This is a genomic window from Microbacterium sp. NPDC076895 (assembly GCF_040687115.1).
Lineage (GTDB): Bacteria > Actinomycetota > Actinomycetes > Actinomycetales > Microbacteriaceae > Microbacterium.
On the sequence record NZ_JBFBMQ010000011.1, the window covers coordinates 1 to 55,752 of the forward strand.

A 55,752-nucleotide genomic window follows, 5' to 3' on the forward strand; every position below is an offset into this window, starting at 1 on the left:
AGTGCCGACAACTCACTCGCGGAGAGCTTCAACGCGACGCTCAAGCGCGAGCTCCTCGCCGGCCGGTCAGCGTTCCCGGACCAGGCCACCGCCTATCGGGCCGTGTTCCGCTGGGCGAGCCGCTACAACACCCGCCGACGCCACTCCGCGATCGGCAACATCACCCCGAACACCTACGAGAACGTCTACGAAGCCGCGAGATCAGCTACCCTCGCGGAAGCGGCATAACCCACCCGACACCGTGTCCACGATCAAGGGTCAAGGCCCCAAAGACGTTTCTGCCGCCGTTGTCTTGAATCGTGCCGTACCCGCTTGCGCTGAAGGTGTTGTCGTTTCCGTTGACCGTGATGTCGCCGATGGCACCGTCAGCGTCGATGCGCATGCGGTCACCAGCGATCTGCATAGATCCGATCCCGCCACTGACGAAGCTGTTGTCGTTTCCCTCGATACGCACATCACCCATGTCGCCGATCGCGACATCATTATTGCTCCCCTGGAGCAACACGGTGTCCGCTGATCCGTCCATCTGCACGACGATCCGGTTGCCGGCGATCGTCACGTCGGCGCAGTCGCCCGTCAGCGAGAACACGACATCGTTGCCTGCCAGGACGGCTTTCCCGTTCACGCAGAGCGCATCTGGTGCGGATGTCGGAGAGACCGTGGTTGTAGGTGCCGGAGTCGGTGCCTGCGTTTCCCAGGAGGGCGAGGGAACCGGAGTCACGGCTCCCCGTGTCGGAACGACGGTGACACGAGGTCCCGGGAGCGCGATGCATCCGGCGAGCGCGAAAGCCGAGGCGACGGCCAGGGCGACACCGAGCGTGCGGCGCGGAGCATGCATGCGATTACCCTACGCGGGAAGCGCAGATCGTCAGAGACGCAGGGGTGGTGCCGCGTCCGTCTACGCCCGCGGGTGCGCGAGACGGTAGCTCGCCGTCAGCCGCTCGCTGGAGACATGAGTGTAAATCTGCGTCGTACCCAGGCTCGCGTGGCCGAGCATCTCCTGCACCGACCGCAGGTCGGCACCACCATCGAGGAGGTGGGTGGCGCCGGAGTGTCGCAGAGCGTGCGGGCCCACACTCCCCCCGGTGAGCGCGCCGACGCGTCGAGCGACGACGTCGTAGACGGTACGCGAGCCGATGCGCGCGCCACGAACGCCGAGAAAGAGTGCACTGCGGGCGGTATCGGTCACGGCAAGCGCCGGCCGACCTCGCACAAGGTAGGCATCCAGTGCGCGCGCAGCGGCACCCCCGTAGGGCACGACCCGCTCTTTCGCCCCCTTGCCCCAGACGCGCGCGGTCCGGCGCCCGTTGTCGAGATCTGTCAGGTCTAGGGCACACAGCTCCGAGACGCGCAGCGCTGCCCCGTAGAGCAGCTCGAGCATGGCGTGATCACGCAGATCAACCGCGTCGCCCCCCGTTCCTGCTAACTGCCCGAGCTCATCGAGCAACTGGGCAAGGCCGTCGGCAGAGGCAACCTTCGGCAGCGTTCGCCCGCGCTTGGGCGCGACGAGGCGCACCGCAGGGTCCGTGTCGATGAGGTTCGCATCCAGTGCCCACGCAAAGAAGGTGCGCACCGCAGCAGCACGCCGCGCGAGGGTGGACCGAGCGTCGCCGCGCTCGCTCGCGCGCCACATCCAGTTCCGCAGCATCTCGAGATCGACATCCTGTACCCGGGTGGGACCCACAGCATCGGCCAGGTCGGTCAGATCCGACCGGTACGCGCGCACCGTTGCAGGAGACAGCCGGCGCACATCGGCGACGTAGCGCAGGTAGCGCTCTGCCGCCTCGGAGATGTCCATGCAGACAGGATGCCTCAGCCGACCAAGCGGCGACGGCGCCCAACCCGGTGTGGCGCGAGGTGCCGCAGTCTCCAGCTCACGAAGGCGGGGTATCCGCGGCCTCGCCCCGGAGCGTGTACGCAGCCCCATCCCGGCTCCTGTCAACAAGGCCTGAATCAACGAGGTAGCGCCGTAAGAGTGCGGTGTCATCGACGAGCACGCGCAACCGGCCGGTGAGAACAGGTTCCGAGACCGTCTCACCGTGCTCGAGAACGCGCCCGACAACCCATCGCAACAGATCATCACGCTCGCGTAGCGACGCCGGGTAGTGCGTGATGCGCCCGTCGACGAGGAACCTTCCGATATCCGTTGCCTTTCGGGGCGACGCCTCGGCAAGGATGTCGCCGAACACCGTCGGTTCAAGCTCCAGCCCGCCCTCTTCCACGCGAACTGCGCCCGACGCGGTCAGCACCCGGACGATGTGCTCGCGCCGCGACGGTGACTTCGCATCAAGATAGCCAGCAGCGTCTCCGCCCATGAGCAACAAGCCGAAGGCGACGCGAACGTCGGGGTTCGCTAGCGCGGCGATCACCGGACGCCACCGGTTGCCTGTCTGCTGTGTCATCGCTGCCTGACCTCCTCACCCCGAGCCTCTCACGCCAGCCGCCAGCCGCCCGCGTCTGCCGTCACCACTCCGTCCAGATGCAGGATTCCGAGGTGGGATTGAACCTCTCCAGTGCTGAGGCCGCTGCGCCGCGCGATCTCCTGCGTGGTGCGCGCCACTCGTGTGCTGAGGGCGTCACGGACACGGGTGGCGTCGGTGGTGCGAGGTTCGGCGTCACGACCGCTCAGGCCCATGAGTTCCCCCCAGCCGATCAACTCGCGAACGTCGGCAGCGGTGGTGACGCAGGTCGCTTCGAGTTCGCGCAGGAGCCGGTGGCAACCCGCCGACGCTGCGCTGGTAACCGGCCCCGGCACTGCTCCGATCGCGCGGCCCAGGGCGCTCGCGTGATGCGCGGTGTTAAGCGATCCGCTGCGCCACCCGGCTTCGACCACGACTGTCGCCGCCGACAGGGCTGCTATGAGCCGGTTCCTCTGCAGGAATCTCCACTTCGTGGGAGCGAAGCCCGGCGCGACCTCGCTCACGACCGCACCTGTCGCGGCGATGCGCTCGACAAGCTCGGTGTGGGCCTGCGGATACGCCCTTTCCAGCCCGCCCGCCATGAGCGCGATCGTGCAGCCGCCACCGGCGAGGGTCGCCCGGTGAGCGGCGGCGTCGATACCGAAGGCCGCACCCGACACGATGGGGATTCCGGAAGCGGTAAGTTCAGCGGCGAACTCCCCCGCGACATGTTCCCCGTACGATGTGGCCGCACGCGCTCCGACGATGGCCACCCCCGTGCGGGCCGCGGAGATCGACCGCGGGTCGCCGCGCACCCATAGTGCCAGGGGTGCGTGCGCTCCCAGGTCGTCGACAGCATCGGGCCACTCCTCGTCGGCAGGGGTCACGAGCCGCAGTCGAGCGGCACGGGCAGTACGCAGGAGGCCAGCCACCGTACCCGGCCGCATCCTCGGTTCCCACCGCTGCAGTGCCGCACGGGCCTCGCTCTGGTCCAGGATGCTGTCGCCGATGTCCCCGCGCCGCACCCGTGCGAGCGCCTCGAAAGCCCCGAGCGATTCCGTCAGGATCCCCGCTGCCGCGTCACCCGGCTCGGTCAGGCTGTTCCAGACCACGCGGGCATACCGATCGAGAATGCCGTCGTCGGAGAGTGGGCCCGTCACGAGAGGGCCGAGCTCGTCTCGAGCGCGCTGCGGATCAATCACGAGACTGTTCCTCGCTTCAGGAACAGTGCGCGCCCGATGTGGTCGGGGGTCGGCATCCGTTCCCCCTCGAGATCGGCGAGCGTCCACGCCACCCGCAGAACCCTGTCATAGCCGCGCAGCGTCAGAGTGCCCCGCGCCAGGGCGCCATCGAGCGGGGCACGAACCGCGGGCGGGAGCGCCCCAGCGCCGGAGCGTAGCCACGTGCCCGGTACATCGGCGTTTCGCCGCCACGGGGTATTCGACAGGCGTCGCGCGGCCCGATCACGGGCTTCGACCACGAGCGCCCGGGCATGGGCAGAGTCCAGGGCTCCCCGCGCCTCGGGAACACGGCCCACCCGCAGCAGGGTCAGCTCGATGTCGACGCGATCGAGAAGCGGGCCCGACAGGCGGTTCTGGTAGCGCCTGATCGCCTGCGACGGGCATTCACAGACAGCATCCCGAAGCCCCCGGTTTCCGCACGGACACGGGTTGGTCGCCAGGACAAGCTGAAACCGCGCGGGGAAGGATGCCGTGTATCCGGCTCGATGGACGGTGATGTGCCCGGACTCGAGGGGTTGACGCAGCGCATCGAGCACCGTCGTGGCGAATTCTGCAGCCTCGTCCAGGAACAACACGCCCTCGCTTGCACGCGCGATTGCGCCGGGGCGAGGCGCACGAGATCCACCGCCGACGAGAGCTGCAGCACTCGCGCTGTGATGCGGCGCCTCAAACGGTGGGACGCGCGAAAGATGCGTGACAGCGCTCCCCGAGAGCGAACGGATGGATGCCGCAGCCAACGCGGCCTCGTCATCCAACGGCGGCAGAATCCCGGGGAGTCGCCGCGCGAGCATCGTCTTTCCGGCGCCCGGCGGACCGGTCATGAGCAGATGGTGGCCACCGGCGGCCGCGACAAGGAGGGCGGCGACAGCGTCATCCTGTCCAACCACGTCAGCGAGGTCCAGCGTCTCCTCCGTCACACCGAGGTCACTGGGAAGATCGACCGGATCGGCCTCGGGTAGCCGCGCCTCGATCCCATGTCGGGAGAGAACGTCGCTGAGGCTCGTCGCACCGACCACGGTGATTCCGGGTACGAGCGCTGCTTCGTCCTCGCTGGCTCGTGGCACGACGACGGTCTCGAGTCCCGCCCGAGCTGCGGCCAGCACGGCGGGAAGGATGCCGGGCACGGGGCGCAATCTGCCGTCGAGGCCGAGTTCACCGATATGCGCAGTACGCATGAGGGCATCAGCAGACAGCGGCAGTTGTGTAGCCAGGGCAGCGACGGCGATCGCGAGATCGAACCCGGAGCCGTGTTTCGGCAGGTTCGCTGGCGAGAGATTGACGGTCAAGCGACGACTCGGAAGCGGAACGCCGCTATTGGCGCAGGCGTTGCGTACGCGTTGAGAGGACTCCCCGAGCGCACGGTCGGCAAGTCCGATGATGCGAAAGTCGGGAAGCTGATCGGAGAGATCGGCTTCGACTTCGACGGCGACGCCCTCGATTCCCACCAGCGAGATCGCCCAGGTGCGGGCGAGGCTCATGCGAGGTCTCGCAAGTGCTCGATCTGCAGCGGCGCCGCGGGATCTCCGCTGATCGCGATCCCGTCCACGCGCACGGGGCGGCTGCCGGCTAGATCACGGTGGGCGGTGCGCCACTCTCGCGCCAGCTGGTGCAGGCGGTGGAGCTTTCGTGCGTCGATCGCCTCGAACGGATGCCCGAAGGCGGCGGATCGTCGCGTCTTGACCTCGACGATCGCGACAGTGTCGGCATCGGCGACCACCAGGTCGATCTCACCGGTGCGGCAACGCCAGTTGCGATCGAGGATCTCGAAGCCCCGTGCCCGAAAGTAGGCCTCGGCGGCGTCTTCACCCGCCCTGCCGAGTTCGTCTTTGCGTGCCATTCCCCCAGCGTCGCTGCGCACCCATCGGCGACCGCCAGGATCGGGGCAAGAAACGAAGAAGCTCGGGGATTATGCGCCTGGGGAGGAAGGACGCTCAGCTGTCGAGCGTGAGCTCGTCGGGCAACTGGAAGTCGCCGCGCTGGAGTTCCTCGACGTTGACGTCCTTGAAGGTCAGCACGCGCACGGACTTCACGAAGCGGTCCGCGCGATAGATGTCCCACACCCACACGTCGTTCATCGTGATCTCGAAGTAGAAGTCGTGCTCCGTGTCCCGGCGAACGACGTTGACGTCATTGGCGAGGTAGAAGCGTCGCTCCGTCTCGATCACGTACTGGAACTGGTGTACGACATCCCGGTACTCGCGATACAGCGCCAGTTCCAGTTCGCGGTCGTAGTCCTCGAAGACCTCGTCATCCATGGTGCTTTCATCCTAGTTCCCGGGATGCGGCAAGCGACCACGGTCGAGCTCCCACGGGCGTCTCAGAAGAGCGTCGGAGCTCCGGCGAAGGCCCACGATACCCGATGGTGGTCACTCACCCCGTGCTCGAGAATCGCGGCGCGGTGCTCGGGACTCGCATACCCCTTGTTGCGGACCCACTGATAGGCGGGCAGGTCGTCGTGGAGACCCACCATGAGATCGTCTCGCGCAACCTTGGCGATGACGGATGCCGCGGCCGCGCCGGCACAGTCGCGGTCGGCCTTGATCACGGGGCGGACCGTCAGCCGAGGGCCCGCAGCCCGCGAGATGTAGTCGTGGTTCCCGTCGAGGACGACGATCGCGCGCGACATGTCCACACCGTGGGTCGTGAGCTCCGCCAGCGCACGCCTGGCAGCGAGCCCGAGGGCGGGCAGGATGCCGACCTCGTCGATCTCGGCTGAGCTTGCCCACCCGACAGAACTGTCGACGACCCAGCCCGCAGCGCGTCGAGCCAGCTCCGCGCGGCGCGGTTCGGGAATCAGCTTTGAGTCGCGCAGGCCCTCGGGAACCCGGCGGCGCGAGAGCGCGGCATCCGTCACGGTGGCCCCCACGGCGACCGGGCCGGCGAGGGCACCGCGACCGACCTCATCGCACGAGATGACGAGGTCGTACTCGCGCAACAGCTGCCGCTCCAGAGTCAGGCGCGGGACCGCTCGCGACGCCCCGGTCACTGCGCGCCGGTTCCTTCGCCTGCGGGAACGCCAGCGAATACCTCACTGTGCGGATCAAGAATTCTCCACCGCGAGATCGGCCACGTGGTCACGAATGCGCGACCGACGACGTTCTCCATCGGCACGAACCCGGCGCCAGGTTGGTCCTGGTTGAAGCGCGAGTCCTTGGAGTGGTCTCGGTTGTCACCGAGAACCCAGAGGCTCCCGTCGGGAACCACGACATCGAACGGCACGGGGTTCGGCGCGGTCTGACCCGGGTCGAGCTTGACGTACGCCGACTCGTCGATCGGAATACCGTTGATCGTGATCTGTCCGAGAGCGTTGCAGCACACGACATGGTCGCCCGGAACCCCGATGACCCGCTTGATGAGGTGGTCCTCGGAATCCGAGACCGAGAGACCGACGAGAGTGAGGAGCCAGTCGATGCCCTCGACGAACGGAGACTGGGCCGGGCGCACACTCGGAGGAAGCCACCCACCCGGATCCTGGAACACGACGATGTCACCGCGCTGGTACCCGTTCCAGCGCGGTGTGAGCTCGTCGACAAGGATGCGGTCGTCGATCTGAAGCGTGTCCTCCATGGACCCAGACGGGATGTAGAACGAGCGGACCAGGAACGTCTTCACCAGCGCCGAAACGACGACGGCGATCAGGATGATGACCAGTACGTCCCGCAGGAAAAGCCAACCGCCGCGTCTGCCACTCTGTCGACGCCGCTGTGCCCGTGTTACGGGTTCAGCGGGCGCGTCAGCGTCGGAAGTCATGCAGCGATCCAATCCGTCCGAGGTGATACCGGACGCTCAGATAAGGGTGTCACACGATGGGTCTTCCGGGGGTCGTGCAACGCCCGGACAGACACGTGTGCCCCGGCACCAAAGCGCCGGGGCACACGTGGAGAGGCGCAGACTCAGTTGTCGCGCTTCTCCTTGATCTTGGCCTTCTTGCCGCGAAGCTCGCGCAGGTAGTAGAGCTTCGCACGACGGACGTCACCGCGGGTGACGAGCTCGATCTTGTCGATGATCGGGCTGTGCACGGGGAACGTACGCTCGACGCCCACCTGGAAGCTGATCTTGCGGACGGTGAAGGTCTCGCGCACGCCGTCGCCGGAGCGACCGAGCACGACGCCCTGGAAGACCTGGACGCGCGAGCGGCTTCCTTCGACGATGTTCACGTGCACCTTGACGGTGTCGCCGGGGCCGAAAGCGGGGATGTCGCTGCGCAGGGAAGCTGCGTCGACGATATCGAGGGTCTGCATGATCGCTACTCTCTGCGGCCGCCACAGGTCGGTCGCGGGTGGATAGAAAAGGATGAGGTGTGCCGAACCGCGGTCAGGACCGGCGGCGGATTCCCCTGAGGCAGAATCCGTCAAGGCACAAACAGCTATTCTGCCACGACAGCCGCCGCGAACAAAACCGTCAGGAGCCGGGCTGCTGCTCGGTGATGACGATGACCTCGGGGTCCTCGCGGCGCGGAGCGGTCGCCGGCGAGGGCGGGATGTAGGACACTCCAGACGCGCTACGCAGCGTCGCGATGCCCGGACGCGCTTCGCGCCACAGCTGCCAGAGCATCAGCCAGAACAGCGACAGCCCGACGGCGACCGTGAGCAAGAAGACCGGGAACCACCAGGCCGCCACGAAGAAGCCGAGCGCGATCGTGAGAGCGTGCCAGACCGTGAATCCCGCGACATCCCACCACGACACTGCTCGTGCAGCCCGAGCAGTCGGACGCGCCCGCACCAAGAGTGTCAGGACGAGCTGGCCGATCAGTACCGAGGGAATGGCCATGAGCAAGACCCACAGCAAGGCCCACGCGCCGGCGTCGAAGGCGATCCAGCCGACGAAGAGCCACAACGGCAGCACGAACGCGGCGGGGATCATCCAGCCGTAGTAGGCGCGTCGCAGCCACATGATTCGATGCTACGCCCGGCTCATGCCACCCGTGGCCGAGGCACGCGATGCGAGGCATCCTCACAGCCGATCGATAGCGGATCAGACAGAATGGACCGGTCGAGAGGAAACTGATGATCGAGTTGCGCACCCCTGCCGAGATTGAGGCGATGAAACCGGCTGGTCGCTTCGTCGCCGAAGTACTCGCGACCCTGCGCGCTGAGACCCGCGTCGGAACGAACCTGCTCGACATCGACCGCCGCGCGCACGAGATGATCCGCAAAGTCGGCGCCGAGTCGTGCTACATCGACTACCACCCCTCCTTCGGAGCAAGCCCGTTCGGCAAGGTCATCTGCACGTCGATCAATGACGCCGTGCTCCACGGGCTTCCCTTCGACTACGCCATCCGCGACGGCGACCTCGTGACCCTCGACTTCGCCGTCTCCGTCGACGGCTGGGTCGCCGACTCAGCGGTGTCTTTCGTGGTGGGCACGCCCCGCGACGAAGACCTCGCCCTCATCGACACGACTGAGCGCGCGTTAGATGCCGCGATCAGCGCAGCGGTCATCGGTAACCGCATCGGTGATATCTCGGCCGCCGTGGCCGCCGTCGCTCACGGCGAGGGCCTCTCGATCAACACGGATTTCGGCGGCCATGGGGTCGGTCGCGAGATGCACGGTGACCCGCACGTTCCCAACGACGGCAAGCCCGGCCGCGGGTACCCCCTGCGGGCTGGACTGGTGCTCGCGCTCGAACCCTGGTTCCTGCAGTCGACGGACCAGCTGCGAACGGATGCCGATGGCTGGACGCTACGCAGCGCTGACGGCTCGCGCGGGGCTCACTCCGAGCACACGATCGCCATCACCGAGGACGGCCCCGTCATCCTCACCGACCGGAGCTTCCTCGGGGTCAGCTGAGCCGGTACCTCGTCCCGGGTTCACGACCCGTCGGAGGCGCCGACGCGGTGGACCCGCACGTTGTTCGTCGACCCCGGGGTTCCGGGAGGAGCGCCCGCGGTCATGATCACGACATCACCCGGCGCGGCCCGGCCCGTCTCGATGAGCACCTGGTCGAGAAGTTCGATAAGCCCGTCAGTCGAGGTGGCTCGGGGCACGAGGAACGGCTCCACACCCCAGCTGAGCGCGAGGCGTGATCGGGTTCCCGGCAGATCGGTGAACGCGAGGATCGGGACGCGGTGGCGTAGCCGCGCCATCCGGCGGGCCGAGTCGCCGGACTGGCTGAACACGCACACGAATTTCGCATCGACGAAGTCGGCGATCGTGGCGGCGGCAAGGGTCAGCGCGCCGCCCTGCGTCCGTGGCTTCGTCCCGAGCTGGGGCACGCGCTCGAGCCCGGTCTCCTCGGTTGACCTGACGATTCGGGCCATGGTCTCGACCACCGTAACGGGATGCGCGCCGACGCTTGTCTCACCCGAGAGCATGACCGCGTCAGCGCCGTCGAGAACCGCATTGGCGACATCCGAGGTCTCTGCGCGCGTCGGCACCGGATTCTCGATCATCGACTCAAGCATCTGGGTCGCGACGATGACCGGCTTGGCCCAGCGGCGGGCGAGCTCGATCGCTCTCTTCTGCACGATCGGCACGGTCTCCAGCGGCAGCTCGACGCCAAGATCGCCACGAGCGATCATGACGCCGTCGAACGCGTCGATGATCTCCTGCAGGTGTTCGACAGCCTCGGGCTTCTCGATCTTGGCGATGATCGGAATCCGGCGACCCTCTTCGGCCATGATGATCCGCGCCCGCTGTGCGTCCTTGGGCGAGCGCACGAACGAGAGCGCGATCATGTCGACGCCGAGCGCCAACGCCCAGCGCAGGTCGGCTTCGTCCTTCGCGCTCAGAGCTGGCGCGCTGACTGCGACCCCCGGGAGATTGATGCCCTTGTTGTTCGAGACCGCTCCCCCGACCACGACCTCGGTGCGCACCCGGATGCCGTCGGTGTCGAGCACTCGCAGCCGAACCTTGCCGTCATCGATGAGCAGCGTGTCTCCAGCAACGACGTCGGAGGCAAGCTGCGGGAACGTCGTTCCACAGATCTCGCGCGTGCCCTCGACATCCTCGGTGGTGATCGTGAAGATGTCGCCCGGCTCGAGGTGGTGCGGGCCGTCGGCGAAGCGTCCGAGCCGGATCTTGGGGCCTTGCAGATCCGCGAGGATGCCGACCGGTCGCCCGGTGGAGTCGGCGGCTCGTCGCACGTTGGCGTACGACTGCTCGTGAATGTCCCACTCGCCGTGGCTCATATTCAGCCGGGCGACATCCATCCCCGCGCGAACGAGGGCCTCGATCTGGTCGTATGACGATGTCGCAGGTCCCAGAGTGGCGACGATCTTGGCGCGGCGCATGCAACGATCCCTTCGGCGGGTGAGTCGCTCTCAGTCTGGCGCCCTGACGACACCGGCGGGTTTCTCGCGTGTGACAAGTCGGTGACTGACGACGCTGCTCAGGGCTCGCCTCAGCTGCGCATCCTCATTCCGTCAGCAGATCAGGCCGACGCGCACGAGTTCGCTCGAGCTGCTGCTGCGCACGCCACTGCGCGATGGCACCATGATTGCCGCTGAGCAGGATGTCGGGCACAGCGCGATCTCGCCACACGGCGGGTTTCGTGTAAGACGGATACTCCAGGAGCCCGTCTTCGTGTGACTCCTCGACGATGCTCGCCGGGTTTCCCACCATCCCGGGAACGAGGCGTCCGACGGCTTCGATCATCGCCATAGCGGCGACCTCGCCGCCGTTGAGCACGTAGTCGCCGAGGCTGATGAGGCGAACCGAGCCACGCGCGGCGGCATCCTCGAAGACCCGCTCGTCGATGCCTTCGTATCGTCCGCACCCGAAGACGAGGTGCTCTTCGCGCGCGAGCTCGCGCGCCGTCGACTGGCGAAAGAGTTCCCCCGCCGGCGACGGGAACACGATCGTCGGCCGGGCTGACGCATCAGCTGGCGCAAGTTCGTCGAGTGCCTCGCCCCACGGTTCGGGTTTCATGACCATCCCGGCACCGCCCCCGTAGGGGGTGTCATCGACAGTGCGGTGGCGGTCGTGAGTCCACTGACGCAGATCGTACACGCGGACATCGAGCAGGCCGCGCTCGCGGGCCTTGCCGATGAGCGAGACCTCGAGGACGTCGAAGAACGCCGGGAAAATCGTGACGACGTCGATGCGCACGTCAGTTCCCGTCGGTGTCGGCTGCCGTGTCCTCGGGAGACTCATCGGAGGATGCGGCGGGTTCGGGATCCTCATCGACGATGTCTTCGAACAGGCCTGCCGGTGGCGTCACGATGACGTAACCCGCTGAAGGATCGACGACCGGCACGATCGCTTTGACGAAGGGCACGAGCACTTCGCGATCAGCGTCAGCGCGAACGATCAACAGGTCCTGTGCCGGCAGGTGCTCGACGCGGATCACGCGGCCGACCGAGGCGCCATCGCGGCGAACGTCGAGACCCACGAGCTGGTGGTCGAACCAAGCATCCTCTTCGTCGGATGCCGCGTCAGCTGCCTCATCGACCCAGAGGATGGCACGCACGAGGCTTTCGGCAGCGGTCCGATCATCGACGCCCTCAAAGAAGGCGACCGGGTGAGAGTTCATCCAGCGGAACTCACGAACGGTCAACGGCTTGCCGTGCCAGGGAGAGGTGTCGGGGACCTGGAGGGTGAACGTCGCACCGGGAACGAAACGTCCGTCCGGATTGTCGGTGTAAAGCTCAAGCTTCAGCGCACCCTTGAGTCCGTGCGCCTTCACGAGACGTCCGACCCGCAGCTGGGTTCCTGCCGAAGGGGGCGGCGCGGAGCGCCCGTCCGAATCGACCACGTCAGTCGTCCGCGACGTCAACCCGCACGCGGCGCCCGTCGGCCAGCGCCGAGATCAGGGTGCGGATTGCTTTGGCCGTGCGACCGCCGCGCCCGATGACGCGTCCTCGGTCGTCGGGGTGCACATGCACCTCGAGTACCTCACCGCGTGAGGACTCCGACGAAAGGATACGCACGTCATCCGGGTTGTCGACGATCCCCTTGACGACGTGTTCGAGCGCGGCGGCGAGCACGGATCAGGCTTCTGCGGTCTCGGCCGACTCAGCGGCCTCGGGTGCAGCGTCGGCCTCAGCGTCAGCCGCGGGGGCCTCCTCAGCCTTCTTCTCGGCCTTGGGCTTGACGACCGACTTCTTCGAGGTCTCGACCTCGAAGACAGGCTTTGCCTCGGCGGTCTTCAGCGTGGAGACAGCGTTCTTGTCGCCCTTGAAGGTTCCCCAGTCGCCGGTGATCTTGAGGATGGCGCGCACCTGCTCGGTCGGCTGGGCGCCGACGCTCAGCCAGTACTGGGCACGAGCAGAGTCGACCTCGATGAACGAGGGCTCCTCGGTCGGGTGGTACTTGCCGATCTCTTCGATGACGCGTCCGTCGCGCTTGGTGCGCGAGTCGGCGACGACGATGCGGTAGTACGGGGCACGGATCTTACCGAGCCGCTTGAGGCGGATCTTGACAGCCACGATTCTCCTGTGTGGTGGATTCGAACGAACTGATCGCCTGGAGCGTGGGGTGCACACCCGGCGGAAGCTCAAAGGGGGCGGATGCGCTGGATAGAGGGTCGAGCGCGGTCCGACCCTCTATTCTGCCAGATCCGACCGGATGCCGAGAACCGACGACGCGCAGGTGCCGTCGAGGGGTACTCGTCGCACCGTGTCGCAATCGGGTCAGAGAGTGCCGGTGCATGCCAAACTGACGCCATGACGCTCGGCTTTGCGACATCCGCTCGCTCCTCCGTCGGCCTGGAGTGGGAGCTCATGCTCGCCGACCGCAGCACGGGTGACCTAGCCGGCCGGGCTCCCGAGGTCCTCGATGAACTCGCGCCCACGATTGATCTCGAGCGTTTTTCGCTCACAAGCGAACTGCTCACGAATACGGTCGAGGTCACGAGCGGGATCGGGTCGACCGTGGCCGAAGCCGCCGAAGACATGGTCGACGGCATCCGTGCCCTTCGGACAGCGACCGAGCCGCGAGACCTCGACCTGCTGTGCGCCGGGTCGCATCCGTTCGCGCAGTGGTATGACCAGGAGGTCACCAACAAGACGCGGTACCAGGCACTCATCGAGCGAACCCAGTGGTGGGGTCGGAACATGATGATCTGGGGCATCCACATCCATGTGGGTGTTGAGGACGTGAACAAAGTCATGCCGCTCATCCGGGCTCTGTCGACCTACCTCCCCCACCTCCAGGCGCTGTCGGCGTCGAGTCCCTTCTGGGCAGGCGACCGCACCGGCTACGCATCGAACCGGGCTCTCGTGTTCCAACAGCTCCCCACTGCCGGTCTCCCCTGGCTGCTCGATGACTGGGAGTCATTCGAGGCTTACCTCGACGACATGGTGAACACCGGCGTCATGGCTGACGCGACCGAGGTGCGCTGGGACATCAGACCCGCACCGCGCTGGGGCACGATCGAGGTACGCGCATGCGACGGGATGTCGACCCTGCCCGAGCTTGCAGCAGTAGCCGCCCTCGTCCAGGTGTTGGTGGAGCACTTCTCGCGGCGACTCGATGACGGGGAAGACCTGACCGGGATCCAGCCCTGGTTCATCCGGGAGAACAAGTGGCGTGCAGCCAGGTACGGCCTGGATGCCGAGATCATCGTCGACCGTGAGGGAACACCTGTGCCCGTGCGCGAGCATCTGCGCGAGGTCCTCGACGATCTCGCCGAGATCTCTGTCGAGCTCAAGTGTGCGAAGGAGTTCGCCGGTGTCGAGATGATCCTCGCGAGCGGAGCAAGCTACGAACGGCAGCTGCGGGTGGCCGACGAGAACGGTGGCGACTTGCGAGCGGTCGTGCGGCACCTCGTAACCGAGTTCCGAGACGGGCCGACCCTGCGCGACCATCTGAACGCCCTGCGCTAGCCCGACACGTCACCACGACATCCGGCGTTGACGCTCCCCGGCGCTGCGCGCTTCCCGCTCCTCCGGGGTGAGTTCCACCTCGGAACCTTCGTCGGGGACGGCCGGCTCGGACGGGGTGGCGTCAGGCTGTTCGCGGGCAGCGGCGTGCGGCGCCGCGAACCGGGAGGTGCCGTGCTCCGTCTTCTCCCAATAGTGCGGCCTGGTGATCAGCTGCCAGAGAGCCTTGTACGCCGCAATCGAGTGCAGGATCCAGAACAGGGGCTTCAGGAGAGCCCAGGGCACGAGCCCGAAGAGTCCCCGCTTATACGGGCCCATCATGTTCATGTAGATCAGCAGGGAGTAGCCGAGCAGGAAGTTCAAAGCGCTCAGGACGATCACGATCGGCGGGACCTCGACAGGGACGACGTAGAACGGCAACGCGAGGGCGAGTACGAGCAGGATGGCGAAGGGGATCACGCTGAGGAAGGTGAAGGGCGTGCCGGCGATCAGGAGCGCGAACGCAGCGAACCGGCGCAGGCCGATCCGACGGATCAGCGCTATGGGCTGCCGCGAATGGACGAGCGCCGTTTGCATGTAGCCCTTGATCCAACGACTGCGTTGCTTAACGAACTGCGGAATGCGCGAGGTCGCTTCCTCCATCGTCGTGGCATCAACGACACCGACCCGATACCCCAACGCACTGGCACGGATGCCGAGGTCGGCATCCTCGGTGACGTTGTAGGGGTCCCATCCCCCGAGGCGTCGAAGCGCCGTCATCCGGAAGTGATTGGACGTCCCTCCGAGCGGGATCGGAAGGTCGGAGTCTTCGAGCCCCATGAGCATGTAATCGAACCACGCCCCGTACTCGAGGGTGAACAGGCGCGTAAGGGCGTTCTCGCGGGCGTTGAAGTAGTTGAGCGAGGCCTGCACGACGGCTGTCGATTCGTCGGTTCGCGAAAAGACGATGACAGCCTTCTTCAGCTGGTCGGGTTCAGGCGCATCTTCGGCATCGAAGATCACGAGGAACTCGCCGCGCGCCAGTTCCAGCCCGACGTTGCACGCGCGGGGCTTGGTCTGCGGCACCCCGGCCGGAACCGGAACGACGATGAAGTGCTCCGGGACTACTGACCGAGCGATCGCCGCCCTGGTCGCATCGTCGCCCTCTTCGACGAGGATCAGAACCTCGAGGCGGTCGCGCGGATAGTCCAGACGACCGAGATTCGTCATGAGCTGCGCGACGACCTTCTCTTCGCGAAAGACCGGCACTAACACGGTGTAGAACGGCAGATCGTCCTCGTCGAGCATCGCCAGTTCGAGCTGCGACACCTTGTTGACCAGGTCGTAGCGGGATCCCCGGAAGGCGACAACGAACTTGAAAAGCACACTGGCCAGGAAGAAGAGATTGATCAGAGCAAGGATGACGACAAGCGTCGGGCCCGTCAGCAGCACCGCACCGAGCACCGCAACGCTCGCCACGACCGCGAACCCGATCACCTGGCCCCGCGAGAGGACGGTGCGCGCCGAACGCACCGGATTCGCGTTCGCGAGCCCGTCCGCAGCCTCAGCGGCGAACTCTGCCGCGAACACCTCGATCACCGCGTCGATGATGAATTGCTGGCTTACCGGGACCACCTCGATCGGCGCGCCAAGATCGTCGGCGATCGCTTCCTCTTGCGTGGGGTTCAGCTCGCGCGACGCGCCGACCAGGACGGTGCCGTCCTCGCCCGCCGCGAGCGGAATCCATCCCTCGCGGGCGTAGACCGCGCGAAAGCCGACATCCAGGAGGCTTACATCGATGTCTGTCATCCGTTGCCACCTCCGGAAGGAACCTGACCGAACCCCGTGAAGACGACCGACCACTCCTGGGCCTCGGGAAGTCGCGAGGCGACAACCCACCCGACGATACCGACGAGCACGGAACACATGACGACGATCGCCGCGTGCTGCGCCGGCGACTCCGTCGGAAGGATGGCGACCGAAATATGCACGAGTAGGTAGGCGAGCGCTGCGGCAGCGATCAGCGGTGAACCCACCAGAACGCCGGCCAGAGCACCCACCGCGATCAGGAGCATCATCACGCCCGAGCGCGCGAAGCCGAAGACCCCGGCAGTTATGGCGACGACGAGCACGGGAGCGAGGTACAGCATCAGTGGCTCGCTGAGCGGGTCAGAGACCAGCGCCTCGATCGCACGGGCGGCACTTGTCGCATCGGTGCGGAGAAAGGTGAGCGGTCCCGAGCCGATGATCACGCCGGCAAGGGCGAGCGCGACAGTGACCGCGACAGTGGGAAAGGCCACGATGACCGCGTTCGCCGCCCGGGCCTGCGGGCGGGAGTGGATGAGCAGAGTCCCCACGATCGCGACCGTGAGAACGAGAGGAATGGCCCGCACGTCCGTCATCGCCGCAGCCCCGAGCAGCAGCCCCGCGCGAAATCCCGCCTGGGTGTTGGCGAGATTCTCAAAACGCACGATGTCGATGAGTCCGAGACCGAAGAGGACGACGGCGCCGAACATTGTGATGTCGGTTGCCGAGAGCAGCACGAAGACCGGCGAGATCAGCAGCGAGACGAGAACGACGAGACGGATGATGCCGTGCAGTCCGCGGCGGAACATCGCCTGGTCGAGACCCTGCAGGAAGAAGCCTCCGAGCAGTGCCCCGCCGACGGCGAGGAGCAGCTCCGAAGGAAGGACCAGTGCCGGCAGCGCGCCCAGCGGTGGTGAGAAGGTCGTGAGGAGTTGCCCGAAATCCGCTGCGCCTGCGCCGTCCCGGACGCGGGCTAGCAGCGCTTGATTGGCAGTGTCATGCCACGGCTCGGGGGCTAGGAGCGCGTAGCGAACGACGACGATAACGAGCGGCAGTGCGAGGATGCCACGCATCGTCCAGCGCAGCCACGTTCGCCGAGGGTAGGGCGGCAGGACTCCTGCGGGGCTCTCCAGGAAGCGCGGCACATCGCGGTCGAACAGGTGCTGGCCGCTGAGCACGGACATTCTCGGTTCCGCTCGCCGATGAAGACAGATGACGTGCGGATTGTAGCGAAAGCCCCGGTCGGTGGCGAGGCTTCACCTGCGCGATATCAGCGCAGTCGTCAGTTCTTGCCGAGCAGCTTCTGGAGTTCGGCCAGGTCAGCCTCGCTCGGCGCCTGCTGTCCGCCACCCAGACCGAACCCCGAGCCGGTGGGCGTGGCGCTTTGGCCTCCGAGCCCGGCGTTCTCGGCGGCACGCTTCGCGGGGTTTCCCGACCGCGAACCCTGACGCGCCTTCTGAGCCTTGGACTGCTTGCCGCGCTTGGCCGACGCGCCGGGGCGACCGCCGCCGGGGACCGGACCCATGCCGGGGATGTTGGGAACACCGCCGCGCGCGACGGTCTTCATCATCTTCGCCGCCTGCTCGAACCGCTGCACCAGCTGATTGACATCAGTGACCGTCATCCCGGAACCGCGTGCGATCCGCAGGCGTCGCGATCCATTGAGGATCTTGGGGTTGCGTCGCTCGCCCGGGGTCATCGACCGGATGATGGCCTCGGTGCGGTCGATCTCGCGCTCGTCGAAGTCGTCGAGCTGCTGCTTCATCTGGCCCATGCCCGGGAGCATCCCGAGCATCTTCTTCATCGAGCCCATCTTCTTGAGCTGCTGCATCTGCTCGAGGAAGTCTTCGAGTGTGAACTGCTCGGTCGCGAGCTTCTCGGCCATCTTGGCCGCTTCGGCCTCGTCGAAGGCGCTCTGCGCCTGTTCGATGAGGGTGAGGATGTCGCCGAGGTCGAGGATCCGGCTCGCCATCCGGTCGGGGTGGAACGGCTCGACGTCATCGAGCCCCTCGCCGGTGGACGCGAAGATGATCGGACGACCGGTGACGGATGCGACGGAAAGTGCCGCACCACCGCGGGCGTCGCCGTCGAGCTTGGAGAGGACGACACCCGTGAAGTCGACACCCTCTTGGAAGGCCTTCGCGGTGTTGACGGCATCCTGACCGATCATCGCGTCGATGACGAACAGGACCTCGTCGGGGTCAGTTGCCTTGCGGATGTCGGCCGCCTGCTTCATGAGATCGGCGTCGACGCCCAGGCGGCCGGCGGTGTCGATGATGACGATGTCGTGCTGCTTCTGCTTCGCGTACTCGACACCGTCCTTCGCGACCTTGACAGGGTTTCCGACGCCGTTGCCCGGCTCGGGTGCGTAGATCGCGGCGCCGGCGCGCTCGGCGACGACCTGGAGCTGGTTCACGGCGTTCGGGCGCTGCAGGTCACAGGCCACGAGCAGCGGCGTGTGGCCATCCTTCTCGAGCATCTTCGCGAGCTTTCCCGCGAAGGTCGTCTTTCCCGAACCTTGGAGGCCCGCCAGCATGATGACAGTCGGCGGAGTCTTCGCGAACTGCAGTCGGCGCTGCTGCCCGCCGAGGATGCCGACGAGTTCCTCGTTGACGATCTGCACGACCTGCTGGGCCGGGTTCAGCGCGCGGTTGACCTCGTCGCCGAGAGCGCGTTCGCGCACCTTCGCGGTGAACTCCTTCACCACAGGCAGGGCGACGTCGGCATCCAGGAGCGCGCGCCGGATCTCACGGACGGTCCCGTCGACATCCGCGGGCGTGAGCTTGCCCTTGGTACGGAGGTTGCGGAAGGTTTCGGTAAGGCGATCCGAGAGCGTGCCAAAGGTTGCCATGATCGTCCGATTCTACGTGAGGGTGCCCTACGGGATCAGCGAAGCATTCCCAGGGCGCGACGGAGGAGATCGTCGAGTCGCTCCCGCCCCGCACCGGCCAGAGCCCAGGCGCGCAGCGCAGCGATCACCGCGCCAGCATAGGCGGCTGCATGCACTTCGGCTGCGAGCGCATCCTGCCCCGTGCGACGCAGGTAGGGACTGATCGCGGCGGCAATGCGCCACTGGCGCGTCGCCATCTCCTGCGTGAGCTCGGGAACGATCCCCATCGCGTCCGAGTTCACAAGCGCGAGCGCGAGTGCATCGGGGGCAAACCGCGAGAAGGCCTCACGCACGGCATCCGTCACGACCGCAGCCGGCTGTGACGACGGGCACGCCGCGGCAAGGAACGCGTCGAGGAACCCGATCCTCTCGTCCAGGCCCGACCAGAAGACCTCGGACTTCGACTCGAAGTAGTTGAAGAAGCTCGAACGGCTCACTCCGACCCGGCGAGCGATGTGTGCGACAGTCGTGCGCTCATATCCCTGTTCGAGGAAGAGTTCGCACGCCGCTTCAGCAATCAACTCCCGCGATACCGCGTGTGGTCGTCCTCCGGACATGGAGGAAGGGTACACGCTCGGTGTTGCCAGGATCCGGCGTATTGTTAGACGGAGTCCAACAATACGCCGGAGGCTTTCGTGATCGATGTCGTGGTGGCGGGATTGTCTCCCGCGACGGTGCCTTATCTGGACGGCTGGGAGATGCAACGCCGCATCCATCGCGAGATCGTCGCTGGATCACGCCCCGACACGCTCATCCTGCTCGAACACGACCCGGTCTACACGGCAGGTAAGCGCACCGAGGCGCACGAGCGGCCCACCGATGGGACGCCGGTGATCGACGTCGATCGCGGTGGCAAGATCACCTGGCACGGTCCGGGGCAGCTCGTCGGCTATCCGATCCTGCGACTTCCCGATCCGATCGATGTCGTAGCTCACGTGCGGCGTCTGGAGCGGCTCCTGATCTCCGCCCTCTCCCACCACGGCGTCGAGGGCTACCAGGTCGAGGGCCGTAGTGGTGTCTGGGTGCGACGCCCCCTGTCGGAAGACAAGGTGGCGGCCATCGGCGTACGCGTCGAAAAGGGGGTGACGATGCACGGCTTCGCAGTCAACTGCGACAACACGCTCGCCGGATTCCGCGGCATCATCCCCTGCGGAATCACGGATGCCGGTGTCACGACCGTCAGCGAGGTGGTCGGCGCGTCGGTGGCCCCGGCAGATGTCCTTCCCACCGTCATCAGAGAATTCGAGCGAGAGTACGCGGAGGTCGCAGCGTGAGCGCATGTGGGACAGGATCGACCGGCGATGGGGGCCCCAACGGAGCGCAGACCGCACCGGACGGGAGAAAGCTCCTGCGGCTCGAGATCCGCAACGCGCAGACCCCCATCGAGCGCAAGCCCGAGTGGATCCGCACGAAAGCGAAGATGGGGCCTGAGTACACCCAGCTGCAGCATCTGGTGAAAGACGAGGGTCTTCACACGGTGTGCCAAGAGGCCGGATGCCCGAACATCTACGAGTGCTGGGAAGACCGCGAGGCAACCTTCCTCATCGGCGGATCCCAGTGCACACGTCGCTGCGACTTCTGCCAGATCGACACGGGCAAGCCTGCGGCTTACGACATCGACGAGCCGCGGCGGGTTGCCGAGAGCGTGAAGCGGATGCAACTGCGCTACGCGACAGTCACGTGTGTCGCCCGCGACGATCTACCCGACGGGGGCGCATGGCTGAACGCTGAGACTGTGCGGCGGATTCACGCCGTAAACCCGGGTACCGGCGTCGAGCTGCTCGCGACCGACTTCAACGGCGAGCCCACGCTTCTCGACGAGGTCTTCGCGGCACGCCCCGAAGTCTTCGCACACAACGTCGAGACAGTCCCGAGGATCTTCAAGCGCATCCGCCCGGCGTTCCGCTACGAGCGCTCGCTGGACGTGCTGACTCAGGCTCGGCGGGCAGGACTGATCACCAAGTCCAATCTCATCCTTGGGATGGGTGAGGAGCCGGAGGAGGTCGTGCAGGCGCTTCACGACCTCCACGAGGCTGGAACCGACATCATCACCATCACGCAGTACCTGCGACCATCCCCGCGCCATCTTCCCGTCGCGCGCTGGGTCAAGCCTGACGAGTTCGTCTCGTTCAAGGAGGAAGCCGAGCGGATCGGATTCCTCGGGGTCCTTGCGGGGCCCCTGGTCCGCTCGTCGTACCGCGCGGGGCGCCTGTGGGCACAGTCGATGCTCTCGAAAGGACGGCAGATCCCCGAGAACCTGTCGCACCTCGCTGATGACATCGCGCGCGAGGGCCTGAGCTTCGCTCAAGCCGTGTGAGGCGAGTGGTCGCGCCTAATCCGCGCTGGTGACCGAGAGCACCGTGCCGTCGGAGGCCATGTTTACCAGCAGCACGTCATCGGTGGCATCCGGGTCGAGGGCGTACTCGAGCACGGCGAACGGATCAGATCCGCCGTGCTCATCGGCAAGGATCGTCATGCTCATCAGTTGAAGCGCACGGATGACGTCGATATGGGTATCTCCCGAAACGTCGACCAGGAAAGATTCGAGCTCCTCGCCCAGCATTTCCTGCTGCTGGAGGATGTACTCGGTCACCTCGCTGGTGCGCTCGCTCAGCTGCGACACCATCGCCTCGCGCGCGATCCGATCGATCGTCTCGAGAGACGAGATGAGGCTCGCGGCAACGTCGAGCGCGGCCGGCGAGACATCGTCCTGGTCGGGCGCGGTCAGATCCACGGTGACCGACTGGTCCGCGAACTCCACGTTCTCAGACCAGAAGATCGAACCGTCGGGGCCAGATTCCAGCAGGCCGAAGAAGTCGTGCTCGATCGCCATGTCCCCATGAAACCAGCCTCGGGGTCAGACCGATAGTCCTGATGCCCGGCGCGGCGTCAATCGACGAGCGCCGCAGCGAAAACGTGGGGGGTGAACCCGGTGAGATCGCCGATTCCTTCGCCCTGCCCGAGGAGCTTCACCGGAATGCCCGTGCGCTCCTGCACGGCGAGGACGAAACCGCCCTTCGCCGACCCGTCGAGCTTCGTGAGAACGAGTCCGGTAACGCCAGCGTGCTCGAGGAACGCCTCGGCCTGCATGACCCCGTTTTGGCCCGTTGTCGCATCGAGGACGAGGAGCACTTCGCTGATCGGCGCTTGCTTCTCGATCACCCGGCGGATCTTGCCGAGCTCATCCATCAGGCCACCCTTGGTGTGGAGGCGCCCTGCCGTGTCGACGAGCACGATCTCCGTGCCGGTGTTCTTCGCGTACTCGATCGTCTGAAAAGCCACGGATGCCGGGTCTTGCCCCTCATGCTGCGGCCGGACGATGTGCGCGCCCCCGCGCTCAGCCCACGTCGCGAGCTGATCGACGGCTGCCGCACGGAACGTATCGGCAGCCCCCACCACGACGCTGCGCTGGTAGCGGCGCAGGAAGTTCGCGAACTTGCCGATCGTGGTGGTCTTGCCCACACCGTTGACCCCGACCACGAGGACGACGGCCGGTCGCTCGGTGAGCTTGAGCGTGGTGTCGAACTTCGCGAAGTGCTCCTCGAGCGTCTCTTTGAGCATCCGCTGCAGGTCACGCGGATCGGTGGTCCGATAGCGATCGACCTTCTCGCGAAGCTCATCGACGATGCGCTCGGTGATGTCGGGACCGAAGTCGGCAGTCAGAAGTGCCGTCTCGAGGTCCTCCCACGTCGTTTCATCGATCGTGGGTTTGACGAACATGCCGCGAAGCGCTCGTCCGAGCGACCAGGATGATTCGGCCATAGCTCCAGCCTACGGTCAGCTGGCTGCGCGATCGGCGATCCGCTGCCCGACGACCGCGGAGACGCCGTCCTGCCGCATCGAGACGCCGTAGAGGGCGTCGGCGATCTCCATCGTTCGCTTCTGGTGCGTGATGACGATCAGCTGGCTGCTGCCGCGCAACTGCTCGAACACGCCGAGCAGGCGACCCAGGTTCGCATCATCGAGGGCAGCCTCCACCTCGTCGAGGATGTAGAACGGGCTCGGCCTCGCCTTGAAGATCGCCGTCAGCAACGCCACCGCCGCAAGTGATCGCTCGCCACCGGAGAGCAGCGAGAGCCGTTCGATCTTCTTCCCGACGGGTCGCACCGCAACCTCGATTCCCGTGGTCAACGGGTTGTCGGGATCGGTCAAGCTCAGGCTTCCAGAACCCCCGGGGAACAGGACGGGGAAGACCTCATCGAAAGCGGTCCGTGTGTCTTCGAACGCAGCGAGGAAGATCGTCTGCATCCGCTCGTCGAGGTCGTCGATGATCGTCACGAGGTCTTTACGCGTGCTCGTGAGGTCGGCGAGCTGCTCGGTGAGGAACGTGTGCCGCTGCTCAAGCGCGGCGAACTCCTCGAGCGCGAGCGGATTCACCCGCCCCAATTGGGCGAGTTTGCGCTCAGCATCCTGGAGTCGCTTGCGCTGATGTGCGCGGTCGAAAGTCGCCGGCTCCTCGCCGTCGTCGGCGGGAATCGGTTGATCGGGGCCATATTCGGAAATGAGAATGTCTTCGTCAAGGCTCAGTTCCGATCGTGCCCGGTCGAGAATGCTCGTGACGTGAAGCCGCTTCTCGTGCATCTGCAGCTCGAGCCCATGAACGCTCTCGGTCAGCCCGGCCAGACGCTCCCTCACGGCCGCCTCGTCGGCACGGACTGCCGACAACTCCGACGTCACGGCCGAGCGCGCAGACTCTGCCTCCGCCAGCTCGAGACGCGCTGCCGAGACTGACCGGTCGACCGAATCGAGAACGGCAGGCAGGGTCGCCGCGACGTCGGCGGCAACCTGACGTTGACGTCGACGGATGACCGCACGACGGGCGGCTTCGGCAGCAGCCGCAGCCTCACGTTCACGCTGGCGCTCGAGCTGCTGCACACGCGCCTGTCCGGCACGAACGCGCTCGCGGAGCGTCTCGACCTCGAGTCGCGCCCGCATCTCGTGCTCTCGTGCTCCCTCGAGCGCCTCGAGAAGCCCGTCACGCGCCGACGCGTCCAGGATGGGGCGCGGCGCCTCAAGTGCATGCTGCAACTGCGTCTGTGCCGACGCTGCGGCAGCCGCTGCATCGTCCCGTGCGGTCTGCGCCTGCGCAAGCCCTGCCTCAAGCCGCTCGCATTCCGCGCTGGCAGCCTCCAGCTGCACCGTGGCTCGGTTGACGTGCTCCGCGTGCGCGGCCACTGCCGCATCATGCTCGCGCAACCGCGTCAGCGCAGCACTCGTGTGCCGTTTGGCTTCTTCGGAGGCGGCCCGCGCATCGGCGAGCGCTTCCCGGAGGGAGTCGGCCACCACGACCAGCTCATCGCGACGCTCGGCAGCAGCGTCCCGTTCGGCCAGAAGCTCGAGGCGCGATCGTGATGCTCCGGCACCCGCGCGCAGCGTCGAGCCGGTAAAGACCTCTCCGGCTCTGGTGACGACGGTGATGGTGCGAGGGTCGGCAACGACTGAGGGCGCGCTCCTGCGAACCGCGTCGAGATCATCCGCGATGAGAACGCGCGTCAGAAGCGCGATTACACCTGCGGGACCCGTGACGACATCCGCGGCGGGGCGCAGCGGATCGAAACCCGACAGATCGTCAGCTGTGCCGGCGACCTCACCGATGACGAAATCGACCACTCCACGATCGGCATCGCGCACGCGCTCGGCAAGCGCGAAGCCATCCTCGAGGCTGTCAACCAGCACACCTTCGGCGCGGGGACCGAGTACCGCGGCAATGGCAGCCTCGTAGCCAGGAGTGATCTGGATGGCGTCGCCGACCAAGCTCCGAACCCCGGGGGCACCCTCAGCGATGAGGTCGGCCGAGGCATTCTTGACGCCCAGCGCACGCGTCAGTGCGGTGGTCTGGGCGGTGAGCGCTTCGATCTCGCGCTCGGTGCCGTGAAGGCGCTCACGCAACTCCGAGACCCGGGTCTCGGCATCCGTCGCCCGGCGGCCCGCCTCGTCGTATTCAGCGGCGTACTGCGCCGTGCTGCCCTCGGGGACAAGCTCGGGATCGACCCCGGCAAGTTCGGCTGCTGCAGACTCACGGCGGGCCGTGGCAGCGTCCAGCGCGCGCTGCTGGCGCGCCAGGCCGTCATCGATGGCCGCGAGTGCAGATTCTGCCGCGTCCGCGGAGCCCCGCAGCGCGGTGAGCTTCATCTCATGCTGCGAAACCAACGCGCTCTGCTCGGCGATGTCGACGTCCAGCGCATCCAGTTCGGCGCGAGCCCGCATGACGTCGCGGGCAGCCTCGGATGCCGCGTCCTCGGCATCCAGGAGCCCTGCAGACACCTCATCGATCTCAGCCCGCGCGTCATCGATCATCGCGCTCGTGACGGTACGGACTGCCGCACTGTCGTCGTCTGCCGATTCCCCGAGAAGGGTCAACCGTTGCCCGGCGAGCGAGTACAGCCCACGCAGACGCTCCTGCACACGCTCGAGCGAAAACAGCACGCGCCGCGCACCGTCGACAGCCTCGGAGCGCTGCTCCGCCTCGAGCTGAGCGATTCGGACCCGCAGCTGATCCGACCGGTCCTGCAGCACAAGCCGCTCGGCGTGGCGCTCGTGCTCGGCACGCATGTGGTCAGCCAGCTCCGCTCGCAGACCGACCAGTTCGTCAGCGATCAAGCGAGCCTTCGCGTCGCGCACGACAGCGGCGATCGTGGCAGCTTCCCGGGCGATCTCGGCCTGACGGCCCAGCGGCTTGAGCTGTCGGCGAAGCTCACCAGCCAGATCGCTCAGGCGTGTGAGGTTGGCCTCCATCGCCTCAAGCTTGCGAAGCGTCTTCTCTTTGCGGCGCCGATGCTTGAGGATGCCGGCGGCCTCCTCGATGAAGCCGCGTCTGTCCTCGGGTGAAGCCTGCAGAACGGTGTCGAGGCGGCCTTGCCCCACGATGACGTGCATCTCACGGCCGAGGCCCGAATCACTCAGGAGCTCCTGCACGTCGAGCAGGCGGCATCCTTCCCCGTTGATCGCGTACTCGCTCGCTCCATTGCGAAACAGCGTTCGACTGATCGTGACCTCGGAGTACTCGATCGGCAAGACACCGTCGCTGTTGTCGATCGTGAGCTGCACCTCGGCGCGACCCAGCGGCCCGCGCGTCGAAGTACCGGCGAAGATGACGTCTTCCATCTTTCCGCCGCGCAGTGTCTTGGCGCCCTGCTCCCCCATCACCCAGGCCAGCGCATCGACGACGTTGGACTTACCAGACCCGTTGGGGCCGACGATCGCGGTCACCCCCGGTTCGAAAGCGAACGTGGTCGGCTGGGCGAACGACTTGAACCCCTTGAGCGTGACGCTCTTCAGGTGCATGCGCGTTCCTTCCCGACCTGTGGCGTATCGACCCCACGTCCGACCGTCGACCTACGGTACCCTGCTGCGACGCTTCCCCGAGGGAGCCAGGCCCAGGACGGGCGACACGCCCGGATGACCACGAATTCTGGGAGCTTGCTTGACGAAGGCGGGTTCGACCCGCTAGCGTCTCAGATCGCGACACGTCACGAGAGGAGGACAGCCATGATGATTCGCACTGCAGTGTTTGGACACACCCCGTTGCGCGTGCCCATGGGACTGACCTCCCCGGGATTGCTCGCCGCTCCCACCGCCGCCTAAAGCGCGCTGGTCGAGCCACCGGACCTCATCGGTTCCGGTCACACGGACCCACCGTCCGTTCACTTCTCCGCGTCTGCGCTGACCGTCACGTCAGCGCACTGATGCCTCCCCGCTGCATGTCGGAACATCACCGGCATCCGCAGCTGACCGAAGGTCTCTCATGTACACGACACTCGAGCCCGTCGAGGCTCTCACCACCCACCCCCAGGTCCGTCGACATCTGACGGTTGCCGAGCGCGCGAGTCTGCGGATCGCCGTCTGGGTGCTCACGCAGCACCTTCGTCGTGCTGCTTCCCGGGAACAGCGCGAGGTCGCACGCCTCCGGTACGAGCAGGAGCTGGCACGCGAAGAGCGTGCGGCTCACGCCCTGCGCCTGGCTGCTTGGCACCTGAACGCCCGCTGATCGAAGGATCCGACGTGACCACCGCAACACCCGACATCCGGCCCCTCGCCATCCCGAGCAGCCTCAACGCCCCCGAGGCGGCGGACTTTCTCGAGATGGTGAGGGTCCGCAACATCGTCTACGACGAGATCAGCGGCAATCGAGACGAAGAACTCGAACCCGCAGTGCTCCTCCCCCACTACCAACCATCCGCATTTGAGCAGCGGCTCATCTGGGGCGTCTGGAACGACGACGAGTTCGTCGGACGCGCAGGGCTTGATCTTCCCCACGATGGCGATGCCACCGTCGCCTACGCGCAGATCGAACTGCGCCGCCACGCCTGGAGCCGCGGCACCGGAAGCACGGCGCTCGGCATCCTCGAAGCCACCGCGGCCAAGAACGGCCGCCGCATCATCCAGTCATGGATCGAGCACCCAACGGCAGACGGTGAGCAGGTGACACCGCCGACCGGCTTCGGGCGGATTCCCCTCGATCACGCTGCCCGATTTGCGCTCCGCCACGGCTACGCACTGGAGCAGGTCGAACGTAAGAGCATCCTCGACATTTCGGCCACCAGCGTCGAGCTGGTGGGCGAGCTCCATGAGCAGGCATCGGCGGCCGCAGCCGGATACGACATCGTCTCGTGGCACCCACCGACTCCTCCGGAGTTCGTGACCGACTACGCCTGGATGAAGTCGCGGATGAGTGTGGACGCACCGAGCGCGGGAATGGAGATGGCGGAGGAGAGCTGGGACGCTGCCAGGATTGTCGAACACGACACTCACTGGATCGACGGGGGCCGCGACGTGCTCATCGTCGCGGCACGCGATCGCGGGTCCGGCCGACTCGTGGCCTTCACCGAGCTGGCGTCGAGCCCCGGTCACCCCGTGACGCACCAGGAGGACACGCTCGTGCTTCGCGAGCACCGCGGTCACCGACTCGGCATGCTGATCAAGACCGCTGCGCTTCTTCTGTGGCGTGATCTCGCGCCGCACACGCAGCGGATTCTCACCTACAACGCCGAAGAGAACCGGCCGATGCTGGCCGTGAACGAAGAGATCGGGTTCCGCCCGGTCGCCTACATCGGCGCGTGGAAGAAGACGCTTACGCTGTGAGCCGGGGCGGTCGTTGGCAGTGCGGGCAGAAATGGCTTGAGCGGTTCGTGAACGATACCTTCACGATCGGGGCACCGCACCGTGCGCACGGCTGGCCGGTGCGACCGTACGCGTTCAGGGAGTGCGCGAAGTAGCCGGCCTGCCCGTTCACGTTGACGTACTGTGCGTCGAAACTCGTGCCGCCCTCCGCGAGAGCTTTCTCCAGCACGGCCCGCACTTCGGCGATCAGGCGGTAGACGGCGCGAGTACTCAGGTCCGAAGCCCGCGTGTCGGGGTGGATTCGCGCTGCCCACAACGACTCGTCGGCGTAGATGTTTCCGATGCCCGAGACCACGGTTTGGTCAAGCAGCACGCGCTTGATCGCCGACGCCTTGTGCTCCAGGGTGCGGCGAAAGGCCCGAAGGTCGAATCCCGGATCCAGAGGATCCCGCGCGATGTGCGCGACCTGAGCCGGGACGAGTGCGTCGTCAGTGCCGTATCCGCCCGCACGTGCGTCGGCAGTGTCCTGAAGAGAATCGATCGCGAGCGAACCGAACGTGCGTTGATCAGCGAACACCACCGCGAGATCGCCATGCTCCGGATGCCGGATGTCGAGCCGCACGCGCTCGTGCCGCTCTGGAGGCGCCCCGGAAGGCCGCAGCAGCATCTGCCCGCTCATACCGAGGTGCGCGACCAGAGCTTCGGTGGGCACCGCGCCCGGAGCGCCGGGGGCTAGCGGGATCCACAGGAACTTGCCCCGTCTTGCCGGGCCCCCCAGGGTGCGGCCGAGGAGCCGAGCCTCGAAGTCCAACGCTCCCGGCGGATGCCGCGTCAGCGCGCGACCATCGATGACGGTGGCTGACTCGATGACGGCATCCGTAACCGCCGGCGCGAGACCGGCGCGGACGACCTCGACCTCAGGAAGTTCAGGCATCGTTCTCGGGCATCGTGCTCAGGCATCGCGTTCGGGGAGCGAGATCACGTGCGCGCGGTGAGGTCGCGCCAGGCCCGGAGGGCAGCAGCCATCTCGGCGTGCTTCTTGCTGGTCCCGACGCCCTCAGCGCGGTGATCACCGACGACCACGATCGCGGTGAAGCGGCGGTCATGATCGGGCCCCGTCGATGAGACCTCATACGCCGGCGGGGCAACGCTACGACGGGCAGCAAGCTCCTGCAGCGCCGTCTTGGGATCGACGGCGGCTCCGTAGCGGTCTGGATCGGACAGCAGCGGCTCGATCAGGCGAAGAACGAGGTCGGATGCCGCATCCGGGCCCGCCGACAGATAGGTGGCCCCGAAGACGGCTTCCATGGTGTCGGCCAAGATCGAGTCCTTCTCCCGGCCTCCGGTCTGCTCCTCGCCTCTCCCGAGCTTGACGTACGCGCCGAGATCGATGCCGCGGGCAACCTCTGCCAGCGCGACGGTCGACACCACGGCTGCGCGCCGCTTGGCGAGCGAACCCTCGTCGAGTTCGGGATGCGCGCGGAACAGCCGCACGGTCACGGCCTGGCCGAGCACGGAGTCGCCGAGGAACTCGAGCCGTTCGTTGTGGGGCACTCCGCCGTTCTCGTAGGCCCAGGACCGGTGGGTCAGTGCCAGCGCGAGAAGCTCGGGGTCGATGTCGACCCCGAGCTTCTGCGCGAGTTCAGCGGACTCGCGAGTCGTCACGTCGCTGCGACGCTCAGACGTCGGCGACCTTGCGGCCCTTGTATTCGAGGAACAGCTCGGTGCCCTGCGAGTCGGTGACGACCTTCGCCTGGTGCGGACGGCTGTAGACGGTCTTGCCGTTCTCGACGGTCTTGACGAGGGTGGGCGCATCGGCCTTCCACTGCGCACGGCGCGAGCGGGTGTTCGAACGCGAGACCTTGCGCTTCGGGGGGTTACCAGCCATTGTTCAGCTCTTCTCTTTCTTCTCGGCAGCCACTCACGCGCGTGCGTCGTGGTCGCCGTGGTCTGTGGTGTCGTCCTGGGTGGTGTAGCCCTGGAGCGCCGCCCACCGGGAATCGATGGGTTCGCTCGCGGGCGAACCGGTGCTCTCGGTCAGTCGCTCACCCGTGACCGGATCAAGGCCGGGGCAATCCGGCTGACACACCGGCTGAAATGGAAGCGACAGGACTACCGCATCCCTGACCAGAGTTTCAAGATCCACGTGGTCGTCTTGAACCTCGAAGTCAGTTTCTTCCTGCCCAGGATACGCGAAAAGCTCCTGGAACGCGACGCGGACGCCTTCGGCGACCTCATTGAGGCACCGTCCGCACACGCCGGTGTACTCGGTGTCGACCTCGCCGGTGGCGAGGATCCCCTCGTGCACGCTCTCCACCCGGACATCAAGAACGATCGGTTCGCCCTCCGCGACCGAGACCAACCCTTCGCCCCACTTCTGCGGCGCCGGGATCTCGAGGGAGAACTCTCGCATCTCGCCGGGACGGTGCGTGATGTCACGGACGGGGACCACGAACGGTCCGGAGTGCTGCCTACTCACGGGGGACCATGCTACCCGCGTGAGAGGGAACGGGCTCGATGACGGCTCAGAGGTCGTGGCCGCCGGTGTGCAGGAATCGAGCGACCGCGGGCGGTACGTACGCCGAGACGTCACCGCCGAGGGCTGCTACCTGTCGCACAAGCGAGCTCGACACCATCGCGTGCGACGGATCGGGCAGCAAGAAGACGGTCTCCACGTCCGCGAGATCGCGGTTCACGACGGCCATGGGCACTTCGTAGACGACATCAGCCTGCGAGCGAATGCCCTTCACGAGAACTCCGGCATTGACATCGCGCGCGTAGTCCACGAGCAGCCCCACACTCCAGGAGGCAACGACAACGCTGCCCTCGATGTCGGCCTCGGCGATGGATTGCTCCAGCAGTGACAGCCGCTGCGCAAGCGGCAGCATCGCCTCTTTGCCCGGGTTGTGAACGACAACAACGTGCAACTGGTCGTAGAGTCGCGCCGCACGGCGGATGACGTCGAGGTGACCCCGCGTCGGCGGATCGAAGGAACCCGGAACCACGGCGATCCGACTGTTCATGCCTCCACCCTATCGGGGGTCAGCATCAGTTCTTGGCGAGAGCCGCACGCTCCTGCTGACCAACCCGCCGTTCGATCTCGTCCGAAAGCGGACGGTGAGACAGCAACGCCGGATCGGCCGCGAGGATGTCTTCAGCAGCCGCCCGGGCGCGGGCGATGAGGTCGGCATCCGTCACGACGCGCAGGAGGCGCAGCGACGACCTCGCGCCGGACTGCGCTGCGCCCAGCACGTCCCCCTCGCCGCGCAGTTCGAGATCGACTTCGGCGAGGGCGAACCCATCGAGGGTCGCCGCCACAGCCTCCACGCGCGCACGCCCCGACGTTCCCTGCTCGCTCTCGGTGACGAGCAGACACAGTCCGGGCACAGAGCCCCGGCCGACCCGGCCGCGAAGCTGGTGCAACTGGGAAACCCCGAAGCGGTCGGCCTCGAGAATCACCATCGTCGACGCGTTGGGAACATCCACGCCCACCTCGACGACGGTCGTTGCGATGAGAACGTCGATGCTCCCTGCGGCGAAGGCCTGCATGACAGCATCCTTCTGTTCCGCGGGCATCTTGCCATGGAGGATCTCGACCGTGAGGTTCTCGAACGCCGGATGCCGCGAGAGCAGTTCGGCGACCTGCACGACCCCCCACCGCGTCTTGCGCGACGAGCCATCCCCCGTCGCTTCGCCAGAGTCGACCGCGGGAACATCGGCTACCTCGTCTGCCGCTGGCTTGCCCGCTGCGGCGGCATCGATTGACGGGCACACGACGAAGGCCTGACGACCCTGGGCCACTTCTTCGGCCACGCGCTCCCAGACACGTGCGAACCAGGCGGGGCGGTCGGCGATCGGGGCGACGAAGGACTCGATACCGGCGCGACCGGCGGGCATTGAGCGGATCGTGGAGACGTCGAGGTCGCCGAAGACGGTCATCGCAACCGTTCGGGGAATCGGCGTGGCTGTGAGCACGAGAGCGTGCGGCGTCGTCCCTTTCGCGCGCAACGCCTCACGCTGGTCCACACCGAACCGGTGCTGCTCGTCGACGACGACCAGCCCCAGGTCAGCGAAGGTTGTCGCGTCGCTGAGGAGCGCGTGCGTGCCCACGACGATGCGCGACTGCCCGGATGCGACGCGCAGCGCCACCCGGCGTCGCTCAGCCGCTGTCAACTGACCCGTCAGCAGTGTCGGCATGAGCTCGACCGCCAGCTCGGGACCGAGCATCCGCGCGATCGAGCGCAGGTGCTGCGAAGCGAGAACCTCGGTCGGAGCGATGAGGGCGGACTGGCCGCCGCTCTGGGCCACCTGCAGCATCGCGCGCAGCGCCACGAGCGTCTTGCCCGACCCGACCTCGCCCTGAACGAGCCGATTCATGGGCCACTCGCCCACCAGATCGCGGGAGATCTCATCGCCGACCGACACCTGATCGGGGGTCCGGGTGAACGGTAGCGCTGCGTCGAAGCGTTCGAGGAGCGCGCCCGGCTCTCGCCGGGTCGCCGACATCGCCCGCACGAACTGGCGCTGCTGCAGAAGCGCGGTCTGCAGAACGAGGGCCTCATGCCAGCGCAGGGTCTGCCTCGCCGGCTCCACCTGATCCGGGAAGTCGGGCCGGTGGATGCGATCGAACGCCATGCGATACGACAGCAGACCGTGGGCCCGCCGCAGATCCTCGGGCAGCGGCTCGGGCAGCTCGTCGAGCCCGTCGAGAACCATCCCCACGAACTTCGCGATCTGCCAGCTCGCCAGCGACGCGGTAGCCGGGTAGATCGGCACGGGAAGGTTCGCGGTGGCTTCGGCCGTCGCCCGTGCGCGGTCTTCGTCGTCGAACAGCTCATAGTCCGGGTGGGCAAGCTGCAACGACCTTCGGTACTCCCCCACCTTGCCCGCAAACACCCCGCGCCGGCCGGGCGTGAGCTCTTTCATCCGCCACGACTGGTTGAAGAAGGTCAGGGTGAGTTCCCCGTTGCCGTCACTGATCACCACCTCGAGCAGGGATCCTCGGCGGTTTTGCATCCGCCGCTCGGAGGCCCTGCGGACCTCCGCAACGATCGTGACAGGTTCGCCGATCGGCAGGGACGCGATGGGCGTGAGCTCTCCCCGTCGGGCATAGCGACGCGGGTAGTGCTCGAGCAGGTCACCGACGGTGCGCATTGCGAAAGCTCGCTCGAGCGCTTTGGCCGTCTTACCGCCGAGCGCGCCATCCAGTCGCGACGACAGCGTGAGGGCGACCATGCTCCTGAGTTTAGGCAGAGCATCCGACGCGCGGACGCCGAGGCTGCGCCCTGCCGGTTTGTACAGTGGACGGGTGACACGGATCATCGCCGGCGCCGCCGGCTCCCTGACCCTCGAGGTTCCGGGAAGCGGCACGCGGCCGACCAGCGACCGAGTCCGCGAATCGATCTTCGGCTCGCTCGATGCCGCTGACGCCATCGCCGGCGCGCGGGTGCTCGACCTCTACGCCGGGTCGGGGGCGCTGGGGCTTGAGGCACTCAGTCGGGGCGCGACATCCGTCGACCTCGTCGAGAAGTCTCCGCGGGCAGCGAGCGTCATCGAACGCAACGCTCAGCGCGTGCGGCACGCTGCCGGCGGCGCGTCCCGCGTGCATCGAACCTCAGCGGATGCCTACCTCGCAGCCGCGCACGAACCGTACGCGCTGGTCTTCATCGATCCGCCGTACGACCTGGGCGAGGAGGACCTGACCCAGGTTCTCCGGCTGCTCGTCCCATCGCTAGCTCCGGACGCGATCGTCGTGACCGAGCGTGCAGCACGATCCCCCGAGCCCGCCCTTCCCGCCGGGCTCACGATCGAGCGCCACCGGCGGTACGGAGACACGGCAGTGTGGTGGCTCAGTCGTGTGGCAAACGTCGCTGACGCGGACGATCAGCCCCGCGACGCATCCCAGTCGCGATAGGGATCCCAGCCACCGCTGCCCTCATAGCGGGCACCGTCGACCAGCACCGGCGACTCCCCGTACTCGCGAACCACCCCGATGACCTGGAAGCCGTCGGGCACGGCATCCGTCGTCGGGAAGGTCGCCAGGAGGCCGTGGTCCTCGCCGCCGGAGAGTGCGTCGTCGGGGTGCGGGCCGAGCGCATCCCGATGCAGGTCGAGAGTGACACCGGATGCCGTCGCCATTCGCCCGGCGTCAAGAACGAGTCCGTCCGACAGATCCATCATGGCCGTCGCACCCGCCATCGCTGCCCGCACCCCGTCGGCGATGTGCGGTGAAGGCCGAAGCTGCGCGTCGAGCTCCCGACCTTCCTCGCCCGTGAGACCGGACCGGTCAACCGCGATCGGGTTGCCAGCGGCATCCCGGAAGCGGTCGAAGAGCAGACGCAAGCCGCGAGCGGCATCCCCGAGACGCCCTGTGGCGGCGACGACGTCTCCGACCTGTGCTCCCGATCGACGCACCGCGGGGCGACCCTCAAGGGTGCCGAGCGCGGTCACGGCGATGGTGAGCACATCAGACACGGTGAGATCGCCGCCCTCCACGACGCAACCCGGCGCGAGAGCTTCACACCCGGCACGAAGCCCGCGGGCAAGATCGACGACGAAAGACACTCGGGTGGCGTCGGGCATTGCGAGCGCGACCAGGAGCGATGTCGGGCGCGCGCCCATCGCCGCGATGTCTGCGAGATTGACCGCCGCGGCCTTCCATCCGAGATCGAAGCCGCCCGACCAGGCAAGGCGAAAGTCCGGACCGTGCACGAGCGTGTCGACCGTCGCGACGACACGTCCATCGTCCGCGGTCAGCACTGCTGCGTCATCCCCCGGCCCCACCTCGGCCGCGGAAGGTCCGAGCTCCCTCAGAATCACTGACAGAATCTCGCCCTCGGAGAGCTCACCGACCGACGCATCCTGCATCGTCCCACGCTACCGCGGCGGTAGATTGGACCAATGCCTTTCGCACGCCGCGCCATCGCCGTGACGGTCACGTGCGCGACGAGCATTCTCGCCCTCGCTGCCTGCAGCACGACGGTTTCGCTGCAGCCGGCACCCGATGCGAACAATCCGCACTGTGCTGACGTGACCGTCCGGTTCCCCCAGACCCTCGACGGTTTCGAGCGGCGATGGACGGATGCGCAGGCGACTGGCGCCTGGGGCGAGGGCGGCAGGAGCAACATCCTCGTATCCTGCGGCGTCGATGTCCCCGGTCCGACGACCCTTCCGTGCTCGACGCTCAGCGGTGTCGACTGGATCGTCGACGACGCCGACGCGCCGTACTACCGGATCACCTCCTTCGGCACGGATCCGGCAGTGGAGGTCTATCTCGATAGCGAGACAGTCTCCAGCGCGGAGGTACTCGACGCTCTCGGGAACATCATCGTTGACACGCTGCCCGTCAACGGCCTGCAGTGCACTGACCAGGCCACCGGCTCCTCATCCGCAGTGGGCTGACTCCGGGTCGGCTTGGATGCGTAGCGGTCAGGTGCGCGCGAGGGCGGTGTCCAGAAGGTCGCTGATCAACTCGGCGTAGGTCATTCCCGAGGCGATCCAACACTTCGGGAACATCGAGATCGGCGTGAAGCCGGGCATCGTATTCAACTCGTTGACGTAGATCCCCGCCGGAGTAAGGAAGAAGTCGACGCGCGCGAGTCCCCGCCCGCCGACGGCATCGAAGGCGCGGATCGCCGCTGCCTGCAAGGCAGCGATCTCATCATCCGTGAGCACGGCAGGACACACGACCTCGGCTCCGTCACCGCCGAGGTACTTGCCCTCGAAGTCGTAGAACTCACGTGTGGTCAACACGATCTCGCCCGGCAGCGACGCGCGCGCTGGCGCGCCCGGCGTCTCGAGCACGGCTACCTCGATCTCGCGCCCGACGATCGCGGTCTCAACGAGCGCCTTGTCATCCTCGGCGAGCGCAAGCTCGACGGCGGCGTCGAATTCGTCCCAGTCGTGGACTTTGGAGACACCGACGCTGGAGCCTGCCCGCGACGGCTTGACGAAGTTCGGCACGCCGAGCGTGCGGGCAGCCTGCCGCGCGGCATCCGGATCCGAAGCCCAGGAGTCGCGCGTGATCGTGATCCACGGCGCGACTGTCACACCGGATGCCTGCAGCACGATCTTCATGAAGTGCTTGTCCATGCACAGCGCCGAATCCAACACGCCGCCTCCCGCGTACGGGATGCCCAGGGTGTCGAGAAAGCCCTGGACTGTGCCGTCTTCGCCGTGGACTCCGTGAAGAATCGGCAGGACCACGTCGAGCGAGCCGAGCGTGTCAACAGTGCCGTCTGCGCGGCGCACGCGCAGCACGCGGTCGGCACCACCTTCGGGCCAGAGCACGCGGGTGCCGTTGTCACTCACCTCGGGAAGGTGCGCGGCATCGAGGGCGAACTTGTCGGGGTCATCCTCTTCGAGGACGAAGACGCCGTCGCGGGTGATGCCGACCGGGATGACGCGAAAGCGCTCACGGTCGAGTGCCCGCAGCACCCCTCCCGCCGTGACGGAGCTGATCGAGTGCTCGCTGGAGCGACCGCCAAACAGCACCGCCACCGTCGCCTGTGCCATTCTGCGTCCTCTCGCCCTGGGGTTCGTCGTCGTCCGTTGTGAGGTGTGGCGCGATGTCCTTGGGGTTCATCGTGCCGTCCAGAACCATCTTCACCTGCTCGACGATGGGCATGTGGATGCCCGACTCCGCGGCAAGTGCCAGGACCGGGGCAACGGAGGCAAGACCTTCGGCGGTCTGCTCCATCTGCTTCACCACGTCCTGGAAGCTGTATCCCTGACCGAGAAGTCGGCCGGCCGTGTTGTTCCGGCTGAGCGGGGACTGGCAGGTGGCGATCAGATCACCGAGCCCCGCGAGTCCCTGGAGGGTCGCGGGGTGCGCGCCCTGAGCGACGGCGAAGTCCGTCATCTCGACGAGGCCGCGCGTGATGATCGAGGCCTTCGTGTTCTCGCCGTAACCGACGCCATCCACGATTCCGATCGCCACGGCTATCAGGTTCTTGAGCACGCCGCCGAATTCTGTGCCCACGACATCCGTGTTCACGAACGTCCGGAAATACGAGTTGCGGGCACGCCGGGCGACGGCATCCGCTGTCTCCTGGCTGCTGGATGCGATGACCGCCGCTGTGGGCTGCTCCTTCGCGATCTCCAGGGCCAGGTTGGGGCCGGATGCGACGGCGATAAGGTCCGGATCGCATCGCAGTTCCTGCTCGATCACCTGACTCATCCGCAGGCCGCTCTTGCGCTCGACACCCTTCATGAGCGACACGACGGGAACGCCGGCATCGGCGATGAGGGGACGGATCGTCTTGAGATTCTGACGAAGCGCTTGGCTCGGCACTGACAGATAGATCTGCTCTGCTCCCGCGAGCGCCTCTTCCAGGCGAGAGGTCGCTGTCATGAACCGAGGGAGATTGATGCCCGGGAGGTAGTGGCTGTTGCGCTTGGCCTCCGTGATCTCGGCGGCAAGTTCAGGGCGCCGAGCCCACATCGTGACCTGGGCGCCACCGTCGGCAAGGATCTTGCCGAACGTGGTCCCCCAACTACCAGCACCGACCACCGTCACCCGGGGACGCGCGGCATCCGCTTTACGACTCAAGGCGCCCGGTCTCCTTCTGCCCGTGGGAAGCCGGATCCCAGCGCTCGGCGGGCGGAGTCTGTTCGCGCAGCACGCCCTCGAGACGAGCAATCTCGGCCATCAGCAGGTCAGTCGCTGCGACAAGGGCGGATGCCTCGCGGGTGCGTCCCACGAACGCCGAGAGATCCAGAGGGTCTCCCACGAGAACGCGCACACGCTTACGCAGCGGCCACAGGCTCAGCTTGCCGTAGCGCGGCAGGATGCGCTGCACGCCCCAGTGGGCGACAGGGATCAGTGGGATGCCGCCCTCGAGGGCCAGCCGTACGGCACCGGTCTTGCCACGCATGGGCCACAGGTCGGGGTCACGGGTGAGGCTGCCCTCGGGGTAAACGATCACCCCGCGACCCTCCTCCACCAGGTGCTCTGCCTGGGCCATGGTCTGCTTGGCAGAGCCTGCAGACGACGCCCGCGCAACCGGGATCATGCCCGTGGCACGAAGGACCGCACCGAGGACAGGAATTCGGAACAGACTCTCCTTCGCCATGAAGCGCGGCGCCCGTCCCATCCCCCACACCGCTCGCGCGACGATGATCGGGTCGAACTCACTCATGTGGTTCGGCGCGAGGACGAAGGCACCCTCGCGGGGCAGCTTGTGGCCGTCGTCGATGTCCACCCGCGCCACGATTCCCAGCAACGGCACCACTATCGCTGCCAGCGGCCAGAAGACACTGGGCCGCGTCTTCTCCGAGGAGGCTCGCGGTTTGGGGTCGCCCATATCAGCCGACGATATCGAAATCTGCGCCGAGTGCCGAAAGCTTGGTGAAGAGCTTCTCGTACCCGCGGCTCAGGATCCCGACGCCGCGGACGGTTGACTCTCCGTCGGCAGCAAGGGCTGCGATCAGGTGGCTGTAGCCGCCACGGAGGTCGGGGACGACGACGTCGGCGCCGTGCAGCGGTGTGGGGCCGGTCACGACAGCAGCCTGCTCCAGAGCGCGCCGCGGAACGCGACGGTACGGCGCATCCAGGCCATCGCGGTGCACGACGATGCTGGCGCCCATCTTGTTCAAGGCGTCAGTGAACCCGAACCGGTTCTCATACACGGTCTCGTGCACGACCGACTCGCCCTCGGCCTGCGTGAGCGCGACGATGAGTGGCTGCTGCCAGTCGGTCATGAACCCGGGGTGCACGTCCGTCTCGACGATGACCGGCTTGAGCGGCCCACCGCGGCGGAACTGGATGCCGTCCTCGCGCACATCGAACCAGCCACCAGCCTTGCGGTAGATGTTCAAGAAGGTCAGCATCTCCTGCTGCTTCGCGCCCTCGACGAAGATGTCACCGTCGGTGGCGAGTGCCGCGGACGCCCAGGACGCTGCTTCGTTGCGGTCGAAGATGCAGCGGTGGTCGTATCCCGTGAGCGCATCGACACCCTCGATGAGGATGACGCGGTTGGGCTCGTAGGAGATGATCGCGCCCATCTTCTGCAGTACGGCGATGAGATCCATGATCTCGGGCTCGATTGCCGCACCCCGAAGCTCGGTCACTCCAGCAGCGCGAACGGCAGTCAACAACACCTGTTCGGTCGCGCCGACACTCGGGTACGGCAGCTCGATGTTCGCGCCGTGCAGCCCCTCCGGCGCCGAGAGACGGATGCCGGTCGGCAACTTCTCGACGACGGCGCCGAACTGGCGGAGTGCGTCCAGGTGGAAGTTGATCGGACGGTCGCCGATGCGGCATCCGCCGAGGTCCGGGATGAACGCCTCGCCGAGCAGGTGCAGCAGCGGGCCGCAGAACAGGATCGGAATCCGGGAGGCACCGGCGTGAGCGTCGATCTCTTCCATGTGGGCCGAGACGGCATCCGTCGGATCGAGCACGAGCGAGCCCGGCTCAGCTCCGTCCGTGACCTTCACACCGTGGACTTCGAGCAGGGAACGGACCACCCGGACGTCGCTGATCTGCGGCACATCACGCAGGGTGCTCGGCGAATCGCCGAGCAGGGATGCCACCATCGCCTTGGTCGCGAGATTCTTCGCACCCGTGACAGTCACCCGTCCGCGCAGCGGGCGTCCGCCGCGCACCAGCAGCACCTCGCCGGCCGGTTCGGTACCTGCCGCCTGCGCGGCTTCATCGCTCAGAAGCATCTTCATCCGGGATGGACCTCACTTATATCTCGGCACCGCGAGACCGATCGGGTCTGCTGATGCCTCGGTAGTCGGCTACGGAACGGGGAGGGTTCGCGGCCGCCAGGATGCGCGGCGCGACTCGAACTGGGTGATCGCTTCTTCGTTTCGCAGTGTGAGCCCGATATCGTCGAGCCCCTCCAGGAGCCGCCATCTAGTGTAATCGTCGATGTCGAAAGCGACCTGAAGGTCGCCGATCGTCGCAGTGCGCGCCTCGAGATCCACGGTCATCTGCACGCCCGGGTCGGCATCGATCACGCCCCAGATCGCCTCAAGATCGCTCTCGCTGATGACGCCGGTGAGTAAGCCCTGCTTGCCCGAGTTGCCGCGGAAGATATCCGCGAACTTGGGGCTGAGGACCACCCGGAAGCCATAGTCACGTAGCGCCCAAACGGCGTGCTCACGACTGGATCCGGTGCCGAAATCAGGGCCGGCAACGAGGATGGAAGCGTTCGCGAACGTCGGCTGGTTCAGGATGAACTCGGGGTCCTGACGCCAGTTGGCGAACAGCGCATCCTCGAAGCCCGTCTTCGTGACGCGCTTGAGGTAGACGGCTGGGATGATCTGATCGGTGTCGACGGCCGAGCGCTTCAGTGGAGCGACGACACCGGTGTGGGTGACGAACTTGTCCATGTCAGGCCTCCGCTCCGCTTGTCACGACCGATTCACTGGTCTCGATCGGGTCGAGATCGCTCGGGCTCGACAGCGTGCCTCGCACTGCGGTCGCCGCCGCGACCAGGGGCGACACCAGGTGGGTGCGCCCACCCTTGCCTTGGCGACCTTCGAAATTCCGATTGGAGGTCGACGCGCACCGCTCACCCGGAGCCAGCTGGTCGGGGTTCATGCCCAGGCACATCGAGCACCCGGCAAACCGCCACTCTGCGCCGAACTCGGTGAAGACCTTGTCCAGGCCCTCGGCCTCTGCCTCCAGCCGGACGCGAGCAGACCCAGGAACGACCATGACCCGCACGTTCTCGGCCTTCGTGCGCCCCTTGATGATCGACGCGAACGCGCGTAGGTCTTCGATGCGGCTGTTGGTGCACGAGCCCATGAACACGGCATCCACCGGAACCTCCTTCAGAGGCGTCCCGGGAACCAGGTCCATGTACTCGATGGCGCGCTCCGCGGCGGCACGCTCGTTCGGGTCGCTGAACGACTCGGGCGAGGGGACGCTGTCACTGAGTGACACACCCTGGCCGGGGTTGGTCCCCCACGTGACGAACGGCTCGAGTTCGTTCGCGTCGATGAAGACCTCGGCGTCGTAGACGGCACCCTCGTCGCTCGGGAGCGTGCGCCAGTACGCGACGGCATCCTCCCAGTCCTGGCCCTTCGGGGCGTGAGGGCGTCCTTCGAGGTACGCGAAGGTGGTCTCGTCGGGTGCGACCATTCCTGCGCGGGCGCCGGCCTCGATCGACATGTTGCAGATCGTCATCCGGCCCTCCATCGAGAGCGACCGGATGGCGGAGCCGCGGTACTCCAGGACGTAGCCCTGGCCACCGTTGGTGCCGATCTTCGCGATCACGGCCAGGATGATGTCCTTGGCCGTCACGCCGGGCTTGAGCTCACCCTCGACCGTAATCGCCATCGTCTTGAAGGGCTTGAGCGGCAGCGTCTGGGTCGCGAGCACGTGCTCGACCTCGCTCGTGCCGATGCCGAAGGCCATGGCACCGAAGGCACCGTGCGTCGAGGTGTGGGAGTCGCCGCAGACGACAGTGATGCCGGGCATCGTCAGGCCGAGCTGCGGACCGACGACGTGAACGATGCCCTGTTCCTTGTCGCCGAGCGAATGCAGACGCACCCCGAACTCTTCGGCGTTACGACGCAGGGTTTCGATCTGGGTGCGGCTGGTGAGATCCGCGATCGGCTTGTCGATGTCGAGCGTCGGCGTGTTGTGGTCTTCGGTCGCGATCGTGAGATCAAGACGGCGCACCGGACGCCCCTCGGCTCGAAGACCATCGAAGGCCTGCGGGCTCGTGACCTCGTGCACCAGGTGCAGATCGATGTAGATCAGGTCGGGCTGGCCGTTCTCGCCCTTCACGACCAGGTGGTCGTCCCATACCTTTTCAGCCAAGGTACGGGGGTGATCGGGAATGCCGACGTCAATGGATTCGCTCATGAGCTCTTTCGTTCCAGGAAAGTGTGGTTCAAGCCCGCGACGAAACTCCGCGACGGGGATGGCCTGAGAACTAGGACCCGTCGCGGCCGCTAAGAAGGAGGCGAGCGATCCGCATTCGCTCAGACTACCACCGGTGTCAGGCGCGCTCGTCGGGGCTCTCGGTCGGTGCCGGAGCGTCCACCGTCGAGGGTGTGCCCTTCTCCTGCGCGACGACGGATGCCGCATCCGCCGCCCCAGCGGGTTCTGCCTGACCTGCAACGCGACGCTCCCGCGAGGATGCCACGAGGCTCGCGACAGTGGCCACAACCATCGAAATCACGATGACGCCGAGTGACATGAGCGTCGAGATCTCAGGCGCCCAGTCGATCGGCTCTCCCCCGTTAATGAACGGGAGCTCGTTCACGTGCATCGCGTGAAGGAACAGCTTCACGCCGATGAAGGCAAGGATGAACGCGATGCCGTAATGCAGGTAACGGAGGCGGTCAAGCAGATCGCCGAGCAAGAAGTAGAGCTGGCGCAGCCCCATGAGAGCGAAGATGTTCGCGGTGAACACGATGAAGGCGCTCTGGGTGATGCCGAAGATCGCGGGGATCGAATCGATCGCGAAGATGAGGTCGGTCACGCCGATCGCGACGAACACGATGATCATCGGCGTGAACATCTTCTTGCCATCGACCACGGTGCGGATCTTCGCGCCGTCGTAGTGGTCGCTGATGTCGACAGTGCGTCGCACCAGCCGAACGATGAAGTTCTCTTTCTTCACGTCTTCGTCATGATCCGCGCCAGGGAAGGCCTGCCGGTACGCGGTCCACACGAGGAACGCGCCGAAGATGTAGAAGACCCAACTGAAGTTCTCGATGATCGCGGCACCGGCGAGGATGAACAGGCCCCGCAGGACAAGGGCGATGATGATGCCCACCATCAGCACTTCCTGCTGATACCGGCGGGGCACCGCGAACTGGCTCATGATCAGGACGAAGACGAACAGGTTGTCGATCGACAGGCTGTACTCGGTTAGCCATCCGGCGACGAACTGTCCGGCGTACTCGCCACCGGCTATCAGCCACATCACCCCCGCGAAGATCAAAGCGAGGGTCACGTAGAAGACCACCCAGAGCGTCGATTCACGCGTCGACGGAATGTGCGGGCGCTTGAGGATGATGAGGAGGTCGGCGAGCAAGATCAGCGTCAGAACGACAAGAGATCCGATCTCGAACCAGAGCGGGAGGGTGAGATCCACGAGGGCCTTTCACAGCAAGCGGGCAGGTGCATGCACCGAAAGTCTCTCCCCCGCCGCGTGGCGGTGCGCGCCCGGGGCCGCCGGCCCGTGATGACGAACGCGCAAGAACGGGATACTCCCTCTCGCTCCCCCAGGATAGCGGCACTCAGGTACCCGCCCCCGTCTCGAGGGTCGAGCGCAGCGGAACCTCCTTGATGAAGGCCACGATGACCAGACCCGCGAGGACCATCGGGATCAACATCGCGAACACCGGGGTGAGCGCGTCGTTGTATGCACCGACGATGATCTCGCGGATCTGATCGGGCAGCGCATTGACTGCTGCAGGTGTGAACGAATTCGCATCCCCGGTATCCGCGCCCGCGGGCATCCGCTCCGTGAGCAGTTCCGTCAGCCGCGACGTGAAGATTGCGCCCACGACGGCACCGCCCAGCGAGGCGCCGATCTCGCGGAAGAAGTTGTTCGAGGCCGTCGCGGTACCCACCTGCGAGTCGGGGAACGAGTTCTGTACGACCAGGATGAGGATCTGCATCGACAGACCGATTCCCGCACCGATGACGAACAGGTACGACATCAGCACCCACAGTGGCGTGTCGACGGTCAGCGTGGATAGGAGCCAGAGCCCTACCGCGATCACGATCATGCTCGCGATCGGCATCCACTTGTAACGCCCGGTCTTGGAGGCCAGGAAGCCTGTCGTGATCGCGCTCGACATCAGACCCGCGATCATCGGCAGCATCATGAAGCCCGAGACAGTGGCGTTGACGCCGGTCACCATCTGCAGATAGGTGGGCAGGTAGGCGAGTGTTCCGAACATGGCAACACCGATGAACAGGCCGGCCGAGGTCGCGAGCACGAAGTTTCGGGAGCGGAACAGTGAAAGCGGGATGATCGGCTCGGCAGCCTTGTATTCGGCCAGCACGAACAGTGCCGCGAAGACGACGGCGGTAGCGATCAGCCACAGGATGGTCGGCGAGTTCCAGTCGTACTCGGTGCCGCCCCACGAGGCGACCAGAATGATCGAGGTCACGGCGACCGCCATCGTGAGTGTGCCCCACACATCGAACCTGACCCTCACGGAATGCCGCGGGAGCTTCAGGAAAGCCGCTGCGAGCGCAATCGCGATCAGACCCAGCGGGACATTGATCCAAAACGCCCACCGCCACCCGACACTCTCGGTGAACCATCCGCCCAGCAGCGGTCCGGCGATGGAAGAGATGCCGAAGACAGCGCCCATGACGCCCATGTATTTCGAGCGCTCGCGGACGGGCACCACGTCGGCGATGATCGCCTGCGACAGGATCATGAGCCCACCGCCGCCGATCCCCTGCACGGTGCGACCGATGATGAGCCAGGTCATGTCCTGTGCGGCACCGCCGACGATCGATCCGAGAACGAACACCGACAGAGCGCCGATGAACAGCCCCTTCCGGCCGATGAGGTCGCCGAGCTTGCCATAGATCGGCATCATGATCGTCGCGGCCACCAGGTACCCGGTCGTCACCCACAGCATGTGGTTCACACCGTCGAGTTCGCCGACGATCGTGGGCAACGCCGTCGAGAAGATGGTTTGGTCCAGCGACGACAGCAGCATGGCCACGAGCAGGCCAGCGAATACGAGCAAAACGCGGCGCTTGTCGGTAGCTGCGGAAGCCTCCTCAACGACCGAATCGTCGAGAGCCACAGTCATTTCCGTCACACAACGATCATTCGCCGAATGCCGCTGTGGCGCGTCCCGCAGCCGCGGCATCTTCGCATACCGCGATCGCGGTACGCGAAGTCACTCCCCCGGCGTCAACAGCCCGGACTCGTAGGCGAGGATGACGAGCTGAGCGCGATCGTGAGCCTGGACCTTCGTCATGATGCGGTTCACATGGGTCTTGGCGGTGTGGGGCGAGATGAACAGGGCGTCGGCGATCTCCTGGTTCGAGAGGCCCCGCGCGACCATCAGAAGCACCTCCTGTTCGCGCTCGGTCAATGACGCGAGCGCCGGCGAGAGCTGCAGCCGCGAGGGAGCAGCGGGCGCGCTGACAAAGCGGTCGATGAGTGCCCGCGTCGCCGTCGGGGAGAGCAGCGCGTCGCCCACGTGAACCGAGCGCACGGCCCGCACGATGTCCTCGGGCTCTGCGCCTTTTCCGACGAAGCCGCTCGCACCGGCGCGAAGCGCTGAGATGAGGTTCTCGTCCTCTTCGAAGGTCGTGAGGACGAGAACCTTGGTCTGCGCGAGTGTGGGGTCCGAACAGATCTGGGCGGTCGCCGCGATTCCGTCGAGCTCAGGCATCCGGATATCCATGACGATGACATCCGGATGCAGCGCGCTGGCAAGTCTGACGGCTTCGAGTCCGTTGGAGGCTTGACCGACGACCGTGATGTCGTCGTGGGTGTCCAAAATGTCGACCACCGCCTGGCGGATCAGGGATTGGTCGTCCACGACCACGACAGCTGTCATTGCGTATCCTCCCGACTCAGCGGCAATCGCGCCTCGACCTTCCAACCGGCGGTTGCTGGGCCCGCGCTGACGGTACCGCGCACCGATGCCACGCGTTCCCGGAGTCCGACGAGGCCAAGGCCCGAACCTGCAGCGTCGCGCCCACGCGCGGTGCCGGTATCCATCGGGTTGGACACGGTGACGACGACGGCATCCTCACCGACGTGCACGAGTACATGTGCGCGGTGCTCGGTCCCGTGCTTGTGCGCGTTGGTCAGCGCCTCCTGGATCACGCGATATGCCACGTGGCTCACCGCACCCGAAACGCGGGCTGGGTCGCCCTCGATGCGCGTATGTACCTCGAGGCCGGATGCCGTGAACTGGTGCACGAGCTCCTCGAGGTGGTCAAGTCCACCCTGAGGTCGGGATGTCGAATCGGCCGCACCGTCGGCCCGCAGCATCGTCATGAGGTCGCCGATCTCGGCGAGAACGGTGCGCGCCGCAGCACGAATCGTGGCCAGAGATTCCTTCGCCTTCTCAGGGCGCGTATCAACCGCCGAGGAGGCCACACCTGCGTTGAGACTGATCACCGCGATCTGGTGCGCGACAGCGTCGTGCAGATCGCGGGCGATCCGCAGACGCTCCTCGCTCACCCGACGGCTGGCTTCGGCTTCCCGTGTTCGTTCAGCCCGCTCGGCTCGTTCCTGGATCGCCGCGATGTACGCACGTCGAGATCGCGCCCCGTCGCCCGCGGCTGTGCCGAGCGCGACGATGAGTCCGAACTGCAAGATGCGGGGATCGACAATGCTCCCCACCGAGCCGAGAAACGCCAGCAGGACGATAGCGGCTGTCGCGCACGCCCCCACCATAAAACCCCGACGCCTACTGCCTCGCGCGGCGACATGGAACACGGCGGCAGCCAGAGCCACCGCGATTCCGGGTGAGAGCGTGCCAGCGAGCGCCGCAGCCGCAAAGTCAACGAGGAGGGCGATGACGACTGCTAACGGCCATCGGCGGCGCCACGGCAGAATCGCGATCGGCAGCAGCACGAACACCAGCGCGACAGGGCTGCTCGCGGTGAACTCTTCGACGGGCGACGGGGCGAACGCCAACGCGACGACGATGAGCCCGAGGATCACGTCGGGCAGCCACACCGGCAGTCGCGGGTGTGGATCCACCGGCACCTCAGGCAGGTCGCTCTGCTGGCTCACGAGTCCAGTGTGCCGGACCGCCACACCCGCGACATCAGCTTCTCGCGGTAACCGTTTGTACCGCGGTCGCGGTATCGAAGTGTCCACGGCTGCGGGACGCGCCGAGATTCGTCCCTGCTGACACTGGGATCACCGACCACGAACGGAGACCTCATGTCCACCCCGATCTTGCGGGTCACAGATCTGCGCAAACATTACGGCCGCGGCCAGAGCCGCTTCGATGCCCTCAAGGGGGTGAGCTTCGATGTCCGCGAGGGCGAGTCCGTCGCGATCGTCGGCAAGAGCGGATCAGGCAAGTCCACACTGATGCACCTGTTGGCGCTGCTCGACGCCCCGGATGCTGGGACTATCGCGCTCGACGGCGTAGATACCGCCAAACTCCGGGGCTCGAAGCTCAACAAGACCCGCAACAAGACGTTCGGATTCGTCTTTCAGCAGTTCTTCTTGACCGGCAACAACAGCGTGGTCGAGAACGTCATTCTGCCCCTGAAGATCGCGGGCGTGGGCCGCGCTGAGCGCAAGCGGCGCGGCATGGCGGCGCTCGAACAGCTTGGCCTGGCCGACAAGGCCAAGAACAAGGCCCTGAATCTCTCAGGTGGTCAGAAGCAGCGTGTCGTCATTGCCCGCGCACTGGTGAACAACCCCCGCATCATCTTCGCCGACGAACCCACCGGCAACCTCGACACCACCACCGGCGCGGTCGTCGAAGACATCCTCTTCACCCTCAATCGCGAGCACGGCATCACCCTCATCGTCGTCACCCACGATGAGGACCTCGCCGCTCGGTGCGATCGCCGCATCGTCATTCGCGATGGGCTGATCGTCGACGAGACCACAAAGGAAGCCGCATGAAAACCATCGATCTGATCGGCTCCGCCGTCAGCAATACCTTCCGCTCGAAGACGCGCACGATCCTGACGATCCTCGCGATTTTCGTCGGCGCCTTCACCCTGACACTCACGAGTGGCCTGGGAACGGGGATCAACGCCTACATCGACGACACCGTCTCGGGTGTCGGCGCTTCCGACGCCATGACCGTCACGAAGACGGATGACAGCGCTACGGTAGGCCCCGGCTCGAGCGAGCCACGGGAGTATGACCCGGACGCCGTCTCCAGCGGCATCCCGGGGCAAACCGTCATCGCGCTCACCCCCGATGACATCACCGCGATCGAGGATGTCGACGGCGTTCTCAGCGTCGACCCTGTCCGCACGATCAGCCCGGACTACATCCAGGCTGGAGACGGCACCCCCTACGTCGCGTCGGTAGGAAGCCTCATCCCCGGCCAGACGGTGGTGCTCGCCGCCGGTGAGGAACCGGATGCCGGCAGCTCAACCCACGAGGTTGCACTCCCCGTCGCCTACGTCGAGCCCCTGGGCTTCGACAGCAACGAGGACGCGATCGGCCAGACCGTAACCCTGGCCATCACAGATGCCGAACGCACCCAGCACACGATCGAAGCCACGGTCGTCGGCGTGACCGAGGATGCCCTGGCCAGCCCCACCGGTTCCAGCATCCTCACCAACGACGCCCTCAGCGACGCCCTGTTCGACGCGCAGTCGACGGGTCTGACCGAGGAGCAGGCGGACCGCTACGCCTCGGCCACGGTGTGGTTCGACCCTGACGCGACAGATGACGAGATCAGCGCGCTGAAGGATCGTTTGGCCGATGAGGGGTACACCGGAACGACCATCGCCGATCAGCTCGGCACGATCACGACAGTGATCGACGGCATCGTGCTGGTGCTCAACGCGTTCGCGGTGATCGCCCTGCTGGCTGCCGCGTTCGGCATCGTCAACACCCTCTATATGTCGGTTCAAGAGCGCACCCGCGAGATCGGACTCATGAAGGCGATGGGCATGGGGTCAGGACGCGTGTTCACGCTCTTCAGCCTCGAAGCGGCCTTCCTCGGATTCCTCGGCAGCGCGATCGGTGCCGTCATCGCGATGATCGTCGGAACAGGAGTCAGCGGCGCGCTATCGACATCGCTGCTCGCCGATCTTCCGGGACTGACGCTGATCGCCTTCGACCCTGCGTCGATCGCGACGATCATCATCCTGGTGATGGCTATCGCCTTCCTCGCGGGTACTCTCCCCGCCGCCCGGGCAGCACGGGCTGATCCCGTCGACTCACTGCGATACGAGTAATCACCGCGCAGGAGGGGCATCCGGTCATCGATCGGGTGCCCCTCCTGTCGTTCCCCGATCTGGAAAACCCGTGAGACGAATCGCCGGATGCCGACACTGACGGGGTGAGAGACAATGAGGCGCGCCGACTCGCGGTGCGATACAGGGGAACCGATGACCGATTCAGTGACCACGGGCGATGCCGAACTCGTCGCCCGAGCCGCAGGCGGCAGCGAACAGGCCTTCCGACAGCTGTATCGGGCCTACGTTCGGCCGGTGTATTGGATCGCGCACCGGCTCCTGGGCGATCCCTCGGATGCCGAGGATGTCGTGCAGGAGACCTTCGTCGTTGCCTGGCGGAAGCTCCCGGAGCTTGACCTCGCGTCGGACTCGCTGCTGCCGTGGCTGGCAACGATCTGCCGATTCCAGTCGGCGAACCGGATGCGCGCGCAGCGAAAGGACCGCGAACAGGCGGGAGCGGTGGCAGATGACACCATCCCGGCGACGGTAGATGTCGAGCAGCAAGTGGTCGACGAGGAATACCTTCGCCTGATCGCTGCCGAGATCGCGACCCTCTCCGACACTGACCGCGAGATCCTGCGACTGTGTGCGGCGGAAGGTTACGCCTACAGCGCCGCGGCCGAGCAGCTCGGCATCCCGCACGGAGCTGTTCGCAACCGTCTCTCCCGCATCCGCACGCGTTTGCGGACCGTTGCCAAGGAGAGCACATGAACACCGACAATCCCCAGAGTTCGACCGGGGACCGACTCCCGCTCCTGGATGACGAGCGTGTCGCCGTTATCGAAGACCGGGTCTTCACGACCATCGAAAGTGAGCGCGCGGCATCCGCTCGTCGCTCTGTGGCACGTGGCCGAGTCTGGATGGCGGGTGCGGCTGCGGCTGCGGTCGTGGCTGTCGCCGCCATCATCGCGCCGACCGTTCTCAGCGGGCTGAGCACGAATGAGAGCGGAGCGGCGGGCATCATGTCCGCAGACATGCCCGTGGACGGCGGCATGTCGGGAAGTGAGATCGCACTCACTGACGGAGCTGTCGTCGACAGCTCCGGCGGTGGGAAGGCAATGGATGCGGCCATCGGCGAGTCCGGTCGTTCGATCATCGCCTCCTCGTCAGCCACCGTTGTGGTTGACGACGTTCGTGGCGCGGCTGACCAGATCGCGACCGCCGCCGACGGGCGCGGCGGGTACGTCGAATCGATGAGCATCGGGTCCGGTTACACGGGGATGCCCGTCGATCTGGCCGACCCGACCGTCGCCGTCACGAACGGGTGGATCACCGTGCGTGTTCCCGCCGATGAACTTGCCGACGCGATGGCCGACCTGGAGCAGGTGGGCGAGGTGACGGCATCCTCGATCGACCGATTCGATGTCACCGATCAGGTGGTCGACCTGCAGGCACGGGTGGATGCCGCCCAGGCATCCGTCGACCGGCTGCTCGAACTGATGGGGCAGGCAGGGTCGGTTTCGGACCTGATCGCCGCCGAGTCGGCTCTCGCCGAGCGGCAGGCAACCCTCGAGTCCTACCAGCAGCAGCTCGAATCGCTCGAGGATCAGGTCGCGATGTCGTCGCTGAACGTGTCGCTCACCGTGCGCCACGAGGCGGTCGACGCAAACCCTGCCGGCTTCTGGGACGGCCTCGTCGCCGGCTGGAACGGCCTGGTCGCAACGCTCAACGGCATCGTGGTGGCGCTCGGATTCCTCATCCCGTGGATTGCGGTGCTCGCGGTTGTCGGCGCAGTGGTCTGGGGTGTGGTGGTGCTGGTGCGCCGGCGGCGTCGCCCCTCCGCGGAGGAGTGAGCTCGGGGCGCTCGCCCGCGCTCAGCGCGTGGGCCAGACCCAGGCAGGCGCGTCAAGCGAGCCCTGACCCTGAACCCGTGTCTCCCCGCCTGACTTCTCGAGCGTGTGCACCCTCGCACCAGCCTTCTCCAGCGCGTCAACGAGCGGCTTGGAGTGGGAGACGACGATGATCTGGGAACGGGCTGCCGCATCCACGAGCATCGCCGCGAGCGGTTCCAGGATGCTCGGGTGCAGGCTGGTCTCCGGTTCGTTGACGGCGATGAGGCTCGCGGGCCGTGTGCTCATGAGTGCTGCCACCCACACGAGGTAGCGCAGGGTCCCGTCAGACAGCTCGGGCGCAGACAGGGGCCGCAGCATCCCCGGCTGTCGCAGCGAGAGCTCGAAACGCCCCGCGTGGTCAGTGACCGACAGGCGACTGCCGGGAAGTGCGAGCTCAATCGCTGCGTCGAGCGCCTCGGGATCCCCCTGCTCTCGGATGGTCTGCAGCGCGGAGGCGAGGTCGCTCCCGTCGGATGCCAGGATCGGTGTGCGTGTCCCGATGCCGGGGCGCCGAGCGGGAGCATCCGCGTCGGTACGGACAGCGTCATAGAAGCGCCAGTCACGCAGGCCTGAGCGAAGCCCCAAGACCTCTGGTGCTGCATCGATGTCTCCGAACTCCGCCAGCATGCTCTCCCACGGCGCGAGCGGTCGCTGCACCATGTGCCAACCGGCGTCGGTGCGAATGCGGTAGATCGCGCCGCGTCGCTCGCAGATGAGGGAGCCGCTGCGAAGAACAGGCCCACCCCAGACGGCCTCTGCCTTGATCTCGGGGTCTGCGCCGAACATCGTCGTGGCTGGGATCGGGATGCCAAGATCCATCGCGTAACCGAAGCCCGCGGCATCCGAGCCGAAACCCAATCGCAGCGCGATCGGCCCCTTTCGCACCGTGCCCTGCACGGGACCGCTCGTCGGCGCGCCAGACTCGGGTCCCGCCCACAGCGTTCCCGGAAAGCCACCTTCAGCGGCAAGGGCACGGATGGCGCCTTCCCGAGCCGCGGCTGCCAGAAGTCGCAACGACCGATACAGGCTTGACTTTCCGCTCCCATTCGCCCCGGTCACAACCGTCAGCGGAGAGAGCGGCAGGACCAAGCAACGGATGGAGCGGTAGCCCTCGATCGCCAGTGTGGTCAGCACAGCCGTCAGCCTACGTCGGTGCTCGGACACCTCTCGGCAGCACCCGGATGCTTCGCCTGACCTACCCGAGGTAGGAGGAATCCTGGGCGTAGGACGCTTGAGCGCTCAAACGTCCTACGCCTGCGATTTCGCCTACATTCGTGGGCTAGCCCGCAGCGTCTCCGCCGCGCGGGTCGGCGGTCCGGACGCACGAAAGCCCGGTACGAGACCGGGCTTTCGTGCGTTGGTGACCCCAGCGGGATTCGAACCCGCGTTACCGCCGTGAGAGGGCGGCGTACTAGGCCGCTATACGATGGGGCCGCAAGACAACCGTTCGATTATGCCATGCATGCGAACAGGCGGCCAAATCGACGGGGACACGGCAGCGGGGTTGCCCCGAGCCCTCTCGCGAGGGTTGACTCGGGGTATGCGAGTCACGAAGCACGAGCACGCTGCCCTCACGATCCGCGACTCCGGCAAGACGCTGGTCGTCGACCCGGGATCGTTCACCGATCCCCTCCCGGATGACGGTGATGTCGTGGCCATCGTTCTCACGCATGAGCATCCCGACCACTGGACCCCGGAGCACCTGCGCCGCATCCTCAGCAACGCCCCGAAGGCGCAGATCATCGGCCCGCAGGGGCTGGCCGATGCCGCCGCCGGGTTCGATGTCACGGTCGTATCGCCCGGCGACAGGATGACGGTGGGCCCGTTTGAGCTCGAGTTCTTCGGCGGACGCCATGCCGTCATCCACGAATCGATGCCCGTCGTCGACAACGTCGGCGTGCTGGTGAATGACCGTCTCTACTACCCGGGCGACTCGTACGACGTGCCGGAAGGACGGGACGTGAAGCTCCTGGCAGCCCCGGTCGGCGCACCGTGGTTGAAGATCGGAGAGGCCATGGACTTCGTCCTCGCCGTCGCTCCACGAATGTGCTTCGGCACTCACGACATGACCCTCTCGGTCATCGGACGAACAATGGGGCGTCAGCGGCTGCGATGGGCGACGGAGCAGGGTGGCGGCGAGTTCCTCGATCTGGATGCCGGAGCCTCGGTCGACATTTGAGGAACCCTCTCTCAGTCACCTCTCGCTCCCCGGCGATCGTGGCGCATCGTCTGCCACACATAGAATCCGCATAGGGTTCCGAAAGGTCGCACCTCACGTCGATCCCTACCGTCGGGGCATGGTCATCGACGCGCACCCCCTGCCACCGGCACCAGCCGCCGCGACCGAACCCAGCCGCCCTCTGCGCAAGCCCCGCGCGTCCGGTTTCGCGATCGGTGTCGCAGGGCTCGCCCTTGCAACCGCGCTGCTCACGATCTGGGCGATCGATTCGGCATCCGAATCGCAGTACTACGCTGCCATCGCGGTCTCAATGGCTCAGAATCCGGCGAACTTCTTCTTCGGCGCGTTCGACCCGGCAGGAACGGTCACCCTCGACAAGATTCCCGGTTCGTTCTGGGTTCCCGCGCTCTTCGTTGCCGCCTTCGGGTATTCGACATGGACGGTCGTCCTACCCAATGCGCTGGCCGCCGTAGCGACGGTTGTCGTCGTGGCGTTCACCGGGCGACGAGTGGTATCACCCACGGCGGGGCTCATCGCCGGCGCGGTAGCAGCCACGACACCGATCCTCATCGCCGTGTCACGCTCTAATCAGCCAGAAACGTTCTTCGTGCTGAGCCTCGCCCTCGTCGCGTGGGCCGCGTCACGCGCGCTTACCCAGCGAAGCCTCGGCTGGCTCATCACGACGGGCCTGTTCATTGCACTCGCTTTTCAGATGTACATGCTCGTCGCGTGGGCGGTGTGGCCGGCACTTGCGTTGGCGTATCTGGTCACCGCTCAGCCCATCGCGCGGCGCATCTGGCACATCGCTGTCGCTGGGGCGCTAAGCATCGCGACATCCCTGACGTGGATCGTCATCGTCTCCCTCATTCCCGCTGACTCCCGCCCATACATCGGCAGCACGCTGAGCAACAATCCGTGGGAGATGGTGTTCGGCTACAACGGGCTCGGACGCTTCTCGGCGACAGCCGAATCATCCGAGTACCTCTCGTTCAGTCCGCCCTTTTCCGGCGATCCGAGCGCGGTCCGGTTGTTCACCGAACAGCTCGCCAGTCAGATCGCGTGGCTTCTGCCGGCAGCGCTCTTTGCTGCGGTCGCGCTCTGGATGCTGCGCTTCTCGCGTCCGGTCACGGTCTTCCTCGGCGCCTGGCTCGTCGTCTTCGCGGCAATGTTCTCTGCCGTCGATGGAATGCACCAGTTCTACACCGCCGCGCTCGCGGTGCCGGCTGCATTGCTCGTCGGGCTCGCGTTCGGGGTTGCGCGGCGTCGCGGCATCCTGTGGCCACAGGTCTCGCTCATCGCGATGGCCGGCGTGACAGCGGTGCTGATTTCGCTCTGGTACCCCGGCTATTCCACCGTGGTTTCGGTGGTCCAAGCGGCGATCGGCGCCCTCGCAATCGTGTTGCTGTTCGCCGAGCACAAGCGCACCGGTGGCAGCGGATGGTCGGTCCCGCGCTGGATCACGGCGCTGGTCGCGGCGATCGCGCTGGTACTCACTCCTGCGGTCTGGTCGGTGGTGACCATCGCAAATCCCAGCGACATCAACCCCGTTGCCGGAGGCGTTTCGGATATGGGCGGCGCGGGCGGCCCGGGCGGACAGGGCGGCCCGGGCGAACAGAACGGCGTCGGCCCCGGCGGGCAGGGCGGCGGGCCGGGTCAGGGGGGCGCACCGGCGCAGGGCGGTGCACCAGGACAGGGAGGCAACCCTCCCGGACAGGGATCAGGACCTGGCGCGGGACAGGGGCCAGCGACATCCGGACAAGCAACGGGCGCCGCATCGGGAAGCTCGACTGGTCGAGGTGGCGCGGCATCCAGTGACCTCGTCGCCTGGCTGCAGGAGAACCAGGGTGACACCGACTACCTCGTCGCGACCTTCGGAGCTCAAAGCGCCGCCGGCATCATCCTCGCCACGGATGGCGGATCGGTTCTGCCGATCGGTGGCTTCAATGGAAACGACGCTGTGCCCACGCTCGACGAGTTCCAGGCACTCATCGCCGACGGAAGCCTCCGGTATGTGCTGGGAACCGGAATGGCAGGGCAGGGCGCAAGCACTCCTTCCGGCGGAACCTCGACCACCTCGGCGCAGATCCGACAGTGGGTGGAGGCGACGTGCGAGACGGTGACCGATGCCCCCGGCGTGGTCTACGACTGTGCGCCGTAGGGGGGACGCGCCGCGGTCAGCGCGACCCGCGCTGCACCGTGATCTGCCCACTCGCCCCGTCGATCACGAGCTCGTGTTCGCTCCAGCGCAGGGTCAGGATCGTATGCGTGCAGCACCGGCACCGCACGATCGCAGACGTCGGCGCCAGCTCGACCGCTGAATCGGAAAGCGCTGAGGCATCGGCGCACGACCCGCAGGTAAGAGCGAGCGTCGCGGTAGCAGCACCGAAGGCTTCTTCGAGGATGCCGATGAGCGCGTTTCCGTCGACCATGCTGGGCCGCGGCGTTGCGGGCGGCTCTGGCAGCGGATGTGTGGCGAGGCTCATGATTCTCCCCCGAACCTCTCGGTGCGGATGCGCTCGGGTCGATATCCCAGCGCGACAAGTGTTTCGGCGACGAACTCCACGAACGGTGTCGGCCCACAGACGAAACTGACGGGGTCGACGGATGCCGGGTGCAAGGCCTCGGCGAGCACGGTAGCGCTGAGGCGACCGACGGTTCCCGCCCAGTCGCGCGGAGCTTCGCGCGTGTAAGCCCAGGTCGTCGAGATCCGGGGCGCATCGAGCACGAGCAGCTCGTCTCGGTACATCGCCCGATCGGCA

At 66.3% G+C, this 55,752-nt stretch carries 58 protein-coding genes and 1 tRNA gene (1 of these 59 only partly in view); 15 read left to right on the forward strand and 44 right to left on the reverse strand.

Features of this window, described 5'->3' with window-relative positions:
• The coding region (locus AB0O89_RS10410; RefSeq protein WP_363497166.1) for an integrase core domain-containing protein at positions 1-228 on the forward strand (228 nt) is incomplete at its 5' end.
• On the opposite strand, the gene AB0O89_RS10415 is transcribed toward AB0O89_RS10410, so the two are convergent.
• The 11 genes from AB0O89_RS10415 to AB0O89_RS10465 form a co-directional block, all read right to left on the reverse strand.
• Positions 206-838, reverse strand: a complete 633-nt coding sequence (locus tag AB0O89_RS10415; protein ID WP_363497169.1) for a DUF3060 domain-containing protein — start codon at positions 836-838, stop codon at positions 206-208. The genes AB0O89_RS10410 and AB0O89_RS10415 overlap by 23 nt on opposite strands.
• Positions 839-898: 60 nt before the next feature.
• Positions 899-1,798: a tyrosine-type recombinase/integrase gene (locus AB0O89_RS10420; protein ID WP_300590848.1), complete on the reverse strand. Its 900-nt coding sequence runs from the start codon at positions 1,796-1,798 to the stop codon at positions 899-901.
• Between the two features lie 76 nt (positions 1,799-1,874).
• A complete protein-coding gene (locus tag AB0O89_RS10425; RefSeq protein ID WP_300590847.1) occupies positions 1,875-2,402 on the reverse strand; it encodes a DUF2087 domain-containing protein in 528 nt (175 codons plus the stop codon).
• A gap of 29 nt (positions 2,403-2,431) precedes the next feature.
• Positions 2,432-3,601 (reverse strand): DNA-processing protein DprA, encoded by a 1,170-nt coding sequence (gene dprA / locus AB0O89_RS10430; protein WP_300590846.1) that lies wholly within the window; start codon positions 3,599-3,601, stop codon positions 2,432-2,434.
• Positions 3,598-5,118 (reverse strand): YifB family Mg chelatase-like AAA ATPase, encoded by a 1,521-nt coding sequence (locus AB0O89_RS10435; RefSeq protein WP_363497174.1) that lies wholly within the window; start codon positions 5,116-5,118, stop codon positions 3,598-3,600. Before AB0O89_RS10435 ends, dprA begins: the two co-directional genes overlap by 4 nt.
• Complete coding sequence (locus AB0O89_RS10440; protein ID WP_363497177.1) at positions 5,115-5,477, reverse strand: YraN family protein; 363 nt, start codon at positions 5,475-5,477, stop codon at positions 5,115-5,117. Before AB0O89_RS10440 ends, AB0O89_RS10435 begins: the two co-directional genes overlap by 4 nt.
• Positions 5,478-5,571: 94 nt before the next feature.
• On the reverse strand, positions 5,572-5,895 hold the full coding sequence (locus AB0O89_RS10445; protein ID WP_195691615.1) for a DUF2469 family protein: 324 nt from the start codon (positions 5,893-5,895) through the stop codon (positions 5,572-5,574).
• Between the two features lie 62 nt (positions 5,896-5,957).
• Positions 5,958-6,626: a ribonuclease HII gene (locus tag AB0O89_RS10450; RefSeq protein ID WP_363497180.1), complete on the reverse strand. Its 669-nt coding sequence runs from the start codon at positions 6,624-6,626 to the stop codon at positions 5,958-5,960.
• Entirely contained in the window at positions 6,623-7,390 is a 768-nt protein-coding gene (lepB, locus tag AB0O89_RS10455) for a signal peptidase I (RefSeq protein WP_363497183.1), read from the reverse strand. The genes AB0O89_RS10450 and lepB overlap by 4 nt, the downstream gene beginning before the upstream one ends.
• 143 nt (positions 7,391-7,533) lie before the next feature.
• Positions 7,534-7,881, reverse strand: a complete 348-nt coding sequence (rplS, locus tag AB0O89_RS10460; protein ID WP_228178152.1) for a 50S ribosomal protein L19 — start codon at positions 7,879-7,881, stop codon at positions 7,534-7,536.
• A 160-nt stretch (positions 7,882-8,041) separates the two neighbouring features.
• The gene (locus AB0O89_RS10465; protein ID WP_363497186.1) at positions 8,042-8,533 is read right to left on the reverse strand and encodes an MFS transporter permease; all 492 of its coding nucleotides are present in this window, start codon (positions 8,531-8,533) and stop codon (positions 8,042-8,044) included.
• A gap of 113 nt (positions 8,534-8,646) precedes the next feature.
• Here AB0O89_RS10465 and map point away from each other — a divergent pair, with 113 nt between their 5' ends.
• Positions 8,647-9,429, forward strand: coding sequence for a type I methionyl aminopeptidase (map, locus tag AB0O89_RS10470; RefSeq protein ID WP_300594836.1), 783 nt, complete (start codon positions 8,647-8,649; stop codon positions 9,427-9,429).
• A 20-nt stretch (positions 9,430-9,449) separates the two neighbouring features.
• Here the strand turns inward: map and pyk are convergent, their stop codons facing one another.
• The 5 genes from pyk to rpsP form a co-directional block, all read right to left on the reverse strand.
• Complete coding sequence (gene pyk, locus AB0O89_RS10475) at positions 9,450-10,871, reverse strand: pyruvate kinase (RefSeq protein ID WP_363497189.1); 1,422 nt, start codon at positions 10,869-10,871, stop codon at positions 9,450-9,452.
• Positions 10,872-10,995: 124 nt separating this feature from the next.
• Entirely contained in the window at positions 10,996-11,688 is a 693-nt protein-coding gene (gene trmD / locus AB0O89_RS10480; RefSeq protein WP_300594853.1) for a tRNA (guanosine(37)-N1)-methyltransferase TrmD, read from the reverse strand.
• A 1-nt stretch (position 11,689) separates the two neighbouring features.
• Positions 11,690-12,334 carry a ribosome maturation factor RimM gene (gene rimM / locus AB0O89_RS10485; protein WP_363497191.1) on the reverse strand — a complete coding sequence of 215 codons (645 nt, stop codon included), beginning with the start codon at positions 12,332-12,334 and terminating at the stop codon, positions 11,690-11,692.
• Between the two features lies 1 nt (position 12,335).
• The gene (locus AB0O89_RS10490; protein ID WP_228178146.1) at positions 12,336-12,566 is read right to left on the reverse strand and encodes an RNA-binding protein; all 231 of its coding nucleotides are present in this window, start codon (positions 12,564-12,566) and stop codon (positions 12,336-12,338) included.
• A gap of 3 nt (positions 12,567-12,569) precedes the next feature.
• The gene (rpsP, locus tag AB0O89_RS10495; RefSeq protein ID WP_300594845.1) at positions 12,570-13,007 is read right to left on the reverse strand and encodes a 30S ribosomal protein S16; all 438 of its coding nucleotides are present in this window, start codon (positions 13,005-13,007) and stop codon (positions 12,570-12,572) included.
• A 237-nt stretch (positions 13,008-13,244) separates the two neighbouring features.
• On the opposite strand from rpsP, the gene AB0O89_RS10500 reads away from it, so the two are divergent.
• The gene (locus tag AB0O89_RS10500; protein ID WP_363497195.1) at positions 13,245-14,405 is read left to right on the forward strand and encodes a glutamate--cysteine ligase; all 1,161 of its coding nucleotides are present in this window, start codon (positions 13,245-13,247) and stop codon (positions 14,403-14,405) included.
• Positions 14,406-14,414: 9 nt separating this feature from the next.
• On the opposite strand, the gene AB0O89_RS10505 is transcribed toward AB0O89_RS10500, so the two are convergent.
• The 4 genes from AB0O89_RS10505 to AB0O89_RS10520 form a co-directional block, all read right to left on the reverse strand.
• Positions 14,415-16,190 (reverse strand): glycosyltransferase, encoded by a 1,776-nt coding sequence (locus tag AB0O89_RS10505; RefSeq protein WP_363497198.1) that lies wholly within the window; start codon positions 16,188-16,190, stop codon positions 14,415-14,417.
• Positions 16,187-17,371, reverse strand: a complete 1,185-nt coding sequence (locus AB0O89_RS10510) for a hypothetical protein (RefSeq protein WP_363497201.1) — start codon at positions 17,369-17,371, stop codon at positions 16,187-16,189. The genes AB0O89_RS10505 and AB0O89_RS10510 overlap by 4 nt, the downstream gene beginning before the upstream one ends.
• A 98-nt stretch (positions 17,372-17,469) precedes the next feature.
• Complete coding sequence (gene ffh, locus AB0O89_RS10515) at positions 17,470-19,038, reverse strand: signal recognition particle protein (protein ID WP_363497204.1); 1,569 nt, start codon at positions 19,036-19,038, stop codon at positions 17,470-17,472.
• 35 nt (positions 19,039-19,073) lie between these two features.
• Positions 19,074-19,634 carry a TetR/AcrR family transcriptional regulator gene (locus tag AB0O89_RS10520; RefSeq protein WP_363497207.1) on the reverse strand — a complete coding sequence of 187 codons (561 nt, stop codon included), beginning with the start codon at positions 19,632-19,634 and terminating at the stop codon, positions 19,074-19,076.
• 78 nt (positions 19,635-19,712) lie between these two features.
• Between AB0O89_RS10520 and lipB the strand changes: the two genes are divergently transcribed.
• Together lipB and lipA are read left to right on the forward strand one after the other, a co-directional pair.
• Positions 19,713-20,351, forward strand: coding sequence for a lipoyl(octanoyl) transferase LipB (gene lipB / locus AB0O89_RS10525; RefSeq protein ID WP_363497210.1), 639 nt, complete (start codon positions 19,713-19,715; stop codon positions 20,349-20,351).
• Positions 20,348-21,394 (forward strand): lipoyl synthase, encoded by a 1,047-nt coding sequence (gene lipA, locus AB0O89_RS10530; RefSeq protein WP_363497213.1) that lies wholly within the window; start codon positions 20,348-20,350, stop codon positions 21,392-21,394. Before lipB ends, lipA begins: the two co-directional genes overlap by 4 nt.
• A gap of 15 nt (positions 21,395-21,409) precedes the next feature.
• Here lipA and AB0O89_RS10535 read toward each other — a convergent pair whose 3' ends face one another.
• Genes AB0O89_RS10535 through smc form a run of 3 tightly spaced genes read right to left on the reverse strand, consistent with a single transcriptional unit; the run spans position 21,410 to position 26,361 of the window.
• Positions 21,410-21,910, reverse strand: a complete 501-nt coding sequence (locus tag AB0O89_RS10535; RefSeq protein WP_363497216.1) for a DUF2004 domain-containing protein — start codon at positions 21,908-21,910, stop codon at positions 21,410-21,412.
• A gap of 56 nt (positions 21,911-21,966) precedes the next feature.
• Complete coding sequence (ftsY, locus tag AB0O89_RS10540; RefSeq protein WP_363497219.1) at positions 21,967-22,839, reverse strand: signal recognition particle-docking protein FtsY; 873 nt, start codon at positions 22,837-22,839, stop codon at positions 21,967-21,969.
• Positions 22,840-22,854: 15 nt separating this feature from the next.
• Positions 22,855-26,361, reverse strand: coding sequence for a chromosome segregation protein SMC (gene smc / locus AB0O89_RS10545; protein WP_363497222.1), 3,507 nt, complete (start codon positions 26,359-26,361; stop codon positions 22,855-22,857).
• Between the two features lie 460 nt (positions 26,362-26,821).
• On the opposite strand from smc, the gene AB0O89_RS10550 reads away from it, so the two are divergent.
• Complete coding sequence (locus AB0O89_RS10550) at positions 26,822-27,064, forward strand: hypothetical protein (RefSeq protein WP_363497225.1); 243 nt, start codon at positions 26,822-26,824, stop codon at positions 27,062-27,064.
• A gap of 14 nt (positions 27,065-27,078) precedes the next feature.
• Positions 27,079-28,158 (forward strand): GNAT family protein, encoded by a 1,080-nt coding sequence (locus AB0O89_RS10555; protein WP_363497228.1) that lies wholly within the window; start codon positions 27,079-27,081, stop codon positions 28,156-28,158.
• Here the strand turns inward: AB0O89_RS10555 and mutM are convergent.
• The 6 genes from mutM to AB0O89_RS10585 form a co-directional block, all read right to left on the reverse strand.
• Positions 28,148-29,071, reverse strand: a complete 924-nt coding sequence (gene mutM / locus AB0O89_RS10560) for a bifunctional DNA-formamidopyrimidine glycosylase/DNA-(apurinic or apyrimidinic site) lyase (protein ID WP_363497231.1) — start codon at positions 29,069-29,071, stop codon at positions 28,148-28,150. The two genes, AB0O89_RS10555 and mutM, sit on opposite strands and share 11 nt — an antisense overlap.
• A 44-nt stretch (positions 29,072-29,115) precedes the next feature.
• The gene (gene rnc, locus AB0O89_RS10565) at positions 29,116-29,802 is read right to left on the reverse strand and encodes a ribonuclease III (protein WP_331791520.1); all 687 of its coding nucleotides are present in this window, start codon (positions 29,800-29,802) and stop codon (positions 29,116-29,118) included.
• Between the two features lie 13 nt (positions 29,803-29,815).
• Positions 29,816-30,025 (reverse strand): 50S ribosomal protein L32, encoded by a 210-nt coding sequence (rpmF, locus tag AB0O89_RS10570; protein ID WP_195691641.1) that lies wholly within the window; start codon positions 30,023-30,025, stop codon positions 29,816-29,818.
• 33 nt (positions 30,026-30,058) lie between these two features.
• Complete coding sequence (locus AB0O89_RS10575) at positions 30,059-30,550, reverse strand: DUF177 domain-containing protein (RefSeq protein WP_300591203.1); 492 nt, start codon at positions 30,548-30,550, stop codon at positions 30,059-30,061.
• Between the two features lie 112 nt (positions 30,551-30,662).
• Complete coding sequence (coaD, locus tag AB0O89_RS10580) at positions 30,663-31,160, reverse strand: pantetheine-phosphate adenylyltransferase (protein WP_292712420.1); 498 nt, start codon at positions 31,158-31,160, stop codon at positions 30,663-30,665.
• 25 nt (positions 31,161-31,185) lie between these two features.
• Positions 31,186-33,372, reverse strand: coding sequence for an ATP-dependent DNA helicase RecG (locus AB0O89_RS10585; RefSeq protein ID WP_331791519.1), 2,187 nt, complete (start codon positions 33,370-33,372; stop codon positions 31,186-31,188).
• 73 nt (positions 33,373-33,445) lie between these two features.
• Here AB0O89_RS10585 and rsmD point away from each other — a divergent pair, with 73 nt between their 5' ends.
• Positions 33,446-34,051, forward strand: coding sequence for a 16S rRNA (guanine(966)-N(2))-methyltransferase RsmD (gene rsmD / locus AB0O89_RS10590; protein WP_363497236.1), 606 nt, complete (start codon positions 33,446-33,448; stop codon positions 34,049-34,051).
• Here the strand turns inward: rsmD and thiL are convergent.
• Complete coding sequence (thiL, locus tag AB0O89_RS10595; RefSeq protein ID WP_331791517.1) at positions 34,021-35,004, reverse strand: thiamine-phosphate kinase; 984 nt, start codon at positions 35,002-35,004, stop codon at positions 34,021-34,023. The genes rsmD and thiL overlap by 31 nt on opposite strands.
• 33 nt (positions 35,005-35,037) lie before the next feature.
• Here thiL and AB0O89_RS10600 point away from each other — a divergent pair, with 33 nt between their 5' ends.
• A complete protein-coding gene (locus tag AB0O89_RS10600) occupies positions 35,038-35,538 on the forward strand; it encodes a DUF3515 family protein (RefSeq protein WP_363497240.1) in 501 nt (166 codons plus the stop codon).
• A 27-nt stretch (positions 35,539-35,565) separates the two neighbouring features.
• On the opposite strand, the gene AB0O89_RS10605 is transcribed toward AB0O89_RS10600, so the two are convergent.
• The 10 genes from AB0O89_RS10605 to AB0O89_RS10650 form a co-directional block, all read right to left on the reverse strand.
• Complete coding sequence (locus tag AB0O89_RS10605) at positions 35,566-36,651, reverse strand: D-alanine--D-alanine ligase family protein (RefSeq protein ID WP_363497243.1); 1,086 nt, start codon at positions 36,649-36,651, stop codon at positions 35,566-35,568.
• Positions 36,551-37,687: an NAD(P)H-dependent glycerol-3-phosphate dehydrogenase gene (locus AB0O89_RS10610; protein WP_363497247.1), complete on the reverse strand. Its 1,137-nt coding sequence runs from the start codon at positions 37,685-37,687 to the stop codon at positions 36,551-36,553. Before AB0O89_RS10610 ends, AB0O89_RS10605 begins: the two co-directional genes overlap by 101 nt.
• Positions 37,677-38,441, reverse strand: coding sequence for a lysophospholipid acyltransferase family protein (locus AB0O89_RS10615; RefSeq protein ID WP_363497250.1), 765 nt, complete (start codon positions 38,439-38,441; stop codon positions 37,677-37,679). The genes AB0O89_RS10610 and AB0O89_RS10615 overlap by 11 nt, the downstream gene beginning before the upstream one ends.
• Before the next feature lies 1 nt (position 38,442).
• On the reverse strand, positions 38,443-39,810 hold the full coding sequence (murA, locus tag AB0O89_RS10620) for a UDP-N-acetylglucosamine 1-carboxyvinyltransferase (RefSeq protein WP_292712436.1): 1,368 nt from the start codon (positions 39,808-39,810) through the stop codon (positions 38,443-38,445).
• Between the two features lie 69 nt (positions 39,811-39,879).
• Complete coding sequence (gene leuD / locus AB0O89_RS10625) at positions 39,880-40,476, reverse strand: 3-isopropylmalate dehydratase small subunit (RefSeq protein ID WP_341578803.1); 597 nt, start codon at positions 40,474-40,476, stop codon at positions 39,880-39,882.
• A gap of 1 nt (position 40,477) precedes the next feature.
• Complete coding sequence (gene leuC / locus AB0O89_RS10630; RefSeq protein ID WP_363497254.1) at positions 40,478-41,959, reverse strand: 3-isopropylmalate dehydratase large subunit; 1,482 nt, start codon at positions 41,957-41,959, stop codon at positions 40,478-40,480.
• Positions 41,960-42,095: 136 nt separating this feature from the next.
• Positions 42,096-43,199 (reverse strand): TerC family protein, encoded by a 1,104-nt coding sequence (locus AB0O89_RS10635; protein ID WP_363497257.1) that lies wholly within the window; start codon positions 43,197-43,199, stop codon positions 42,096-42,098.
• 145 nt (positions 43,200-43,344) lie between these two features.
• Entirely contained in the window at positions 43,345-44,886 is a 1,542-nt protein-coding gene (locus AB0O89_RS10640; protein ID WP_363497397.1) for an MDR family MFS transporter, read from the reverse strand.
• Between the two features lie 90 nt (positions 44,887-44,976).
• Positions 44,977-45,645, reverse strand: a complete 669-nt coding sequence (locus AB0O89_RS10645; protein ID WP_363497260.1) for a response regulator transcription factor — start codon at positions 45,643-45,645, stop codon at positions 44,977-44,979.
• Positions 45,642-46,835: a histidine kinase gene (locus AB0O89_RS10650; RefSeq protein ID WP_363497263.1), complete on the reverse strand. Its 1,194-nt coding sequence runs from the start codon at positions 46,833-46,835 to the stop codon at positions 45,642-45,644. The genes AB0O89_RS10645 and AB0O89_RS10650 overlap by 4 nt, the downstream gene beginning before the upstream one ends.
• A 153-nt stretch (positions 46,836-46,988) precedes the next feature.
• Here AB0O89_RS10650 and AB0O89_RS10655 point away from each other — a divergent pair, with 153 nt between their 5' ends.
• From AB0O89_RS10655 to AB0O89_RS10670, 4 genes are all read left to right on the forward strand, one after another.
• Entirely contained in the window at positions 46,989-47,687 is a 699-nt protein-coding gene (locus tag AB0O89_RS10655) for an ABC transporter ATP-binding protein (RefSeq protein ID WP_363497266.1), read from the forward strand.
• Positions 47,684-48,982 carry an ABC transporter permease gene (locus AB0O89_RS10660; RefSeq protein ID WP_363497269.1) on the forward strand — a complete coding sequence of 433 codons (1,299 nt, stop codon included), beginning with the start codon at positions 47,684-47,686 and terminating at the stop codon, positions 48,980-48,982. Before AB0O89_RS10655 ends, AB0O89_RS10660 begins: the two co-directional genes overlap by 4 nt.
• A gap of 153 nt (positions 48,983-49,135) precedes the next feature.
• A complete protein-coding gene (locus AB0O89_RS10665; protein ID WP_363497272.1) occupies positions 49,136-49,693 on the forward strand; it encodes a sigma-70 family RNA polymerase sigma factor in 558 nt (185 codons plus the stop codon).
• Entirely contained in the window at positions 49,690-50,775 is a 1,086-nt protein-coding gene (locus AB0O89_RS10670; protein WP_363497275.1) for a DUF4349 domain-containing protein, read from the forward strand. Before AB0O89_RS10665 ends, AB0O89_RS10670 begins: the two co-directional genes overlap by 4 nt.
• Positions 50,776-50,796: 21 nt before the next feature.
• On the opposite strand, the gene AB0O89_RS10675 is transcribed toward AB0O89_RS10670, so the two are convergent.
• Together AB0O89_RS10675 and AB0O89_RS10680 are read right to left on the reverse strand one after the other, a co-directional pair.
• On the reverse strand, positions 50,797-51,948 hold the full coding sequence (locus AB0O89_RS10675) for an AAA family ATPase (protein ID WP_363497278.1): 1,152 nt from the start codon (positions 51,946-51,948) through the stop codon (positions 50,797-50,799).
• A gap of 224 nt (positions 51,949-52,172) precedes the next feature.
• Positions 52,173-52,248: transfer RNA gene (locus tag AB0O89_RS10680), tRNA-Glu, on the reverse strand.
• A gap of 106 nt (positions 52,249-52,354) precedes the next feature.
• Between AB0O89_RS10680 and AB0O89_RS10685 the strand changes: the two genes are divergently transcribed.
• Positions 52,355-52,993, forward strand: coding sequence for an MBL fold metallo-hydrolase (locus AB0O89_RS10685; RefSeq protein WP_292712279.1), 639 nt, complete (start codon positions 52,355-52,357; stop codon positions 52,991-52,993).
• 118 nt (positions 52,994-53,111) lie between these two features.
• The gene (locus AB0O89_RS10690) at positions 53,112-55,151 is read left to right on the forward strand and encodes a glycosyltransferase family 39 protein (RefSeq protein ID WP_363497281.1); all 2,040 of its coding nucleotides are present in this window, start codon (positions 53,112-53,114) and stop codon (positions 55,149-55,151) included.
• A 16-nt stretch (positions 55,152-55,167) separates the two neighbouring features.
• Here the strand turns inward: AB0O89_RS10690 and AB0O89_RS10695 are convergent, their stop codons facing one another.
• Positions 55,168-55,476 (reverse strand): DUF6510 family protein, encoded by a 309-nt coding sequence (locus AB0O89_RS10695; protein WP_292712275.1) that lies wholly within the window; start codon positions 55,474-55,476, stop codon positions 55,168-55,170.
• Positions 55,473-55,752 carry the 3' portion of an FAD-binding oxidoreductase gene (locus AB0O89_RS10700; protein ID WP_292712273.1) on the reverse strand. The gene runs 446 nt beyond the window's last position, so 280 of the gene's 726 nt are visible here — the last part of the coding sequence; its start codon lies beyond the right edge, outside the window; the stop codon is at positions 55,473-55,475. The genes AB0O89_RS10695 and AB0O89_RS10700 overlap by 4 nt, the downstream gene beginning before the upstream one ends.

What these genes read in the sequence shown, in the direction of transcription:
- AB0O89_RS10415 (WP_363497169.1), bottom strand. Translation starts at nt 838, where the DNA reads ATGCATGCTCCGCGCCGCACGCTCGGTGTCGCCCTGGCCGTCGCCTCG.
- AB0O89_RS10420 (WP_300590848.1), bottom strand. Translation starts at nt 1,798, where the DNA reads ATGGACATCTCCGAGGCGGCAGAGCGCTACCTGCGCTACGTCGCCGAT.
- AB0O89_RS10425 (WP_300590847.1), bottom strand. Translation starts at nt 2,402, where the DNA reads ATGACACAGCAGACAGGCAACCGGTGGCGTCCGGTGATCGCCGCGCTA.
- AB0O89_RS10435 (WP_363497174.1), bottom strand. Translation starts at nt 5,118, where the DNA reads ATGAGCCTCGCCCGCACCTGGGCGATCTCGCTGGTGGGAATCGAGGGC.
- AB0O89_RS10440 (WP_363497177.1), bottom strand. Translation starts at nt 5,477, where the DNA reads ATGGCACGCAAAGACGAACTCGGCAGGGCGGGTGAAGACGCCGCCGAG.
- AB0O89_RS10445 (WP_195691615.1), bottom strand. Translation starts at nt 5,895, where the DNA reads ATGGATGACGAGGTCTTCGAGGACTACGACCGCGAACTGGAACTGGCG.
- lepB (WP_363497183.1), bottom strand. Translation starts at nt 7,390, where the DNA reads ATGACTTCCGACGCTGACGCGCCCGCTGAACCCGTAACACGGGCACAG.
- rplS (WP_228178152.1), bottom strand. Translation starts at nt 7,881, where the DNA reads ATGCAGACCCTCGATATCGTCGACGCAGCTTCCCTGCGCAGCGACATC.
- AB0O89_RS10465 (WP_363497186.1), bottom strand. Translation starts at nt 8,533, where the DNA reads ATGTGGCTGCGACGCGCCTACTACGGCTGGATGATCCCCGCCGCGTTC.
- map (WP_300594836.1), top strand. Translation starts at nt 8,647, where the DNA reads ATGATCGAGTTGCGCACCCCTGCCGAGATTGAGGCGATGAAACCGGCT.
- pyk (WP_363497189.1), bottom strand. Translation starts at nt 10,871, where the DNA reads ATGCGCCGCGCCAAGATCGTCGCCACTCTGGGACCTGCGACATCGTCA.
- AB0O89_RS10500 (WP_363497195.1), top strand. Translation starts at nt 13,245, where the DNA reads ATGACGCTCGGCTTTGCGACATCCGCTCGCTCCTCCGTCGGCCTGGAG.
- AB0O89_RS10505 (WP_363497198.1), bottom strand. Translation starts at nt 16,190, where the DNA reads ATGACAGACATCGATGTAAGCCTCCTGGATGTCGGCTTTCGCGCGGTC.
- AB0O89_RS10510 (WP_363497201.1), bottom strand. Translation starts at nt 17,371, where the DNA reads ATGTCCGTGCTCAGCGGCCAGCACCTGTTCGACCGCGATGTGCCGCGC.
- ffh (WP_363497204.1), bottom strand. Translation starts at nt 19,038, where the DNA reads ATGGCAACCTTTGGCACGCTCTCGGATCGCCTTACCGAAACCTTCCGC.
- AB0O89_RS10520 (WP_363497207.1), bottom strand. Translation starts at nt 19,634, where the DNA reads ATGTCCGGAGGACGACCACACGCGGTATCGCGGGAGTTGATTGCTGAA.
- AB0O89_RS10535 (WP_363497216.1), bottom strand. Translation starts at nt 21,910, where the DNA reads ATGGCGATCGAGCACGACTTCTTCGGCCTGCTGGAATCTGGCCCCGAC.
- ftsY (WP_363497219.1), bottom strand. Translation starts at nt 22,839, where the DNA reads ATGGCCGAATCATCCTGGTCGCTCGGACGAGCGCTTCGCGGCATGTTC.
- smc (WP_363497222.1), bottom strand. Translation starts at nt 26,361, where the DNA reads ATGCACCTGAAGAGCGTCACGCTCAAGGGGTTCAAGTCGTTCGCCCAG.
- AB0O89_RS10550 (WP_363497225.1), top strand. Translation starts at nt 26,822, where the DNA reads ATGTACACGACACTCGAGCCCGTCGAGGCTCTCACCACCCACCCCCAG.
- mutM (WP_363497231.1), bottom strand. Translation starts at nt 29,071, where the DNA reads ATGCCTGAACTTCCTGAGGTCGAGGTCGTCCGCGCCGGTCTCGCGCCG.
- rpmF (WP_195691641.1), bottom strand. Translation starts at nt 30,025, where the DNA reads ATGGCTGGTAACCCCCCGAAGCGCAAGGTCTCGCGTTCGAACACCCGC.
- AB0O89_RS10575 (WP_300591203.1), bottom strand. Translation starts at nt 30,550, where the DNA reads ATGCGAGAGTTCTCCCTCGAGATCCCGGCGCCGCAGAAGTGGGGCGAA.
- coaD (WP_292712420.1), bottom strand. Translation starts at nt 31,160, where the DNA reads ATGAACAGTCGGATCGCCGTGGTTCCGGGTTCCTTCGATCCGCCGACG.
- AB0O89_RS10585 (WP_331791519.1), bottom strand. Translation starts at nt 33,372, where the DNA reads ATGGTCGCCCTCACGCTGTCGTCGCGACTGGATGGCGCGCTCGGCGGT.
- thiL (WP_331791517.1), bottom strand. Translation starts at nt 35,004, where the DNA reads ATGCAGGATGCGTCGGTCGGTGAGCTCTCCGAGGGCGAGATTCTGTCA.
- AB0O89_RS10600 (WP_363497240.1), top strand. Translation starts at nt 35,038, where the DNA reads ATGCCTTTCGCACGCCGCGCCATCGCCGTGACGGTCACGTGCGCGACG.
- AB0O89_RS10605 (WP_363497243.1), bottom strand. Translation starts at nt 36,651, where the DNA reads ATGGCACAGGCGACGGTGGCGGTGCTGTTTGGCGGTCGCTCCAGCGAG.
- AB0O89_RS10615 (WP_363497250.1), bottom strand. Translation starts at nt 38,441, where the DNA reads ATGGGCGACCCCAAACCGCGAGCCTCCTCGGAGAAGACGCGGCCCAGT.
- murA (WP_292712436.1), bottom strand. Translation starts at nt 39,810, where the DNA reads ATGAAGATGCTTCTGAGCGATGAAGCCGCGCAGGCGGCAGGTACCGAA.
- leuD (WP_341578803.1), bottom strand. Translation starts at nt 40,476, where the DNA reads ATGGACAAGTTCGTCACCCACACCGGTGTCGTCGCTCCACTGAAGCGC.
- leuC (WP_363497254.1), bottom strand. Translation starts at nt 41,959, where the DNA reads ATGAGCGAATCCATTGACGTCGGCATTCCCGATCACCCCCGTACCTTG.
- AB0O89_RS10640 (WP_363497397.1), bottom strand. Translation starts at nt 44,886, where the DNA reads ATGACTGTGGCTCTCGACGATTCGGTCGTTGAGGAGGCTTCCGCAGCT.
- AB0O89_RS10645 (WP_363497260.1), bottom strand. Translation starts at nt 45,645, where the DNA reads ATGACAGCTGTCGTGGTCGTGGACGACCAATCCCTGATCCGCCAGGCG.
- AB0O89_RS10655 (WP_363497266.1), top strand. Translation starts at nt 46,989, where the DNA reads ATGTCCACCCCGATCTTGCGGGTCACAGATCTGCGCAAACATTACGGC.
- AB0O89_RS10660 (WP_363497269.1), top strand. Translation starts at nt 47,684, where the DNA reads ATGAAAACCATCGATCTGATCGGCTCCGCCGTCAGCAATACCTTCCGC.
- AB0O89_RS10665 (WP_363497272.1), top strand. Translation starts at nt 49,136, where the DNA reads ATGACCGATTCAGTGACCACGGGCGATGCCGAACTCGTCGCCCGAGCC.
- AB0O89_RS10670 (WP_363497275.1), top strand. Translation starts at nt 49,690, where the DNA reads ATGAACACCGACAATCCCCAGAGTTCGACCGGGGACCGACTCCCGCTC.
- AB0O89_RS10685 (WP_292712279.1), top strand. Translation starts at nt 52,355, where the DNA reads ATGCGAGTCACGAAGCACGAGCACGCTGCCCTCACGATCCGCGACTCC.
- AB0O89_RS10690 (WP_363497281.1), top strand. Translation starts at nt 53,112, where the DNA reads ATGGTCATCGACGCGCACCCCCTGCCACCGGCACCAGCCGCCGCGACC.
- AB0O89_RS10695 (WP_292712275.1), bottom strand. Translation starts at nt 55,476, where the DNA reads ATGAGCCTCGCCACACATCCGCTGCCAGAGCCGCCCGCAACGCCGCGG.